This window comes from Pajaroellobacter abortibovis (assembly GCF_001931505.1).
Lineage (GTDB): Bacteria > Myxococcota_A > Polyangia > Polyangiales > Polyangiaceae > Pajaroellobacter > Pajaroellobacter abortibovis.
Genome location: NZ_CP016908.1, coordinates 1727647 through 1784370 on the forward strand (window position 1 = coordinate 1727647; position 56724 = coordinate 1784370).

Annotated in this window: 59 protein-coding genes, 3 tRNA genes and 4 pseudogenes (1 of these 66 only partly in view); 30 read left to right on the forward strand and 36 right to left on the reverse strand. The window is 47.8% G+C overall.

Annotated elements, in window-relative coordinates; all coding sequences use genetic code 11:
- From BCY86_RS08715 to BCY86_RS08725, 3 genes are all read right to left on the reverse strand, one after another.
- On the reverse strand, positions 1-696 hold the 5' portion of the coding sequence (locus BCY86_RS08715) for an ABC transporter permease subunit (protein WP_075277382.1). It extends 39 nt beyond the left edge of the window; the window shows 696 of its 735 coding nt (coding positions 1-696); its start codon is at positions 694-696; its stop codon lies off the left edge, out of view.
- Between the two features lie 18 nt (positions 697-714).
- Positions 715-1788 carry an ATP-binding cassette domain-containing protein gene (locus BCY86_RS08720; protein WP_245776230.1) on the reverse strand — a complete coding sequence of 358 codons (1074 nt, stop codon included), beginning with the start codon at positions 1786-1788 and terminating at the stop codon, positions 715-717.
- Between the two features lie 161 nt (positions 1789-1949).
- On the reverse strand, positions 1950-3830 hold the full coding sequence (locus tag BCY86_RS08725) for a type 1 periplasmic-binding domain-containing protein (RefSeq protein ID WP_075277384.1): 1881 nt from the start codon (positions 3828-3830) through the stop codon (positions 1950-1952).
- Between the two features lie 101 nt (positions 3831-3931).
- On the opposite strand from BCY86_RS08725, the gene sdhA reads away from it, so the two are divergent.
- The 4 genes from sdhA to BCY86_RS08745 all read left to right on the forward strand — a co-directional run bounded on the left by sdhA (position 3932) and on the right by BCY86_RS08745 (position 9944).
- Positions 3932-5938, forward strand: coding sequence for a succinate dehydrogenase flavoprotein subunit (gene sdhA / locus BCY86_RS08730; protein WP_075277385.1), 2007 nt, complete (start codon positions 3932-3934; stop codon positions 5936-5938).
- An 82-nt stretch (positions 5939-6020) separates the two neighbouring features.
- Positions 6021-6782, forward strand: a complete 762-nt coding sequence (sdhB, locus tag BCY86_RS08735; protein ID WP_075277386.1) for a succinate dehydrogenase iron-sulfur subunit — start codon at positions 6021-6023, stop codon at positions 6780-6782.
- Between the two features lie 4 nt (positions 6783-6786).
- Positions 6787-7422, forward strand: a complete 636-nt coding sequence (locus BCY86_RS08740) for a 16S rRNA (guanine(527)-N(7))-methyltransferase RsmG (RefSeq protein WP_075277387.1) — start codon at positions 6787-6789, stop codon at positions 7420-7422.
- 32 nt (positions 7423-7454) lie between these two features.
- Positions 7455-9944, forward strand: a complete 2490-nt coding sequence (locus tag BCY86_RS08745) for an AAA family ATPase (protein ID WP_075277388.1) — start codon at positions 7455-7457, stop codon at positions 9942-9944.
- A 210-nt stretch (positions 9945-10154) separates the two neighbouring features.
- Here the strand turns inward: BCY86_RS08745 and BCY86_RS08750 are convergent, their stop codons facing one another.
- Genes BCY86_RS08750 through BCY86_RS08760 form a run of 3 tightly spaced genes read right to left on the reverse strand, consistent with a single transcriptional unit; the run spans position 10155 to position 12135 of the window.
- A complete protein-coding gene (locus BCY86_RS08750; RefSeq protein WP_075277389.1) occupies positions 10155-10718 on the reverse strand; it encodes a redoxin family protein in 564 nt (187 codons plus the stop codon).
- A gap of 1 nt (position 10719) precedes the next feature.
- Entirely contained in the window at positions 10720-11628 is a 909-nt protein-coding gene (locus BCY86_RS08755) for a hypothetical protein (RefSeq protein ID WP_075277390.1), read from the reverse strand.
- A gap of 6 nt (positions 11629-11634) precedes the next feature.
- Entirely contained in the window at positions 11635-12135 is a 501-nt protein-coding gene (locus tag BCY86_RS08760; protein ID WP_075277391.1) for a hypothetical protein, read from the reverse strand.
- A 148-nt stretch (positions 12136-12283) separates the two neighbouring features.
- Here BCY86_RS08760 and BCY86_RS08765 point away from each other — a divergent pair, with 148 nt between their 5' ends.
- From BCY86_RS08765 to BCY86_RS08775, 3 genes are read left to right on the forward strand one after another with little or no spacing between them, the layout of a single operon-like run.
- Positions 12284-12958 carry an SCO family protein gene (locus BCY86_RS08765; protein WP_083604300.1) on the forward strand — a complete coding sequence of 225 codons (675 nt, stop codon included), beginning with the start codon at positions 12284-12286 and terminating at the stop codon, positions 12956-12958.
- Positions 12948-13454, forward strand: coding sequence for a cytochrome c-type biogenesis protein (locus BCY86_RS08770; protein WP_075277392.1), 507 nt, complete (start codon positions 12948-12950; stop codon positions 13452-13454). The genes BCY86_RS08765 and BCY86_RS08770 overlap by 11 nt, the downstream gene beginning before the upstream one ends.
- Positions 13455-13472: 18 nt before the next feature.
- Positions 13473-13784, forward strand: a complete 312-nt coding sequence (locus tag BCY86_RS08775) for a YerC/YecD family TrpR-related protein (protein WP_075277393.1) — start codon at positions 13473-13475, stop codon at positions 13782-13784.
- Here BCY86_RS08775 and hisE read toward each other — a convergent pair.
- The 14 genes and pseudogenes from hisE to hisG form a co-directional block, all read right to left on the reverse strand.
- A complete protein-coding gene (gene hisE / locus BCY86_RS10395; RefSeq protein WP_083604301.1) occupies positions 13765-14076 on the reverse strand; it encodes a phosphoribosyl-ATP diphosphatase in 312 nt (103 codons plus the stop codon). The two genes, BCY86_RS08775 and hisE, sit on opposite strands and share 20 nt — an antisense overlap.
- 158 nt (positions 14077-14234) lie before the next feature.
- Positions 14235-14324 carry a hypothetical protein gene (locus BCY86_RS10870; RefSeq protein WP_420814560.1) on the reverse strand — a complete coding sequence of 30 codons (90 nt, stop codon included), beginning with the start codon at positions 14322-14324 and terminating at the stop codon, positions 14235-14237.
- Between the two features lie 152 nt (positions 14325-14476).
- A complete protein-coding gene (locus BCY86_RS10215; protein ID WP_275935859.1) occupies positions 14477-14686 on the reverse strand; it encodes a HisA/HisF-related TIM barrel protein in 210 nt (69 codons plus the stop codon).
- A 156-nt stretch (positions 14687-14842) separates the two neighbouring features.
- The gene (locus tag BCY86_RS10875) at positions 14843-14977 is read right to left on the reverse strand and encodes a HisA/HisF-related TIM barrel protein (RefSeq protein ID WP_420814561.1); all 135 of its coding nucleotides are present in this window, start codon (positions 14975-14977) and stop codon (positions 14843-14845) included.
- Between the two features lie 219 nt (positions 14978-15196).
- Positions 15197-15403, reverse strand: a complete 207-nt coding sequence (locus BCY86_RS08790) for a HisA/HisF-related TIM barrel protein (protein WP_075277394.1) — start codon at positions 15401-15403, stop codon at positions 15197-15199.
- A 108-nt stretch (positions 15404-15511) separates the two neighbouring features.
- Positions 15512-15838: pseudogene (locus BCY86_RS08795) on the reverse strand (HisA/HisF-related TIM barrel protein); the annotation flags it as partial.
- Positions 15839-15925: 87 nt separating this feature from the next.
- The gene (locus BCY86_RS10880; protein WP_075277396.1) at positions 15926-16120 is read right to left on the reverse strand and encodes a glutamine amidotransferase-related protein; all 195 of its coding nucleotides are present in this window, start codon (positions 16118-16120) and stop codon (positions 15926-15928) included.
- A gap of 30 nt (positions 16121-16150) precedes the next feature.
- Positions 16151-16333, reverse strand: a complete 183-nt coding sequence (locus tag BCY86_RS10145) for a glutamine amidotransferase-related protein (RefSeq protein WP_172824853.1) — start codon at positions 16331-16333, stop codon at positions 16151-16153.
- Between the two features lie 14 nt (positions 16334-16347).
- Positions 16348-16905 (reverse strand): annotated as a pseudogene (locus tag BCY86_RS08810) (hypothetical protein); the annotation flags it as partial.
- Between the two features lie 354 nt (positions 16906-17259).
- Positions 17260-17520, reverse strand: coding sequence for an aminotransferase class I/II-fold pyridoxal phosphate-dependent enzyme (locus tag BCY86_RS10590; RefSeq protein WP_083604304.1), 261 nt, complete (start codon positions 17518-17520; stop codon positions 17260-17262).
- Between the two features lie 44 nt (positions 17521-17564).
- Positions 17565-17912 (reverse strand): aminotransferase class I/II-fold pyridoxal phosphate-dependent enzyme, encoded by a 348-nt coding sequence (locus BCY86_RS10595; protein ID WP_156865199.1) that lies wholly within the window; start codon positions 17910-17912, stop codon positions 17565-17567.
- Between the two features lie 247 nt (positions 17913-18159).
- Positions 18160-18813 (reverse strand): annotated as a pseudogene (locus BCY86_RS08830) (histidinol dehydrogenase).
- Between the two features lie 17 nt (positions 18814-18830).
- Complete coding sequence (locus BCY86_RS08840) at positions 18831-19109, reverse strand: histidinol dehydrogenase (protein ID WP_156865200.1); 279 nt, start codon at positions 19107-19109, stop codon at positions 18831-18833.
- A gap of 58 nt (positions 19110-19167) precedes the next feature.
- Positions 19168-19731, reverse strand: coding sequence for an ATP phosphoribosyltransferase (hisG, locus tag BCY86_RS08845; protein ID WP_156865201.1), 564 nt, complete (start codon positions 19729-19731; stop codon positions 19168-19170).
- 451 nt (positions 19732-20182) lie between these two features.
- Between hisG and BCY86_RS08855 the strand changes: the two genes are divergently transcribed.
- A complete protein-coding gene (locus BCY86_RS08855) occupies positions 20183-20524 on the forward strand; it encodes an inositol monophosphatase family protein (RefSeq protein ID WP_075277407.1) in 342 nt (113 codons plus the stop codon).
- Positions 20525-20577: 53 nt separating this feature from the next.
- Positions 20578-20757 (forward strand): annotated as a pseudogene (locus BCY86_RS10885) (inositol monophosphatase family protein); the annotation flags it as partial.
- A gap of 68 nt (positions 20758-20825) precedes the next feature.
- Here BCY86_RS10885 and BCY86_RS08865 read toward each other — a convergent pair.
- A tRNA-Ser gene (locus BCY86_RS08865) sits at positions 20826-20912 on the reverse strand.
- A gap of 314 nt (positions 20913-21226) precedes the next feature.
- Between BCY86_RS08865 and BCY86_RS08870 the strand changes: the two genes are divergently transcribed.
- Both BCY86_RS08870 and BCY86_RS08875 read left to right on the forward strand, forming a co-directional pair.
- Entirely contained in the window at positions 21227-21859 is a 633-nt protein-coding gene (locus BCY86_RS08870; protein ID WP_075277408.1) for a methyltransferase family protein, read from the forward strand.
- A 39-nt stretch (positions 21860-21898) separates the two neighbouring features.
- A complete protein-coding gene (locus tag BCY86_RS08875; protein ID WP_075277409.1) occupies positions 21899-24025 on the forward strand; it encodes a hypothetical protein in 2127 nt (708 codons plus the stop codon).
- On the opposite strand, the gene BCY86_RS08880 is transcribed toward BCY86_RS08875, so the two are convergent.
- Entirely contained in the window at positions 24013-26178 is a 2166-nt protein-coding gene (locus BCY86_RS08880; protein WP_075277410.1) for a hypothetical protein, read from the reverse strand. The two genes, BCY86_RS08875 and BCY86_RS08880, sit on opposite strands and share 13 nt — an antisense overlap.
- A gap of 509 nt (positions 26179-26687) precedes the next feature.
- Between BCY86_RS08880 and rpoZ the strand changes: the two genes are divergently transcribed.
- The 5 genes from rpoZ (at position 26688) to BCY86_RS08910 (ending at position 31135) form a co-directional block, all read left to right on the forward strand.
- Complete coding sequence (gene rpoZ / locus BCY86_RS08890; protein WP_075277675.1) at positions 26688-26930, forward strand: DNA-directed RNA polymerase subunit omega; 243 nt, start codon at positions 26688-26690, stop codon at positions 26928-26930.
- Positions 26931-27013: 83 nt separating this feature from the next.
- On the forward strand, positions 27014-27268 hold the full coding sequence (locus BCY86_RS08895) for a hypothetical protein (RefSeq protein ID WP_075277412.1): 255 nt from the start codon (positions 27014-27016) through the stop codon (positions 27266-27268).
- 92 nt (positions 27269-27360) lie between these two features.
- Entirely contained in the window at positions 27361-27579 is a 219-nt protein-coding gene (locus tag BCY86_RS08900) for a hypothetical protein (protein ID WP_075277413.1), read from the forward strand.
- A gap of 133 nt (positions 27580-27712) precedes the next feature.
- Positions 27713-29365: an Ig-like domain-containing protein gene (locus tag BCY86_RS08905; protein ID WP_083604306.1), complete on the forward strand. Its 1653-nt coding sequence runs from the start codon at positions 27713-27715 to the stop codon at positions 29363-29365.
- A gap of 84 nt (positions 29366-29449) precedes the next feature.
- Complete coding sequence (locus tag BCY86_RS08910) at positions 29450-31135, forward strand: Ig-like domain-containing protein (RefSeq protein ID WP_075277415.1); 1686 nt, start codon at positions 29450-29452, stop codon at positions 31133-31135.
- Positions 31136-31299: 164 nt separating this feature from the next.
- On the opposite strand, the gene BCY86_RS08915 is transcribed toward BCY86_RS08910, so the two are convergent.
- A complete protein-coding gene (locus BCY86_RS08915) occupies positions 31300-33357 on the reverse strand; it encodes a sodium-translocating pyrophosphatase (protein WP_075277416.1) in 2058 nt (685 codons plus the stop codon).
- A gap of 302 nt (positions 33358-33659) precedes the next feature.
- Between BCY86_RS08915 and BCY86_RS08920 the strand changes: the two genes are divergently transcribed.
- The 3 genes from BCY86_RS08920 to BCY86_RS08930 all read left to right on the forward strand — a co-directional run bounded on the left by BCY86_RS08920 (position 33660) and on the right by BCY86_RS08930 (position 35285).
- Positions 33660-34583 (forward strand): metallophosphoesterase, encoded by a 924-nt coding sequence (locus BCY86_RS08920; RefSeq protein ID WP_075277417.1) that lies wholly within the window; start codon positions 33660-33662, stop codon positions 34581-34583.
- Between the two features lie 75 nt (positions 34584-34658).
- Complete coding sequence (locus tag BCY86_RS08925) at positions 34659-35000, forward strand: rhodanese-like domain-containing protein (protein ID WP_075277418.1); 342 nt, start codon at positions 34659-34661, stop codon at positions 34998-35000.
- A gap of 15 nt (positions 35001-35015) precedes the next feature.
- The gene (locus BCY86_RS08930) at positions 35016-35285 is read left to right on the forward strand and encodes a BolA/IbaG family iron-sulfur metabolism protein (RefSeq protein ID WP_075277419.1); all 270 of its coding nucleotides are present in this window, start codon (positions 35016-35018) and stop codon (positions 35283-35285) included.
- Positions 35286-35333: 48 nt separating this feature from the next.
- Here BCY86_RS08930 and BCY86_RS08935 read toward each other — a convergent pair whose 3' ends face one another.
- Positions 35334-35999, reverse strand: a complete 666-nt coding sequence (locus BCY86_RS08935) for a hypothetical protein (RefSeq protein ID WP_075277420.1) — start codon at positions 35997-35999, stop codon at positions 35334-35336.
- A gap of 19 nt (positions 36000-36018) precedes the next feature.
- On the opposite strand from BCY86_RS08935, the gene BCY86_RS08940 reads away from it, so the two are divergent.
- A complete protein-coding gene (locus BCY86_RS08940; RefSeq protein ID WP_075277421.1) occupies positions 36019-36789 on the forward strand; it encodes a glycosyltransferase family 2 protein in 771 nt (256 codons plus the stop codon).
- Here the strand turns inward: BCY86_RS08940 and purK are convergent.
- The 3 genes from purK to purB form a co-directional block, all read right to left on the reverse strand.
- Complete coding sequence (gene purK / locus BCY86_RS08945) at positions 36740-37882, reverse strand: 5-(carboxyamino)imidazole ribonucleotide synthase (protein ID WP_075277422.1); 1143 nt, start codon at positions 37880-37882, stop codon at positions 36740-36742. The genes BCY86_RS08940 and purK overlap by 50 nt on opposite strands.
- A gap of 1 nt (position 37883) precedes the next feature.
- Positions 37884-38381 (reverse strand): 5-(carboxyamino)imidazole ribonucleotide mutase, encoded by a 498-nt coding sequence (gene purE, locus BCY86_RS08950; protein ID WP_075277423.1) that lies wholly within the window; start codon positions 38379-38381, stop codon positions 37884-37886.
- A gap of 69 nt (positions 38382-38450) precedes the next feature.
- Entirely contained in the window at positions 38451-39749 is a 1299-nt protein-coding gene (purB, locus tag BCY86_RS08955; protein ID WP_075277424.1) for an adenylosuccinate lyase, read from the reverse strand.
- A 130-nt stretch (positions 39750-39879) separates the two neighbouring features.
- Here purB and BCY86_RS08960 point away from each other — a divergent pair, with 130 nt between their 5' ends.
- The 4 genes from BCY86_RS08960 (at position 39880) to BCY86_RS08975 (ending at position 43837) form a co-directional block, all read left to right on the forward strand.
- Complete coding sequence (locus BCY86_RS08960; protein WP_075277425.1) at positions 39880-40323, forward strand: DUF6918 family protein; 444 nt, start codon at positions 39880-39882, stop codon at positions 40321-40323.
- Positions 40320-41849 carry a cation:proton antiporter gene (locus tag BCY86_RS08965; RefSeq protein ID WP_075277426.1) on the forward strand — a complete coding sequence of 510 codons (1530 nt, stop codon included), beginning with the start codon at positions 40320-40322 and terminating at the stop codon, positions 41847-41849. Before BCY86_RS08960 ends, BCY86_RS08965 begins: the two co-directional genes overlap by 4 nt.
- A gap of 9 nt (positions 41850-41858) precedes the next feature.
- Positions 41859-42548, forward strand: a complete 690-nt coding sequence (locus BCY86_RS08970) for a potassium channel family protein (protein WP_075277427.1) — start codon at positions 41859-41861, stop codon at positions 42546-42548.
- Between the two features lie 113 nt (positions 42549-42661).
- Positions 42662-43837: a glycosyltransferase family 4 protein gene (locus BCY86_RS08975; RefSeq protein ID WP_075277428.1), complete on the forward strand. Its 1176-nt coding sequence runs from the start codon at positions 42662-42664 to the stop codon at positions 43835-43837.
- Here the strand turns inward: BCY86_RS08975 and asnB are convergent.
- Positions 43817-45850 (reverse strand): asparagine synthase (glutamine-hydrolyzing), encoded by a 2034-nt coding sequence (asnB, locus tag BCY86_RS08980; protein WP_075277429.1) that lies wholly within the window; start codon positions 45848-45850, stop codon positions 43817-43819. The genes BCY86_RS08975 and asnB overlap by 21 nt on opposite strands.
- Here asnB and BCY86_RS08985 point away from each other — a divergent pair.
- Both BCY86_RS08985 and BCY86_RS08990 read left to right on the forward strand, forming a co-directional pair.
- Positions 45831-46742: a nucleotidyltransferase family protein gene (locus BCY86_RS08985; RefSeq protein ID WP_083604308.1), complete on the forward strand. Its 912-nt coding sequence runs from the start codon at positions 45831-45833 to the stop codon at positions 46740-46742. The genes asnB and BCY86_RS08985 overlap by 20 nt on opposite strands.
- Before the next feature lie 71 nt (positions 46743-46813).
- On the forward strand, positions 46814-47728 hold the full coding sequence (locus BCY86_RS08990; protein WP_075277431.1) for a class I SAM-dependent methyltransferase: 915 nt from the start codon (positions 46814-46816) through the stop codon (positions 47726-47728).
- Positions 47729-47731: 3 nt separating this feature from the next.
- Here BCY86_RS08990 and BCY86_RS08995 read toward each other — a convergent pair whose 3' ends face one another.
- The 4 genes from BCY86_RS08995 to BCY86_RS09010 form a co-directional block, all read right to left on the reverse strand.
- Positions 47732-49075 (reverse strand): 3-deoxy-7-phosphoheptulonate synthase, encoded by a 1344-nt coding sequence (locus BCY86_RS08995; protein ID WP_075277432.1) that lies wholly within the window; start codon positions 49073-49075, stop codon positions 47732-47734.
- Positions 49072-49821 (reverse strand): pyridoxine 5'-phosphate synthase, encoded by a 750-nt coding sequence (locus BCY86_RS09000; protein WP_075277433.1) that lies wholly within the window; start codon positions 49819-49821, stop codon positions 49072-49074. Before BCY86_RS09000 ends, BCY86_RS08995 begins: the two co-directional genes overlap by 4 nt.
- Before the next feature lie 47 nt (positions 49822-49868).
- A tRNA-Lys gene (locus BCY86_RS09005) sits at positions 49869-49941 on the reverse strand.
- 46 nt (positions 49942-49987) lie between these two features.
- Entirely contained in the window at positions 49988-50983 is a 996-nt protein-coding gene (locus BCY86_RS09010; RefSeq protein ID WP_075277434.1) for a glycosyltransferase family 2 protein, read from the reverse strand.
- Positions 50984-51141: 158 nt separating this feature from the next.
- Between BCY86_RS09010 and BCY86_RS09015 the strand changes: the two genes are divergently transcribed.
- Complete coding sequence (locus BCY86_RS09015; RefSeq protein ID WP_075277435.1) at positions 51142-51732, forward strand: ferritin-like domain-containing protein; 591 nt, start codon at positions 51142-51144, stop codon at positions 51730-51732.
- A gap of 26 nt (positions 51733-51758) precedes the next feature.
- On the opposite strand, the gene BCY86_RS09020 is transcribed toward BCY86_RS09015, so the two are convergent.
- On the reverse strand, positions 51759-52229 hold the full coding sequence (locus BCY86_RS09020) for a ribonuclease HI (RefSeq protein ID WP_083604309.1): 471 nt from the start codon (positions 52227-52229) through the stop codon (positions 51759-51761).
- 81 nt (positions 52230-52310) lie between these two features.
- On the opposite strand from BCY86_RS09020, the gene gpmI reads away from it, so the two are divergent.
- The 3 genes from gpmI to BCY86_RS09035 all read left to right on the forward strand — a co-directional run bounded on the left by gpmI (position 52311) and on the right by BCY86_RS09035 (position 54905).
- The gene (gpmI, locus tag BCY86_RS09025; RefSeq protein WP_075277436.1) at positions 52311-53876 is read left to right on the forward strand and encodes a 2,3-bisphosphoglycerate-independent phosphoglycerate mutase; all 1566 of its coding nucleotides are present in this window, start codon (positions 52311-52313) and stop codon (positions 53874-53876) included.
- A 109-nt stretch (positions 53877-53985) separates the two neighbouring features.
- Positions 53986-54774 (forward strand): Stp1/IreP family PP2C-type Ser/Thr phosphatase, encoded by a 789-nt coding sequence (locus BCY86_RS09030; protein WP_075277677.1) that lies wholly within the window; start codon positions 53986-53988, stop codon positions 54772-54774.
- A gap of 60 nt (positions 54775-54834) precedes the next feature.
- Positions 54835-54905: transfer RNA gene (locus BCY86_RS09035), tRNA-Gln, on the forward strand.
- Positions 54906-54962: 57 nt separating this feature from the next.
- On the opposite strand, the gene BCY86_RS09040 is transcribed toward BCY86_RS09035, so the two are convergent.
- The 3 genes from BCY86_RS09040 to BCY86_RS09055 all read right to left on the reverse strand — a co-directional run bounded on the left by BCY86_RS09040 (position 54963) and on the right by BCY86_RS09055 (position 56633).
- Complete coding sequence (locus tag BCY86_RS09040; RefSeq protein WP_075277437.1) at positions 54963-55223, reverse strand: hypothetical protein; 261 nt, start codon at positions 55221-55223, stop codon at positions 54963-54965.
- A gap of 188 nt (positions 55224-55411) precedes the next feature.
- Entirely contained in the window at positions 55412-55801 is a 390-nt protein-coding gene (locus BCY86_RS09045; protein ID WP_216636019.1) for a hypothetical protein, read from the reverse strand.
- Positions 55802-56153: 352 nt separating this feature from the next.
- The gene (locus tag BCY86_RS09055) at positions 56154-56633 is read right to left on the reverse strand and encodes a hypothetical protein (RefSeq protein WP_156865204.1); all 480 of its coding nucleotides are present in this window, start codon (positions 56631-56633) and stop codon (positions 56154-56156) included.
- Between the last annotated feature and the right edge of the window lie 91 nt (positions 56634-56724).

Consider the following 56724-nt stretch of genomic DNA (forward strand, 5'->3'; position numbering starts at 1 on the left):
TAACAGACATAAAACTGTAATCGATAGGAAATAAACGATCGCTCTTGTATCAATAAGGCCCCTTGAAAAGGGGATAAACCGTGATTGAAAGCTAGTGAACGCGATCACGTCTCCAAATACACTGCGAGTCCCTTCTGTAAGACCCCCAATTGCATAAAGAAAGCCAAGCAATGCGGCCGTAAAAAAGAAAGCTATCACCTGACTTTCTGTAAGACTAGAAAACAAGAGCCCTACCGCTACCCCTGCAGCACAGAAAAGAGATAATCCCAGATAACCGGACCATACAGGCCCCCAATCCAAAGCTCCAAGGTGCCATGGCCACACAAACATCACCACAGGATACAGAAAAGTCATCGCGAGCAACACAAAAGTCATCCCCAACGCACCGAGATATTTGCCCAAGATGACTTCGCTATCGGTAACAGGAAGCGTAATTAACAGCTCAAACGTACCAGAGCGTTTTTCTTCCGCAATCGCCCGCATGGTCACCAAGGGGATCACAATGATTGTAAGTATCCAAGGGAGAAACTCAAACATCAGGCCAATGCTGGCGCGATCGACCTGCCATACTCCTCCCCGATAGAGAAAGAAATAAGCTCCAAGACCGATCATGCTCAGGCCTACCACTACATAAGCCACAAGAGAGTCAAAATAAGCGCGCAGTTCTCGCTGAGCAATCGTGAAGGTGTTTTTCATCGCAGTCAATTTACCCTTTCAATTCACAGAAACCTGACCACTGGAGCCAGCTATCTCTTTCATGTCTCTTGAAGAGGAATCCAACCTCCGACTCATTCGGGAGTCTCCAATTGTGAGATCTCGGAATACATCTTCGAGACTTTGAGTATCTTTATGCATCTCGAGAAGAACCCACCCTTTGTCAGTAATGGCACGGAAAAGCTGTGGACGGATGTCTGCTTCGCGATCGCTTGTAATCTCGAAAGCGTGCGCTTTTTCTTCTGTAGCGAGCGGGATCACTTGGTCCACATGAGGGATCTTTTTAATCAAGGCTACCACCTCATCTTGTTTAGGCGCAGATCCCGTACCAAGATAAGCAGAAGGATCGGCTCCCACACTATCTTGAACTGAAACAAGATATCGAATTCTACCGCTCTTCATCCGGATCTCTTCTAGAGGACCATCCGCCACAACACGGCCTGAAGAGATGATGATCGCTCGCCCGCAGGCAGATTCGACTTCAGACAAATTATGCGTGGACAGCAAAATGGTTCTCTCGGTTCCAATTTGCTTTAAATACTGCAAAAATTCAGCCTTTTCGTTTGGGTCTAAATCGCTTGTGGGTTCATCGAGGATCAAAATGGGAGGATCGTGAATGAGCGCTTGAGCAAGACCAACACGCTGCCGATACCCATGCGATAAATGCCTAATTTCTTTCCCCAACACTTGAGCAAGACCGCACACTTCAATCACATGCTTCGCTCTCTTAGGAAAAGCGACCGGGTCCAATTGCCTTAAATCTGAAGCGAAACGGAGATACTCAAGCACCCCCATCTCCAGATAAAGCGGAGCCCGCTGAGGTAAGTATCCTAAACTGCGGCGTACAGAGAGGTGATCATCAAAAATATCATATCCTTTAATGCGAGCCGTCCCCTGGGTAGGAGCAAGGAAACATGTCAAAATCCGCATCGTCGTTGATTTGCCTGCTCCATTAGGCCCCAAAAACCCCACGACCTCCCCCTGCCGAACCTCAAAACTAACCCTATCAACAGCCCGAAACGAACCATAACTTTTGGTGAGGCCATGGGTATAAATCATGACATCCGTAGACATATAGGCTCCCATTCACACGCATAAAACTTTGTGTCATTTTGAGCTTCTTCACTCAACCCAACAGAGGGAGAAGAAGAATCCCCGCAAAAGATACTACTGAAGAAATGTAATCTGTCAACCAAGCAATCAAATTCCCTCGTTTTTTCTCGATGCAGACCGACTCAGTTGGACTTTTTCCGATCACCTTGATGGAATCCACGAGTAGCACTGGTAGAGAGGAGAGGGAATACTTCAATTGTTCGATGAAGGATCGGCGAGCCAGCAAATCCATGTTCTTTTGTTGTCCAGAGATCTGGTTGGACACGAAGCAACGCCTCACGAAAACCATAGCGATATTCACGGATCCCCTTCCACTCCGTTTGTTGACTAGCCATTTCAACAAGCGCATTGCATGCCAAAACAGCGGCATCACGCCCCAACGCCATCCACCAATCCGGTGGACGAGCAAATGCACCCCAAAAATCGTAAAGCTCATCATTTTCTAAAACAACTTCCTTGTTAATAGCTGGTTCAAGCACAGGGAATTGGCCTGCAGAGGCAACCAGAACAGTCGCATGAGGAAGAGGTCTGGCCACAGTTGCCGAAGCAAGACCTAAAGCGATAACACCTTTCGCTTTTCGCTCAGCCGCTTGCTCAAGAAAATCGATCGCACATCTTTTTTCTCCAGTTAAAAGCCAAAGACGCTGTCGCTTCCAGTCAATCAGAGGAACCAAACCACCCATCATTGAAAAAGACTGCTGGCAAGCTGGTTCTTCAAAGTGGGACTCCGTCGAATCCTCCCTCACTCCTTGATCCCACTCCAACTTTTGTGCATGAAGCGCGCTAACAAGAACCTCTTCTTCCTGCTCGCGAGAACTCCCCACAACGAACCCATACGCCCCCCCCTTTCCAGCTGAAGGCATAGCCAAAAGCATAACAGGCACCGATGCTGTTTGACTCCATGCTAATGCTTGATCAGCAGACTCGCTTGTCAGTGCCGCAAAGATGACCACAGCACCCGATTGCTCAAGCACCGCCAGCGCATGCTCCATCCCCCCTACCTCTTCCTCCCGTTTGATTAGAAGACGGGGCCTATCCTTAGGATCTCTTTCCTTGTACATACGCTCTAATGTCCAGGTCATTCCTTGCAATACCGCAGCGGAACTCTCTGCAAGCGCTTGAGTCGCCGAAGTAATCACAACCCCAAGCGCAGCCTCCTCTCTTTGATGAACAATAGGATGCGCCTTTTGAAGTGCAAGACTCGCAAGAAAAGCCCTCTTTTCAGGGGATAGAAAACGAAGCCCCTCATCAAAACTCCATAACCAATGCGCTAACTCAATATTTTGATCGCGAAGCGCAACGTCGACCAAACATTCCTGAAGGATTTCTCTGACCACTCGGCTCATCGGAGCCATGCGACTCTGCCTCTTCCGATCGCGAAGAGCTCGCTCAAGAGCCCAGTAAGGTTGATGTGAAAACAGATCTGCAATCTCACGACGCACTCTCAAGCGCCGTATTTCTGGCACCGAATTAAGCCACATGTCCGCATAGCCAAACAGTTCCCCCGCGCTTCCCTCTTCTGAGACTGTCAGCGTCATCTCTTCACTCCACAATTCCTGCGATTCTTCGTCAACCAGCTTACCTGCAAGAGGAGAAAGCAGTTGTTTTGCATGAGCAATATCCCCCCGTTTTCTATACAAACGAGCGCGCACAACCATCATGCGATCGCGAGCAACTCCAGGAGAGATCGATTCAACCGCTTTGAGCCAGCGCTCCGCCTGATCCCACTCCCCTCTCTCGATATGGAGGAGAGCTATATCGAGAAAAACAAAAGGGATAAGGCCATCTTGAGAATACCTTTTCAAGAAATCCTGAAGCCGATCCAGCATGCGCTGCTGGGCAACAGGGTCTTGGACACGCCAATCGATACCCATTGCACGAAAAGCGCTCGCGGCCGTGACAGAGTACGGCAAAGAAGGGACAGGGCACATCGAATCCCTCCGACGAGCGCAAGACAGGAGGATTCCCAGAGTCAACCAAATGGGGTTCCATCGCTTCATCATCTTTACTCTTACCCTATTCCTCTGATAGAGAACTGAAGAAGTTTTTACTGTGTCCCCTTTCCTGATTCAAAGTCACCCCAAGCATTGAGGAGTATAAAACTATGGCAAAGATAGATCTGACATATAGCACATCGGGTAAAGTGCGCCGTGTGGCTGTAATTGGAGGAGGATTAGCTGGTCTTGCCACGGTCGTTAAACTGTGTGAGGCAGGTGTCCCTGTCGATCTTTTTTCCCTTGTTCCTGTTAAACGTTCTCATTCGGTTTGTGCTCAAGGTGGAATCAATGCAAGTGTCAATACGAAAGGAGAAGGGGACTCTCCACAGATCCATTTTGAAGAGACTGTGTATGGGGGCGATTTCTTAGCCAATCAACCTCCTGTGCGGGCAATGACTCAAGCTGCACCAAGCATCGTTGCCATGTTAGATCGTATGGGCGTCCCTTTCAACAGGACTCCTGAAGGCTTCCTCGATTTCCGGCGATTTGGAGGAACACTCTACCACCGCACAGCATTCTCTGGAGCAACAACAGGGCAGCAACTGCTTTACGCATTAGATGAGCAAGTACGCCGTTATGAAACTGTCTATGCAGAAGATGCCCGCGGGATCGTGATTCCAGGCGAGCGGATGGTCCGCAAATTCGAATGGTGGGATTTTCTAAGCTGTATCCTCGACGATGAAGGGATTGTGCGTGGGCTGGTCGCCCAAGATGTGAAAACCATGGAAATCAAAGCGTTCCCCGCGGATGCCGTCTGTCTAGCGACAGGAGGCCCCAACATCATTTTCGGACGTTCGACCAATAGCACAATTAATACAGGGACAGCAGCCAGCGCCGTGTATCAGCAAGGGGCGTGCTATGCAAATGGTGAATTTATCCAAGTGCACCCCACAGCAATACCAGGGGCAGATAAACTTCGCCTCATTTCAGAAAGTGCAAGAGGAGAGGGAGGACGTGTGTGGGTCCCCAAGGATCCTAAAGAGAAACGCGCTGGACGCGATGTGCCGGAAAAGGATCGATATTACTTCCTCGAAGAGAAATATCCCGGATACGGGAACCTCGTGCCTCGTGACATCGCAAGCCGAGAGCTCTTCCATCTCTGCTTTCATGAGAAGAGAGGGATTTACAATCCGTCCAGTGAAAAGAATGAGAATGAAGTGTACTTGGATGTAACCCACCTGCCCAAGACCATTCTGCATAAAAAGCTGGCAGGAATTCTGGAGATCTATGAAAAGTTCGTGGGAGAAAATCCTTATGAAAATCCGATGCGGATCTTCCCCGCTGTCCATTACTCGATGGGTGGCCTCTGGTGTGACTTCGAGCGCACACACGATGGCCTCCTCATGCCTGGATCGCCACGCAACCAGGCAACCAACCTGCCGGGGCTCTATGCCGCAGGAGAAGTGGACTACCAATACCATGGAGCCAACCGGCTAGGGGCTAACTCGCTGCTATCCACCCTTTATGCTGGATTGATAGCAGGTCCTGCCATCGCAAGTTACCGAAAAAACATGAAGGTTAGTTCTTGGGATCTCCCCTCCTCGCTCTTTGAAAAAGCAGAGGCTCGAGAAAAAGAACGCTACTCGCGCCTATTAAAAATGGAAGGGAAAGAGAATCCGTATCAGTTGCACAAAGAGCTGGGAGCCACCATGCTCATCGACTGTACTATCGAGCGCCATAATGCGAAACTCGCTGCTGTTCTCGCTAAGATCGATGAGCTCGAAGAGCGCGCACGTCATATCCAAACGCTGGACTCAAGCCAACACACAAATGCCTCAGCTCAATTCACGAGGCATCTCTTCAACATGATCGTCCTCGCACGCGTTATCGCTACAGGAGCCAAAAACCGAAACGAGTCGCGCGGTGCACACTACAAGCCCGAATTCAAAGAACGAAACGATACAGAATACCTCCGAACGACACTGGCCTTCCACGACGAAGGTCAGGAAGGGAAAGCTTCCTCTGTACGCTTCACCCGCGAATTTGATTATACGCTCAACGGTCAGCCAGTGTCTGTCACAGACACTGTCGACACTTCTTTGGTGACACCGAGAGCACGTAAGTACGAGCAGGCGGGTGCAGCCAGCGCGGTTTTTAAAGAGAAGGCAACTTAACACGCCATCATGATATCACAAGCTCTTCGATAGGAACTCAGCCCAGGTAGAGTCAACCGCATAGGCGAAGGGAACACAAACCATGTTAACCAAAACTGTGAAATTAAGAATTAGACGCCAAGACGGACCTCAATACCCTGAGACGAAACGATGGGAGGAATTTGAAGTCCCCTGGCAACCTCAAATGAATGTGATCAGCGCATTGATGGAGATCCAAAAGAATCCAGTGACTGTTGATGGGCAACAGGTTGCACCAGTTGTGTGGGAATGCGTTTGTCTAGAGGAAGTGTGCGGAGCATGCACGATGCTGATCAATGGACGGGTTAGTCAATCATGCACAGCGCTGATCAATCGCATCGCCCCTCATGGAGAAGTCATTGTCCTTGAACCAATGTCCAAGTTCCCTCTTGTACGCGATCTGATGGTGGATCGTTCAAGGATGTTCAACGATCTCAAAAAGGTCAAAGCGTGGATTCACCTGGACGGTTCTCATGACCTGGGACCAGGGCAACGCCAGTCGCAAGCAAATCAGGAGATCACCTATCCGCTATCTCGCTGTATGACTTGTGGCTGTTGCCTAGAAGCATGTCCTCAAGTCCATCCATCGTCCTCTTTCATTGGTCCAGCTGCTATCAGCCAGGTTCGTCTCTTCAACCTTCATCCTTCTGGCAAAATGCATGCGGCAGAGCGGCTCCAAGCGCTCATGGGAGAAGGAGGAATTCAAGACTGTGGAAAAGCGCAAAATTGTGTAGAAGTTTGCCCCAAAGAAATCCCACTCGTTGATTCGATTGCTCAGGTTGCAGCGGATATCACCAAGCAGCTTCTCTCAGAGGTTTTTAAATAAGCCGATGAGAGATGCGCTCGCCCCTCTGTTGGACAGGGTCCTGGAATCTTGCAGCCAGGGACTCCAGGCGCGTGAACCGCTGCTGCAGTGGCTCCATCTCCTGAGCGAATGGAACCAACATGTGAATCTAACAGCCGCATCGTCCGCCAGCGAACTTGTAGAGCTAATGGTTACAGATGCTCAAATCCTTAGCGAACGGATACCGTTCTCAGCAACCGTCGTTGATGTAGGCACAGGGGGGGGTAGCCCTGGCCTAGCCCTTGGCATTCTACGTCCTGATCTGCACGTCACCCTTGTTGAACCGCTGAGCAAGCGGGTCGCTTTTTTACGAACTACTTTGCACCGGATCGGTCGGGATAATTTCCACCTGGAGCCTGTCCAGGGAGAGAGGCTCCTAGCGGATAGCCCACGTTTTGAAGTGGCCATGAGCCGAGCAACTCTTCCCCCTATTGAATGGCTTCAGTTAGGTGTCCAATTAATCAAAAAAGAAGGAGGAGTTTGGTTATTCTTAGCAAAGGAATCCCCCCCTTCGTGGAATGCTGCAATCTTAGAGGAGCTGGTCCCTTACCAGTGGCCCTTTCGAAAAGAGTACAAGCGTTCTGCAGCTCGATATCGTCGCCAACTGCTCACACCCAGTTGAACTCCCTATAGAGATAGGACCGAGCTTGAATCATGAAGCCAAATGAATCCGAGATCGATCATATCCAAGAAAGAGCCTACCATCTCGCGAAGAGACGTCAGGAAACGCTCACAACGGTTCACTTGCTGGCAGCCCTTCTCGAAAAACCGTCTCATGCTTGCGATCTGCTCCGAGAACGGAAAGTAGAGATTCATCCTCTCCTGGAGGGAGCAAAAAAGGGAGATGTTCAAGAGAACCCAGATACCTTCCAACGGTTGATTAAGCGAAGTCAGCTCTTTGCCATGCGTTCCCCAGTACAAAAACCAGGGGCCATTCATGTTCTATTCTCCCTATGTCAAGCCCGCAACAGTATAGCTTATCTCATTCTGGAACGGCACGGCATCGATATTACCAAGCTCCGAACTGCTGCGATGCAGCTTGCTTTGGGACTTGTAGGACCCCGACGCTTCGTCACAATTCCAGGCGAAGCACACACTGCATCCATCAACCGTGTCTACCAATCGACACTCTCTTCACCTCTCGCTCACTCCCCAAAGGACAGGTGCGGGAAAGAGAAAAAAAACCCTTCTTCCGTCTCCCCAATTCCGCGCTCAGGTTCTCCTTCACCAGCCCCTCCCTCAGCCCATCCTCCCACCCTTTCACCGAGGAAACCAGCTTCTTCGACACGACCTGTTATACAGAGAAAAATGATGGCTACTTCGTGTAGCCTTAAACCTCATGCAAACCGGTTCTCCCTCGATCCAAAGTGCTATCCTTTACTCAACCAACTGGGTAAAAACTTGACCCTCGCAGCCGCTTCCGGACAACTGGACCAAGTGGTAGGCAGACAACGCGAGATCGAAAAAGTACTGGATATCCTCGCCAAACGGGAAGGAAATAACCCCTGTCTCATCGGCCCTCCTGGAGTGGGAAAGACCAGTATTGTACGGGGAGTCGCTTTCCACACGGCCTTCACATCTCACCCACTCGATGAGCGGATCCTGATCGAGGTGACGATTCCTGCTCTCCTAGCAGGAACAGGAATGCGCGGCTCTTTGATTGAAAAACTAGCCCAACTCAAACTTGAAGTGCAGCGTGGAGAAGGGAAAATTATCCTCTTCTTCGATGACATGCACAGTCTCTTTGAAGAAGCAAATGAAGAGGGACTCTGTGAGTTCAAGGTAGCCCTCAGCCAACGAGAATTTGCGTGCATCAGTGCTACAACTGAGGAACAGTACCGCAGGATCCTGGAAGAACATGCAGGCCTTACCCGCCGTTTCACCGCTGTTGAGATAGAAGCCCCCTCTTCTGAACAAGCGCTGGACATCATCCAACAAGTCTCCCTCTCTTTCGCAACCTATCATCAAGTGCAATATCCATCAGAATCGCTGAAGGCAAGTGTCCAATGGAGTAGCCGGTATCTCTCTGATCGCGCTTTACCTGATCAAGCGATAAGCCTTCTCGACCTGGCCGGAGCGCGTGCTCGCCGCAAAGGGCTCTCTCAAGTCCAACCTGAACAGATCGCAGAAATCGTCTCTGAAGTTGCAGGAGTCCCAAATGAGCGCCTCCTTGAAACTGACCACGATCGGTTATTGCGGGTGGCAGAAGTCCTGGCACGACGAATCGTAGGTCACTACGATGCGATTCAACGGATTGCCGCTGTCCTCCGCAGGCACGGCTCCGGGCTTCAGGCTGCAAGACCGATCGGTTCCTTTCTTCTGCTAGGCCCTACTGGCATCGGGAAAACCGAAATGGCTAAAGCGATCGCGGAATTCCTCTTCGGCTCTCCCTATGCGCTCACCCATCTCGACCTCTCCGAATATGCAGAGTCCCATTCGATCGCCAGACTGATCGGTTCCCCCCCTGGATACATAGGCCACGAAGCGGGTGGACAGCTGACATCCGCTGTCAGACGGCGTCCCTATCAGGTTATCCTACTCGACGAAATGGAAAAAGCCCACCGAGACGTTCTCGAACTATTCCTTCCCGTCCTCGACGAGGGGCGACTGACAGACGGCCAAGGGCGTACCGTTAACTTCACGAACACTGTCCTCATTCTTACATCCAATCTAGGATCTGAAGTCGCATTGCCAGCTCAGTCGAAAGGACGGATGGGGTTCCTCCCTTCCGCCCAAGACATGACCAGGACGTACACTGACCAGGTCATCGCCAGCGCCAAAAGCGCGCTTCCTCCTGAACTCTTCAACCGCTTTGACGAAATCCTCGCCCTGGCCCCCCTCACACGCAAGGATGTGGCCGAGATCGCTAAACGGATGCTAACCTCTCTTATACAAGAAATAGAGCGCGTGCACCGAATCCACCTCCAAGTAGACCCTCAAGTGATCGAAATTTTACTCGATGCCGGCGGCTTTGATCAAGAAATGGGGGCTCGACCTATGCGTCGAACCCTCAGTCGACTTATCGAAGCCCCCATCGCAGAGATGCTCCTTCAGAAAAAGCTACCTCAAAACAGCACTCTCCACATAAGAGAACACCAAGGGCAACTCGCCTTTTCCTCCTCAGCACCTCCAAACGCTCTTTAAACAACTCATGCAGAAAAGAAGAAAGGATAATCGCTGCCACGGGTTTCTTGCTATTAACGTTACTTCAACCTCTCTTCCTGATTCTTCAAACTCGATAGGCTAAACAAGCAAGAATCTCCCTTCCTCTCTCAGTAGCATGACCCTTAGTAGTATGATACAGTTCATAACATATGCAAAATATGGTCTATTCTCCTGGTCTTCAGTGTCAGATCAGGGGAGGCGGAGAACACAGCCCAGGGTCTTGGCTTGTGGAATTCGAATGGGACGACCCGCTAGGCCATCTTCGATCGCTTTTGCAAGAAAGGAAGTGGCGTCGGAGCTAAGATGCGAGCGGTCTGAATCAATCCCACCTTGATAGAGGATTTTGCCTTCGGGACTGATGACAAGAGAATGAGTGGCATATTCAGCATGCACTGCATTGGCGAGCGTTGCACCTGTATCGAGGAGAATAGGAAAGGGGTAGCCACGCTCGTGTTGCTCTCGAATGAGATCATCCTGAAAGAGACCTACTTCGGAAGCAACCCCCCAGAATTGGACTCCCAAACGATGGTAGAGGTTGTACAACTCGATCAAACGGGCGTCGTGGGCGCGTTGGCAAGGGCAAGTCGGCGAGAAAAAGACAAGGACCGTCAGTCGAGATTTGGTGACTGCCTGATTGAGGAGAATCGGTGATTCCCCGCTGTTCTCGAGAAAGACAGAAGGGACAATAAGAGGTCTTGCTGTTTTACAGCCGATAAAGCAAATCACAATCCAAAGAAAAGCAATGAAGTGCATGTTAAAACCACGAACGGATTAGCGTTAAGAAGACGCCTGCATGGGCTGTCCCATTCCATAACCAATGTGAAACCGGTGGGACCATATATCCCCCCCCTTGTAGTCTCCAGGTATCCATAATGGGGAGTGTACCAGATAAGCTGGCCACCATCGAGGCTCGACTGGTACCAGGGATCGATGCTTCGTTGACAGCCATATCCCCTTCCAGAGCATAGCGGAAAGAGAACGCTATCCCCGTTTCGTTTTTAAACAAGTAAGCCCAGCTCCCAATGAACCAAACCTGAGTCCCCAACATTTGCTTACTGCCGAATACAGAACGGGGGATGCGTTGAGTAACCACTGTGGTCCAATTGACTAGAGAACGACCCCATACTTGCTCAAGAGCAATCGCACCAGTCCCCTGCCATGAACCTGTCCCTGTTTCATCTGTTAAAAGAGGGCGCTCTGCCTGATCTGCAGGAATCCCTGTAGGTATGACAACCCCAACCAGCACAGCAATCCCCGGCCAATAAAGGTTTTTCCCAGCCAAAAAGAAATCATAGCGCGCGCTCAAACGAACATCTCCAAGTCCCCCCCCAAATGAGGAAAGGTTTTTGGCTTCGCGATAATTCCAGACCATTGGAACGATCAGGTGGACTTGCCCCATCTCCAGCCAGCGGACGGAGGCAAACAACTCCCCTCTTCCATTAATATCCGATGTACCTTCGGACAAAGGTCTATATTCTCCTTCTGGACCAAAAGATCCATATATTTTTTCGACAAACGTTTGCATACCCACCAACGCATCTTCATGAAGCGCGAGCCGTCCAGGATTAAGGACAGCTGCCCCTGAGCAGCATGCCTGCGCGTAAACAGAACGAGAGATTAAAAGAACTAGGCTAAACAAAATCCCTCTTTTCCACCACTGCATCACGTACTACTCCACACGTACACGCACATCTAGCTCGTCCTCTAATGGGCCCAAATCTTTTGTACGAAAGCGTGCATGCAGAAGCCATAAACCAGCTTTATGAAAAAGAATAGGAGCGACCTGGTATTTCCCATTCCCCCGAGCCTCGCTCTCGGGTTGTTTCTTAGGCCGACAGCCACATCCAACCATCGAATGAGTCATTTCTACAACTAGATTATTGACGGGTTGTCGAGTGATGAAATCAGTGACTTGATATTCCGCGGTAGCATCACCAAGACGGAGCGGAGAAGGGGTCATGCGTAATTCAACATAGAAATGTTTTCGTTTGCTCTCCCCCTGGAACAAAAGGGGGGAGACGCTTGACTTCTCCTCTGCTTCTCCTTGCTGACTCATATCTTGGCTTGCATCCTCTCCCCTCTCCTCTTGAGCATTAGGAGGAGGATTGGGATCCACACTCGTACAAGAAAGAAAAGAGAAAATAGCTAGGATGGATAAACTTGCTTTCATGAGGAGGGTTGTATCTTAAGACCGACATGAATAGGGTGCGACTTGATGTCGCAGGAGCTTCCTCTCTGAGGGAACGATCTGCATAAATAAGTATCCATTCTTTCATTCTGTTTTTTAATAAACCAGCCAACCTCACGGAAACCATCTCATGGATACATCTTCCCAGCGCTCTTCTTCGCCAAAAAAACTGATTTTCTTATCAGTCACTATCGGAGCTGCTCTTCTCTTCTCAGTTTACGCCATGCTCTGGTCTTTCAATCGATTGCCTCGCTCTTCTCCCCCCCCACTTTTGGGTCAGATGCCCTCTTTCGAGATGCTCAATCAAGAAGGGAAGACAATAAATGATACAGATCTTAAGGGTTCCATCCTAATCATCGATTTCTTCTTTACCCGCTGTCCAAGCATTTGCCCACGGCTCACTACACACATGGTCGAGATCGATCAATCTCTTCTTAAGCGATGGAAGGAACTCGCGAATCCACTCCCTGTTCGTCTGCTCTCCATTACCGTTGATCCAGAAAATGACACCCCTCCCCAACTCCTCCGGTACGCCCAGAAATATGGTGCAGATGCTTCCAGGTGGTTCTTTTTGACGGGGGAGAGCCAGGATCTTGACCGTGTGGTGATTCAAGGGTTTAAACTATTCTACCAAAAGGCCAATCCCAGTGCTGGCATTATGGAAATCATGCATGGCAATTGGTTAGTCCTCGTCGATCAGAAAGGGAACATCCGCGGTTACTACGACGCGGAAGATGCACAGCGAGCCAAACAGCTCCTGCGCGATGTTGAATGGCTCGCCCTACAAAAACCACATGAACTTTAAAGTCAAAAGAGTCACTAAAAATATCTTTGCATTTCTCTGTTGGTTGGCCCCCTTGACTTATGCGGAGCCATCCTCCCCCCTTCCATCTGCCCCAGGGGAGAAGAGGCTCGAAGCTCGCCTCCTCGCCCCTTGCTGCTTGAATCAATCACTTGATGTACACGAATCGGATCTTGCCCAACAGCTTCGTAAAGAGATCCATGAACGTCTCCTGGCAGGCCAATCCGATGTTGAGATTGAACGTGAACTCATCCTCCGTTATGGCGATCGAATACGGGCCGTCCCAGTTGGAGATCCTTTCAAAAAGATAGCCTCTGGTTTTCTCGCCGCACTCGGTCTTGCTGGGATGGGATTGGTCTACCTCGCTTACTCCTGGCGAAAAGGCTCTTCTATTCTCTCTTCCACGTCCTCGTCCTCTTCATTCGAATCGGAATTGCAAGTACCTGATGAATACGATAAACAGATCGACGAAGAACTACTTCGCTCACAGATAAAATAGAATCTCCTCCCTTCCTTCATGAATCCTCCCGTTTCTCCATCAAGCCTATCGCTGTATGAGGCCATCCTTCTGTTGCAAACAGAGGATGAATGCAAACGATTTCTAGAAGACCTCTGCACTCCACAAGAGAGAACCGCGATGGAAGAAAGATGGCGTGTCTGTCAGCTATTAGACACGAAACAGTTCTCCTATCGAGATATCCATCAGCAAACAGGAACGAGCTTGGCTACCATTGTACGCATCGCCAGATACCTCAATCACGAGCCTCAGCAGGGTTATCAAGTGATCTTAAAACGGATCAAAAGAAAATCTAGAGCCAAGACAATTTAATCGTTAAGTCAGGCAGATCCACTTTTTTTACCTTCATGCGAGCGCGCAGTACCTCCCCTAGTTTAGCAAAGGACTGTCCCTTCATCTGCATCAACACCAACAAATGATACAGCAAATCATCTGTCTCCCCAAGAAAATCAACATCCGACTCAGTCACCGCAGTGAGTGCCACTTCAACCTCTTCTTCACCTGCTTTCTGCGCTACTTCTTTAATGCTATCCCACCTGTAAGGAAGAAGTATAGTTCCCTTCCTCTGGATGTTGAAAGCAGGATTAAATGATATCCATGAGATCCGAAAGAGCCCCTATCCCAGGGGTAGGACACTCCCCAAAACAAGAAGAAGAGTCCTCTCATGGCATGTCGGGCCACACAAGGCTCTGCATAGATCAGCAGACCATCCCGATCGCAATCCATGCAGATTCCACGCACACATAAATAGTTCCCGGAAGTTTACCCTTTTTTCCAAAGGGAATAGCGGCTCCAACTACAAAAAATCACCCTTTTGCTTGTGATGGTTTTCTGCAAAGTGTCTGGATTCATAAATCCGAGCACCAGAATTTTGAGCGTCCTGGAATCCTCTACAATAACAGGCAGCAACCCTCTCACCTTTTCAAAATCTAATTGTTCGAGCTCTATTCAGCTCCCATTCGGATTTGGACGGGAACTCCCTGATGACTGAGATCTATTTTGAGCTAATTGATGTACAAAAGGCGCTGAGGGAATACACTCGTAGCCAGCGCACCGCTGACATGAGCAAGCATCAGCACTTCTCTAAAGTCCTCCTTCGTCCCAGTCACACCTGAAGCGATTAGAGGAACTCCAATCCACTCCCGCAAGAGCTGGAGCCAACCGATATCATCCCCCTGCCGCACACTGTCAACATTCATGCAGTTTAAAGTAATCTCTCCTGCCCTTCATTCTTGAGCCTCGTGAACCCAATTCTGAGTCGATCGTAGAGTAGACCAACTTCGATGCAAGTTACTTGTATACTAATAGACTACAAAACATCCTTTCTCCGAAAAGCTACCGATCCCCACGACGACACACTGACTGCCAAATCATTCCACCAACTCTTCAATCAGAGAAGCTCTCTCCAGCGATGGGGAATTAATAGAAATTTTATCAGCACCATGTGTTAGGATCTGTTCTGCTTCCTGGACCATTCGAATCCCACACGCTACACAAAAGGGGATACAAACATAGCCAAGCTACCCGCTCCATCCATGCCAAGCTGATACAATGACCCTCGCTGCTTGCAATGATACCGTAGCAGACCAACTCATCTGCCCATTCCTTTGCACAGCATTCTGCAAATTCAAGGATATTACTCATCTCTTGATGATCTCGAAAGCGAACCCTTTGACTACTTTCCCATCTTTCACATCCAAACAAGGGGATAATCATTTTCTCTATCACGAGGAGAGTTCCTTGAGCGAAATAGTCTGTTCATAGAACGCTTTTCCAATCATTGCTCCCCGTACTCCCATCGCGCGCAGCAGCTGCACATCGCAGAGATCCCGAATCCAGCCCGATGCTTGAAGAGCAATCGCAGGATTTTGTTCAGAATATCCTGATAAAGAGCTACATGAGGCCCCTTTAAGTCCCGTCTTTTTCGACATCCGTACAGAGCACGTGCTTTGCCTCAGACAATTGATGGAAAGCTTCCCACAATGTCAATTCACTTTTCTTTTGCCACCCCTCCTCTCAAAAAGAAAATCCCACTCTGATCACGCCGACAATCGAATGCCAAGGTGGATTCTCCCCACACCGAATCCAGAAAGCCATTGGTGAACAAAAGAAGGATGATGAACACACACTCTCTCCACCACCATTCGACTAACCCCAAAAGACAAAAGCTCTTCTACATCCTCATCCTCTTCCATACGTACTCCACCACCCACTTGCATCGGGATAGAAACAGACTGAACTATCTCCCGCACAAGAGAAACCTGTCTGGCCCGAGGATAGCGTGCTCGGTCCAGATCAACCACATGTAACCAAGATGCTCCCTGCTCAACCCACTCCCTCGCGATTTGGACAGGATGTGTCGAATAGGCTGTAACCCGATCAAACTAACCTTAAAGTCAGCCATACACATTCCCCTTTTTGAATATCAATGGAGGGATAGATAATCACGTTGCTCATAAACTGAGAAAATAGGAAATCAAGCGGAGTCCCAGCTGACACGATTTCTCTGGATGGAACTGAACCCCATAGAAGTTATCACGTTGAACAATAGCGCTCAATGCACCGTCACAGGTGCACACAGCGACCGTCCACCGATCCACAGGTACCTTGTAACTGTAAGCAAAATAAAAATGTGGGGACTCCACCATATGACGAACGATAGGATGTTCTTGTTGGGTTCATTCCAAATTATCCCACCCCATATGAGGGATCATATAGCTCGGCGAATAGGTTATTTTATCCATTTTTTTATGAAATACGCCTATCCTTTCCACTTCTCCTTCTTCAGAAAACTCGTACAGGATCTGCATCCCCAAACAGACTCCGAGAACCGGTTGACGCAACTTCTTAATCACTGTCATGAGATGATCCTGGGTTAACTGAAGCATCGCGTAGTCCTGAGGATCCGAGCTACACTCTGCTTCCATTCCCAAATGAAGGAGACTATTAAACACAGACCTGAAATTCGCTCCACCGCTTTTGACAACAACAATTCTTTGCATAAAGTCCCTTTTGTAGAAGGAACCCTCCCATGCCTTCTTTCAATTGCCTGTTTCCATACTTTTCCAAATGCCTTGAAACTGCTCTCCATCATACGATGGTTATTTTCTCCCACTGTCCTGATATGAATCGCTGCTCCCAGATGAAAGGTAACCGTTGAGAAGAAGTATTTGACCATATCCGTGGGGAATTGTTGAATCCACGCCATCGGGAAATGAGCATCGAACATACAAGGTGCCCCTCCCCCCCAAATCAAGCGCAAGCCATGTGAGTGCCTCATCCATCGAACCATAAAGCCATACCTCTCTATCCCTCTCTTATCTCCCATAGCTTGCTTAAGAGCCTGGCCTAACACAATCGCAACATCCTTAGCCGTGTGGTGAGCATCGATATGCAGATCTTCTTGCGCCTGGATATTGAGCATCAAGCCCCCATGATGTGCAAATTATTCCAACATGTGGTCAAAAGAACCGATCCCTGGTTGGGATCGAGACAGGAGAAACCGGATCGAGATCTACCTGAAAAATTGTTTCTGTCTCTTTGTTTTTCCGAGAATATATAGCTTCTCTGGTTGGCTTCAGCACATGCAAAGAGCTACCGCTCAACACCTGCAATAGTAGCTCATTCTCTTGAGGACTCTCCACTGTAATACGGATCGTATGGGGGATCGACTAGCTCCTGTCGCGTACCAAAATCCCAGCTCTAATCAGTTTCTCATATAAGGCGCTCTCATCTGGTAATCTTAAGCAACAAAAAATTTGTCTCGCTCGGATAAACGTGTAGGACATTACGCAAGACACTCAGCTGATGAACCAACTTCTCCCGCTCTTCCTTCACCTCTTGGATTCGCTCCCTCATCAAGGATGAGCACAAAAGAGAACAGGGCGCGCAACGCAGCATAGACAGAAGGGATAGCCAGAGGATAAGGAGGGAGAATTTTCCTCAATGGAGCAGCGGCTAAGATGCCCAGTCGAGCTCCTACAAGCGCATAGGCTTTAGAGAACGGATGCATGACGACTAGGTTGGGATATGTTTTTAAGTGCCCCATCAAAGAATTTTGAGACGCGTAACGAATATAGGCTTCATCAACAGCTACGACGCTCGAACCTCCAACGCTTCACACAAAGAACAGATCACGCGAGGAGGGATACAGTTCCCTGTTGGATTATTGGGAGTACAAAGAAAGATCACCTTGATGGAAGGGGACCAAGCAGCCAACAAGCGCTCTGGATGAAACGTAAATCCTTCCTCTTCCTGGAGTGAGATAGAACGAACTTGAATCCCAGCTATTTCAGCAGCAACGCTATAATAGCCAAAAGCAGGTGGGGTAGTTACAACGGCGTCCAGTGATGAGACACAAAAAGCCCGAATCAACAGCTCAATTCCCTCATCCATTCCTCGTCCTTGCGTCAAGAGGAGGTGATCCGAAGGGACATTCATGATCTGAGACAATCAAGCGAGCAAAGGTGAAGGCTGTGGATTTGGATAGCGGTTCAATCTCTCTGTAACCGAATCGCCAGGATAGGGGGCACAAAAACTTTCTTCAGCATCAAGATGTACGAGTCCTTCTTCCACACCTTAGAGGGAGCAGAAGAGTAGTTGGACAAATGCAAGATCTCAGGTCTGACTAACTTTTTAAATCACCCCATTCTTTATCTCTCCTTACGAACTCAGTCGAGATGCATACTCACCGATCGCTAATGAGCAGAGAAGCCTTCCAGTGCAGCGCCACCACAGACCCTATTTCAAACAACCCCTCTAGCGTCAATTGTTGAAAGGTAATCGACTTCATAAACGTTTCTACACCCATTCCACTATAGACACACGCACACACGGTTGGCAATACATGGTTGGTTCCACTGGCACAGTCACCGACCGCCCCAGGCGTCCACGCACCCCAAAAGACAGAACCAGCATTGCGAACCCACTCGATATAATTCTCAGAAGCATTAATCTGGAGCATGAGATGTTCTGGCGCATAGAGATTAGAAATGTCAAAGCAGGACTTCAAATCTGGAGCAATTACAACTATGCTCTTTGCAAGTGACCGTTCAATGATCAATTTTCGTGAGAGATTTTCAATCTGCACGCGGATCTGTTTTTGTGTTTGTTGAGCAATCTGCTAACTAGGTGTAATCAACACCACCTGCGATTCTTCACCATGCTCCGCCTGAGCAAGTAGTTCACTTGCAATAAGATCCGGATCAAGCTCTTCATCTGCAAGCATAGCAGTTTCAGAAGGGCCAGCAGGCATGTCCAAAGCAGCATCTTGCGGATCAGCAGCCACTTGCAATTTGGTCTCCGTCACATGCACATTACCAGACCCAAAAATTTTATTCACCTTGGATCGTCACAATGTCATAGGCAAGCGCTGCGATCGCCTGTATCCCCCCTATAAATCTCTTTGACCCCGCACTTTAAAGCTATAAACAGAATCGCAGGACAAATAATGCCATACGGCAATCGGTAAGCAGCCTGCATCTTTTCTTCCGTCACTTTGAAATGTTCGAGACGAAATCGATCCCACTGAAGGGTAAATTGCCTCAGCGCATCATCCCCCTGCTGCCGAGCCTGACCAATTATCTCCCGAACCGAGCCGGAAATCGTTTTCCCTCTCCCGATACAGTGGCGCACCATGAGCTTCTGCTTTTCTACGTCACATCCCCAAGCTCTGTCCAAACAAACCGTTTCATCTTTATTCCATACTCTTTTCAATAGGCACCACGAGAATCGAAGTCGCCCCCAACGATTTCAGTTGTTTTATCGTATTCCAAAACACATCCTCTCGACTGACAGCGTGCAGGGCAACCTTGCTGCTCATCCCTCGTAACTCAACAACGGTGGTGGATTCACGCCCTGGAAGTGCCTTACAACCCAGAGGCAGCTTTTCTTTGTCCACATGAAGCATGATACATTTGCTGGTTGTTGCGTGAATGACTCCCTTCATTCTAAGCAACAGTTGATCTAGAAGGACGCGCTTGTTCCCCTGAACAGCATCAGGGTTCCCTACCAAAACTGCCTGGCTGTCTAGGACATGCTCTATTTCTTGGAGGCCATTCTCGATAAGTGTCCACTCTGTCGACACGAGATCGCAGATCGCATTTGCAATCCCTATCTTAGGAGCCATCTTTACCGAACCGTGCATGACCACAACCTGACTCTGAATCCCCCTCGCATCCAAGAAATACTTCAACGTATTCGGATATAAGGTAGCAATTGTACACCCTTGGAGACTAGCAACAGATTCGAGATCGCACATACTACTTTCAAGAAGACCAAGGATATCGTCATCCCTTACAAACAAAAAATCGATCCCTAACTGCCTTTCTCTGAACAGAAGGTGATTTGGATGAACTCTCCAAATCAAGACCACACTGTTTTAACAGATTGAGGTTCCCCTCTAAAAGCCTTCCTGACTTCTGCAAAGCGATACACAAATTGGGTTTCGAAGTCACCTTGAGCATTTTATTGTTCTATCAAGATAGTATATTCTATAAAGAATACCATTGTCTTTTAACCTTCAATGCACAAGGAAAAGGAGAAACCTCTTGGATACAGATAGCTCACCACATGGCTCATCTAGCCGGCACGATAACCATACGCTTTTTTCGTCAGAAGTTAGACATCTAACAGAAAGGGGATCCCCTTTCAATCGTCACCGCAGTTGATCGACAGGCGGAGCAAGCAGTGCGCGAACTCCTCCAAAAAGAGTGTCCCAATCATCGCATTTGGGGGAAGGGAAGGAATGTGGAGAAACTCGCGAGGAAAAAGAGTTCACGTGGGTGATCGACCTCATTGATGGGACAACAGCATTTGCCATGGGAAAGCCAACTTACACGTTTCTGGCAACCTTGGTGAAAAGTGGCATCCCCCTCCTTGGAATCCTTGATCAACCGATTTTAAAAGAGAGATGGATAGGGATCCAGGGAGAAATCTCTACATACAATGGGACACCGATCACCCCTTCCCCTCTCAATCCTTTACTGAACGCAAGCCTACAGTCCACTCCTCCTGATACGTTCCTTCACCCTAATGAACGCTATTGCTTTTAACAGATCAAAAAACACTTTTTGTTTTCTTCCTACGGAGGGGGGATGGATACGGTTTGGGGCTGCTCGTTTCAGGTGCCATCGATGCCACTGTAGAGGCTGACTTGAAATTTTATGATGTTGCAGCACCCATCCCGATCATTCAAGGTGCAAGAGGAATCATCACCGATTGGCAAGGAACTCCCATCTCCCCTCGATGGGATGGACAATGCTTTGCCTACAACCATCCTCTTTTGCACCGACAAATCCTTTCTCTCTATCCCCTAAATACCTCAGATCACATCCTTATTCTCAGGAGAATTTGCGGAGGAGAAGGGATTCGAACCCCTGGTACCGTTGCCAGTACGGCGGTTTTCAAAACCGCTGCCTTCGACCACTCAGCCACTCCTCCCTACATTTCATTGCTTGCACGAGAGACACAAGCCTCATTCTTAGCTTAATTTAGGGGCTCAAGGTACAAAGAAGCGACGCTCCCTCAAGTACTAAACACATGAGAGCAAAAGCACACACCTCCCTTTATCTTTTTCTTTCATACTTCTCATAATAGAAAAATAATGAAATCATGCACCCTATCTCGTCATAATATAGACAGGAAGAGGGAGGAAGGTTGATTCGTGTATGACGCAGTTCCTATTTGCTCTCATTTTCCAATATAATTGAATTTCTAAGATTACCTCCCTTCGATTAGCCCGAGGAGTCAAGTGTATGAAGCCTCTCGTTTTCTCCATCCTATTTATTTTTCTACCCATGATAGGAAACCCTCACAGAATGCTCCACCCAGGGCCATGGATCCTCACTCTCGCTATTTGGGCGATTCTGATCACCCATCCCCCTCTACCTACAATCAAAGAGATTATTCACAACCAATCCGATTGTCTTTCAGCTATTTACATCCTCATTGCTCTAGGTATTACCACCCTATCAGCTATTTTAGAATTCACTTACCGATCCATAACCACCCCATCCCCTTGGTCAATAACTTGCATCTCTGGAATTGCACTGATGGGGGGAGCTATCTTCCTCAGGGTATGGACCATTAACATCCTCGGAAAATTTTTCACAAGCACGGTGAACGATGACGGAAGTCCCTGGGAGTTAATTGAAGAAGGGCCTTATCATTTTGTTCGCCACCCTTCTTACCTATCTATTTTGCTCGCTTTCGTTGCGTCATTTTTGATGCTCCGCTCAACTTTATGCATTGTTCTCACATGCCTGCTCGTACTGCCATCCTATCTCTACAGAATCCATCGAGAAGAGCTGTTCTTGCAAGCAAAACTGAGGACAAAATATCAGATTTACCAACAGCACACCTGGAAATTGATCCCCTTTCTCCTTTAGTCCCCCCTCAGTCCTCACAATATGTAACGATATGCTCCCATGGACCTAAAAAAATCTTCCACTTTTCTTCAACGCATTAACACGCGATTTAAATTAAGCTGCGATGTATCGATCAAGATGGAAACCAACTCCAACCAGACAGGCCTGCGCAGTTACAAAGTTCATGACATTAGCCCATGTGGTTTCTCACTTGACATCCCCAGTGGGCTCCCCCCACCTTCAGTAGGTACAGTCTTCTCTTTCTTACTGCACTCAGGATTGAGCCATGGGCGCGGAACCAGCCGAGTGCGGTGGCAGAAAGAAATCCCAGGAAAATCCGGTTTTCGTCTCGGTGCTTCATTTGAAACACTTGATCCAGAAACGAAAACCATGATGAATGATCTCTTCGAAGCCCTTCAGAAAAATCATCCCACCTCTTCTTCTCCCCCTTCACCATTTTACGAGCTGGAAATACGCGATCCTGAGCTCATCTATTGCAGGATTCAAGAGCTCGCACGGATTGGTGAAACCCCATTTTTAACAACTGCATCAGGCACTTGCATAACTGCCCAACCGATCCTCGCTCATGCAGATACCGACAATACACCAGACAATCATGCAACGCTCTGCTGGGTTATCACACAAGATGCACCCCCTTCCCCCTTCACGATCCACATACCTGGATACAATTCGCTTTTTTACGGAAAAGTCCACGCAGTAGAACAGATCGGTTCCTGCTTGTACACATCACTTCCGAATCCATTGGTCTGTCGACGAAACCGAAAATATCGACGAATTCGGTTATCTTCAAATGATCCACTCCACATGAGCATTAGATCCCTTAACCTCCTATCGCTCATAGACATCTCTTATGAAGGTCTCTCTTTCCACACAGAAAAAGAGATTGTGGAAATCCGTACTGGTTCTTGGATACGCGATATCCAATTACAGAATCAATTCAACATTGCCTACTTACATGGAGAAGTCAAAGAAATTAGTAGAGTGCAAGAAGGGTGGATCTATCATCTACGCATCTATCCACGCCACTTCTGCGATGAGAAATTTTTGGACGCATGGGTCGGAGAACGCCTTCATCCTCATACGCACTCCGACAGCACGTGGGCAGAAAAATTGTGGACGCTGTATAATAGCTGCCAATATTTTGAGCTCTCTCTCAGAAAACGCTCTGACTTTGAGGACAGCAAACAAGATTTTATTCATGTTGCTGAACAGTTTAAAAATCACCCATCCATGGGCTGTCACGTGATCTGGCCATCGACAGGATGGGGAATCGCTGCAGCAACCTCAGGGATCAATCTGTATAAAAATACGTGGTATGCGTTTCACCTGGCGAAGATAAAAGGGGATACACCAGAAGGGATATCCAGTCGTTTTGTCCTACGCAATATTCACTTGCATTTATACGAGCGTGTTCAACGGCATGAATCCATTCAATGGATTATGACTTATCTCCTAGCGAAGAAAACTTGGAGTCGATTTTTTTATCATCATTTCGTTTCTCAATTCCCCTCCAGCAACGCAGTAGCCATAGTCCCTTTCCGTTTATTAGAAATGAATTGCGAGATCGACCCACCCTCCTCTTTTCCACCACCCCCTCATGAAGTGGTGCATGAGTTCTCCCCCTCCGTTATTGAGTTCATTGCAAATCAAATCGCTACAATACGTCCACAACCCTACGTGAAAGCTTTCGATTTTACGAAAGAACTGTTGCCCTTCGAAGACCTAAAAAAATACTGGAAAAGGGCAAACCTCGAGCGTGATAGGGCAATCTTTGTAGCCTACCAATCCGACGAGCCTCAAGCGGTAGCTATTGCCGAATACGCGTGCAGAGGGACTCATATTTTAGGGCTATTCAATATCGTACGTCTGTTTCCACTGAGCCCTCAGGGGTCTATTTACCTCCCCTCCCTTTTGGCAAAGGTGCGCAGATGGTTTCGGTACAAAGGGAGGAAGTGGTGCATGGTGGCCTTGGAAGAGGAGGCTACTCTACCCCCTTTAGAAGTCAGCCCGATGCTCGATATGGGAGCGGCAGATTTTGTGATCTTATCTGCCAAACATATCCCAGAAATGCTGGAATATTTGTATCAAATCACCCTCCCCAAAACCGGTGCTCTCCTTCCATCCGAACTTTCCCCGACAAGCAGTTCTTGGGCTTACATTCCTTGATGAATTCCGAATCCAGGCATCAGCATCGATATCATCCGAGTTGGATTTCTAACACTCTGGTTCTTGAGCCATTGAGTGGCAGATTCCATCTTTTGTACCCCCTCTTCACCCTGAGACAGCCAACCTAAATACCAACGCGCTGCAGAAGCGTAGCCTTTCATATCTCTCTGTGTACAAATATCAGAGGTCTCTTGCAACATTTTGACCGCATCGTCCCTTTGGTCATTTTGATAGAAGACAGCCGCTTGCGCAAAATGAGCCAACGGCTTAGCCCACCAACACTTCTCTTGCATGAGTTGCTGAATCACCTCTTCCGCACTATCCAACAAGGCTTTTCTGTGATCCACCTCTTCGCTCGCAGCTAAAACAGCGCGGAGTCGAAGGAACAAAGCTTCCACCCGAGGGGCTTCCACCCCCAAAACACCAGAATGCTGCAAAGCCATCCATTCCGATTCCACTCGCTGATGTGCAGTCACTCCATTTCCTTCATAGAGGTCAATATTCGCCATAGCAAAGAGATAATAATAATGCTGTAGGCTATAATACCCTGTGCTCCACTGACCAATGGCGTGCATCGCATGTTTTCTGGCCTCCTCAGACTGATCTCGAACGAGCCAAGCGATGTTCATATCCGTTGTTCTAAGCTGAACCGAAAAATAGAGATCGCCGCGATCCGTGGCAGCTTTGAAGGCTTCAAGAACCCCTTCTGAAAGTCGTTTATATTCTCCCATGTAGCAGAGCGCAACAAATAAAAAGGATTCGCAGGTATCCAGTTCCCAAGCAACCCCCGTACATTCTTTGGAAAAGATCTCCCTCGCTGCAGTTACCTCAAGAGTGCTCTTCTCCCACTGTCCAATTTCAAAACTGGCAATCCCCTTTGCGAGAGAGAGCAGCCCATTGATGTAGGGACGTTTCTCTACCTTACAAGCGATCTCTTCCACTTTACGAAGCAAAAAAGATGTCTCCGATGCAGCTGCTACCCCTCCAAAAGCAGTATCAATAGCTTTGATCGCTAACCCCCTAGCGATACGATAGGGTTCTCTCCACCGCAAAGCCATTAGCAAATGGGTCTCTTGCAACTCTGCCGCACGCCGCCCATCAACCATACTGAACCCCACCGCTGCAGACCAACAGATATCCATTTTGGCCAATTCGCTTGGAGGGATCTGACTTTCCTTTCGGATCCAGTTTAAGTACTTATAACCCCATCCCACCTTATGCAATAGGAAGAAACCCAACCTTTTCCAAGTCCCCCGGGATATATCCATCCCTACAAGCTTCAATAGGCTATCGAGCTCTTTGGCCCCTTCTTCCATATATCCACTCCAAAGAAGCTGTTCTGCGATCTTTCTACGCAACTCAACAATCTTTGGAACTTCAGTGAGCTGAACCACCACTTTACGGTACGTATCAGCCGCTTCTTTCCCTCGCCCTGCATTGGTCAGGACATCCCCCAGTCTGGTCAGAAGCACAACCGCCTCTCTTGAGTTGGGCGAAGTCAAACGCATGTAACTATGATAAAATTCAACCGCTCGATTAAATGCAAAGCTCTGCTCCGCTTTTTTTGCCGCTTGCAACAGATAGAAAGCGCTTTTTTTCTTATCTCCAGCTTCTTGCCAATGAAAAGCGAGCGCTTCAGGTTCACGCACACACAGCTCACTATTCTCAAGGATGAGAGCGATATCCCGATGGTAGGCAGTCGCCACTTCAGGAGCCATATGCAAACGAACAGCCTCTCGCACCTGGGCATGAGAAGGCTCAAAAAGAGATTCGTGATGCCTTGTCAACTTCGAAACCAAAAAATGGGCCACCTTCAATCTTCGAATGCACTCCACACAATCTTGCTCATGAAGTTGAGTGATACGAACGATCTCGCGCAGCGTGAGAGGCATCACCGAAAGGCAGACGATTTCAAGGATTTTTTGAGTTGAAGGGCCCAAATAACACATAATCCCCCAAATTAAATCCTTCAGGGTGTAATGATCTGGCATCGAAAAACCAGGAGGGGTCTCATAATTGTGAGCTGCCCTTAGCTCACCTAGGAGAAGTGCCATCTTAATGAAATGGGGGTGCCCTTTTGCTTCCCTCAGCAAAGTCTCTTGGAAGACCTGCCTCTCCCTCACCGATTCTGGATTCTCTTTATGAATAGACACCGTCCCCTCCATATGCAGGAGCTTTCGCCCTCTCGAATGCAGACCAACCTCTCCCAACAAGAAAGCAAAAAACGAATGACATGGATTCCTTCCCCTGGAAACCCCCATCATCTTGAATGACGAGCCCCATGTTGCCCTCCACATTCCACTCTAGATTCCAGCTTTGTGTAAGAACTGATAACCCTTCATCCACTACGCATCTTTCTTTTTTAAACATTTGTAAAACAGTTCAAAAGAGAAAAAAATAAAATTTGATCCTTTTCAACAAAGACACTTCATTGTGCGCTACTCTTGCGATGTCAGGGGAGCATAGGGGACCGAAGAACGCAGGAGGTGTCAAGTAATCTTAATTCTTTGTCCATATTTTCGATTGGACTTGCATTTCTAAAAACATCACATACATTTTTTTACATTCCTTCATTCTTCCATGAAGTCCCTCCTTATCCAGGATGGAGAGATTAGGAAAATTAGTCTACTTTCCTGCAGTTCATTACAGAAAGGGTTTTGGTATGGCACGGGTTACAGTAGAAGACGCTCTTGAACATGAAGACAATCGGTTTGCTCTTGTGATTTTAGCCTCTCAACGAGAAAGGCAGTTGCGCAAAGGGGCAGCTCCTCTCGTCCCTTCTAAAAACAAACCAGGCGTCACGGCTCTACGGGAGATTGCAGCAGGAAAAATTTCCTTCCATCGACCTAGCGCAGAGGCTGTAGCCGGCTGGATCCAGAAAATTAATCAGCGCAAGATGGGCTAAATTCGCTGCGCTGCAAGGTCAAGAAAACAACCTGCACCTCATCACCCAAAAGCTCGAGACGATTCGCAACAGTATTAATACTCTTGCAAATCAATGCAATCGTCCAAGAAAGGCGATCTGTATCCTCGCCGTATCAAAACAGGTCCCAAATTGAAGCGATACGAAAAGTCTATCAAGCAGGGAAGAACGCTTTTGGAGAGAATTACGCCCAAGAGCTCGCTGCAAAACCAGCAGCTCTCCGTGATATCTCCGATCTCGAATGGCATATGAAACGAATTCGCTCGCCTGAACACCGTGCAAAGCGAACGCATGTTTTAATCCAGGTTAACGTTGCATAGAAGCATCAAAAGCACAGCATTTCCCGCTCTAGATAAAGTCATGCAGGCAACCTTTCGCAAAACAGAATTTACTTTAATAAGGGCTTATGACCATGGCTTCACTCGCTTCTCTATCGATCACTCGCCACACCTTTGAACAAATCGCCGCCCTGCGTTTCAGCTACAATGCCACTTCACTCCCCGAACTGTCCACGGGAGTGTCCACCAATTTTGAAGAAGCAATCGAGGGCGGAGCAAATTGGAGCCGGCTAGGAACAGCCATTTTTGGTAGCAGACAAGCTCTATCCAACAAAAATTCGTCCCTTTATTAGTTTTTTTTGAACAATTGATCTAACTACTTCTTAGTGAGGAAATGCACACCGTTTCTTCCTGACCTTTCTCACTTTCTCTTCTTTACTTAGCTACCTCTCATTCCTTTGCCTTTACTTTTGGAGCTTCACTTCGATGACCTATTCTAGAATACTTGCTTTGCCGATGCTGGCCACTTCTCTTGTACTGCTTGGGAAGGAGGCTGCTGGCCAAAATGGTCCCGGGGCCGATGCAGATGTGACAGCTAGCATATGTGGCGATAACCGCAACTGTTCTGCGGTAGCTATCCCTCTTAAAACAGATTATATGAAGGGATTTCCTACTGCGGCCAATACAGGATGGATGCCGGCCTGCCCAGCCGTCAATGAACAAATTCCGGATCACTGCTCAGGCATTTATTTCCAGTTTCGTGCAGCCCTCGATCTCCGATCCATCAGCGGATTCCCCACTATTTCGGTGGACATGTCGCAGAAGGCAGTTATCAAAGCAACATGGGACCAAAAAAATCCAAAAAAGATTATTCTAACGCCAGCCAGCAATGGGCAAGGCATTTTTTCAGTCAAATATCGACTAACACCAATCACTGATCTGTATTTTCGTATTCCTCTCAATGCATCATTTAGCAGTCTCAAAGATCTAGAAATTGTGATGCCCATGAGTCTGATTCTTCAGACTGTGGCTGCGCCTAACACACCTGCAGACTCTTCCGGAACCATTTCATTCATACCGTGGGCCTTTGACCCAGTTTCACTGCAAACGAAGATCCAAGGGAATAATACACACTCCTCCATTCAAAAAAAAAGTGTCGACCTGCTGACCCTCAATGGGAAACAACTCAACGACATTGTCAACAACAATTGGTTTGATCCAGATCGGAATAAAACCTATATTTCCCTAGCAGCTGACGTACAGAGTACATTCGTGTATCAAACCGTCGAATTCAGTGTACCAGGGACAGATGGTTACTTCCGTGGAGTAGATAGTACTGTTGAATTCACTTGCGATAACGGCTCAGGGTGCGATGCCATCGAAGGAGACGCTGAACTAAAGGCTCAAGTCCCCTTTAAAGCAACCGTAGTCATATTTCCCGAGATCAAAGTCGCTCTCCAACTCAAGATACTTGGTGACGGTATTTTATCCATGTTCGGAGCGGCCGCTCTCAATCAAGTCCTTAATAGCGTAATGGACAGTATCAACAACAACATCCAAAATACCCTCTCCAACTCCAAAATCAACATCAATACTCCTACGCCTATCACACTAGATATTAAACAGCAGATCAGTATTCCCCTCCCCAACGTCAGTGTGCCTAATGCAGTCAGTTTTGGTCAGGTGTCTTCCGGGTTCGATGCCACCAAAACGGTTAAGATCCGCAATACTGGGAAAATGGCCGCACACGTAGAGAGCGTGACCAGCTCGAACAAAGCGTTTACACCAACTCCAGGGCCATTTGATATACCTCCCGAAGGAGACCACACAATTTCCATCAATTACCGCTCCACCACCAGTACAGGGACTGAAAAGGCTGATCTTATGATTGTCTCCAACGATCCTCGTTCCCCTCAAAAGATAGTCTTATCGAACAAAGACCCATCAGCCAGTGACGACGACTACGGGAAGAACTCAGCTGCAGACGACTCACAGGGCAACGACAATCAGGCCGCAACCTGCGGGAACTGTAAAGTCAATGTGGATGACAGTGCTTTTCTCACCATCCCAACGTTAGGTTGGTTCTTGAGGCGTCAACAGAACAAGCAAAAAACCACTTCCACCTCTCGCAATCCCTGAATCAAAAGATTTTTTCTACTCTCCATACATTTTTTTCGACTAATGAAATTGTATGCATTTTCTTAAAAAGAAAGGAAATACTCAATGAAACTGTCCTGGCTGCGTAACGTACCCCACCCTTGTGTCACTGGATTCGCCCTCGCCCTGGTCACCCCCTTCTTCTGGAGTGGGACAGCCTCAGCAGACAAAACAGATCCCAATGCCGCTCGCCAGCAAGCCTGCGGGAATGATCCCTTCTGCTCGGCCGTCGAAATCCCCATCACCCTCACCTACAGCCAAGCCCTCAACACAAGTGTGGACACAGGCTGGGTTCCTAAATGCAAAGCTGTCAATGAACAAACCCCAGATCATTGTATTGAACAAAGTGAGTTAATACCTAAAATATTATATGGACAGATCCAGACTAAAGCTGGCTTTCAGCTTAATGCAGGAAATCCAACTGCCGTTATTACTATGAAGGGTTTTCTCGTTGCTAAATGGGACGGAACCGAATTTAACATTTCCGCATCACCTAGCGGAACAGGATCTGCTTCAATTAACTATGCCCTTTCCCCAACAGTCGGATTTTTCTTTGGATTTTCGTTCCTTAACGTTGCAATTCCAATGGAATTCCCACCCGAATTACTGTTGCCTCTAATTACAGGTCAAGCAGGCACACAAATGCCGACAGTTCCAGCTAAAGGAGAAACATCATTCAACCCCTGGGCACTTCAAGGGGTTAACATCCCAACAGCTGTTCAAGCAACTCCAGGAACAGGAACAGGTTTAGGATTACCCTCTTGGATTCAAATTACCAACAATACAAGTCCCCAAGAACCTAGCATTAGTTTTCTAAAGTGTACGCTTCAACAAATGGAAAATGCCGTTAGTGGTCAAGACTTTTCAGGAATAAACAACATCTTGGATCCTGCGGAAACAAAAATAGAGCTCAAGGCTGGCGTTAATCTTAACTTTAATTACCAAACCATCGAAATTCATATCTCAAATTTGAACGGAAGCATCCGAGGTCAAGATGGATCAACTCAGATTACATCCGCTAATTTATCTTCAGTTGCTTCTCAAGGTATGCTTCCCCTTACTGTCGCAACAAAAGGACAACTCGCATTTAAAGGACAAGTTACATTTACTCCTGATCTACAGCCCGTACCCAATTCAAAGAATGCACTTTTGAAAGGATTGGGAGCCACGTGGCTTAACGCATTGACGAAAAATTTTACAGATCCCCTGCGACAAAAAATCGATCTAACAACCACCATACCTACTATAATGAACTCAGAGACCACTACAGCCCAAATGCCCTTGCCTATCCTTGAAACACCCAAAAAGATAGGGTTCGGAGCTGTGGGTGTTGGATCGACGAATAGCCGCGATGTACTGATCCGCAACACCGGGAAGATGCAGCTGAACATCACTAATATCCAGAGCAGCAATCCTGCTTTTAGCATTGTAGCAGGTACCAATCAGATGATCAACCCAGGGGACACAGGCACGATCAAAATTACGTATGCTCCCAAGTCCTCTCAGCAGACCAGCGCGACCATCACGGTTGAATCCAACGACCCAACTGCACCTTCTAAGACTTTCGATGTGTCCAACGCTGCAGGTGATGAGGGTACGATCAGTGACGACAGTGGTACAAGTGGATGCAAATGCCAGAAGGGAACCTCCAATCCTTCGAGCGTTGTCTCTTTTCTAACTTTAGGTATAGGCTGGCTCTTCGCCCTAAGGCACCACACTCGCAAAATCCAAACTAAGAGCATGCACTCATGATTAAAAGGGCACCTTGAAGGTGCCCTTTTCTCTCAAGTCATCACGCTACAGTAAATGGTATCCCCTTTATAATGAATAAGATGATCTTTCTCGAAAAGAAAAACCGCTAGGGAAGAAGGGAGACACTCACCTTCTTTTGCCATAACCCCAGCGGAGCTCTCCAATCAAGCAATCAAGGGAGCAATCATGAGAGAAACGACCCCCATCACCTTGATCAAAATAGAAATACCAGGCCCTGCAGCATCTTTGAAAGGGTCCCCTACTGTATCCCCTACCACAGCAGCTTTATGCGCGTCAGATCCCTTCAAATGTCCTGGCAACCCCCCTTTCTCCAGGTATTTCTTGGCATTATCCCAAGCTCCACCTGCATTGGCCATCATGAGAGAAAGCGTCGCCCCTACAGCCAGCGACCCCACCAATGCCCCCGCCAACACTTCAGGTCCAAACCAAAATCCGATCAAAACTGGAGATAAAACAGCGACCGCCCCAGGCAAAATCATTTGTTTAATCGCCGCCGAAGTCGCTAGGTCCACAATCCGAGCCGGCTGAGGTTCTGCATCCGCTTGCCCTTCAAGAAGACCGGGTATCTCGCGGAACTGCCGTCGAATCTCCTCCACAATCGCACCAGCAGCCCGCCCGACTGCGGTCATTGTTGTAGCTCCCACTACACAGGGGAGCAAAGATCCGAAAAGTAAACCCATTAGCACTCTGGAGTCAGTCAAAACAAGCATCATCTCTGGTTCTCCATGGGCACGCCGCACCGCATTCACTTCCATGCTAAAGGCAGCAAAGAGCGCCACTACCGTCAAGAGTGCCGAACCGATCGCAAACCCTTTCCCGATAGCCGCAGTTGTGTTGCCGACAGAATCTAGTTCATCCGTGATGTCTCTCACCTCTTTTCCGAGACCAGACATTTCTGAGATTCCCCCCGCATTATCCGCAATCGGACCATAGGCGTCCACGGTCATGACCATTGCAGCTGTAGACAACATCCCAACCGCCGCAAGCGCGATCCCATAAAGACCGAGAAAAGCATTCGCAAGACTCCCTACAATGCACAGAGTCACCAGAGGAGCAGCAACGCTCTCAAGCCCCACAGCTATACCGCAAATCACATTGGTCCCCGGCCCTGTTAAGGCGCTTTCAGCAACTTTCCGAATGGGGGCCATGGACGTGTAGTAATCGGTGATCAGCCCGACAGCCACCCCTCCGATAGCCCCTATTCCCAGCGTGATGAGAGCTACCCATGAGATGTGATAATAGGAAAGCGCAGCGGCAGCCACCAACACCACAAGGAGCGGGGGCAGAATCAGAGCAAAGCGGAGGACTGTGGCAGGAGGAGAGTTGATCATCATCCGTGTGATCAATCCCCCAACCACCGAGACTGCAAGACCGATCGTAGCCAGGAATAGAGGAAGGGCAACCGCCACTACACGCAACCCATTTTCATCCATAAAGAGAGGGACCAGCGGCTGGAGAACGGACACCGGAAGAGTTAAGCCAAGCGCCATGGCAGCCACAATGGTAGCGACATAGCTCTCATAAATATCCGCACCCATCCCTGCAATATCCCCCACGTTATCGCCTACGTTATCAGCAATCACCCCCGGATTGCGCGGATCATCTTCAGGGATATTCGCTTCCACTTTCCCTACAATATCGGCACCCACATCCGCTGCTTTGGTATAAATCCCACCCCCGATGCGCGCAAAAAGCGCGATTGAACTGGCCCCTACCGCAAACGCATGGATCAAATAAGGGAATTCACTTCGATGACGGTAAAGCCCAAACAGAATCCCTAAGCCGATGAGACCAAGACCTGATACACAGAACCCCATGACAGCCCCCCCATCCAACGCTACAAGTAACGCTGCGGGTTTCCCTTTCGTGCGCGCAGCCTCAGCCGTTCTCACGTTGGCCAAGGTAGCTGTTTTCATCCCAAAAAAACCAGCAAGCAGTGAAAGGAATGCTCCCCCCAGAAAACCCACTGCTGCCAGAGAACCAAGCGCATAGAAAAGCAACGCGAAAACAATCAAAGCGTAAAGAGAAAGGACTTTATATTCACGCATCAGAAATGCAAGCGCCCCTTCTCGAATATAGCGGGCGATACGAGCCATTGCTTCGTTGCCCTCGGGGGCAGCTTTAACCTTACAAAACAAAAGAAAGGCCACAGCAAGGGCAGTCGCCCCCACTCCAAGGGCCTGTAGGGGTAGCAATTCCACGTGAGACTCCTAGTAGTAGCAAAAAATTAAAAGTTAACAAGAAACCAAATGAGACATGCGACCTAGATCTAGATTGATCGACTGATCAAGGATAAAGCCATTAAAGCCATATTCAACGATGAGTCATCCCCCTCCATGAAATTCTCTAGCAAATCGAGGAGAAATAGAATAGGAGGAAGGTTGAGGTTTCGTCAATGAAGAGGGCTCCTTTCTCCAGCTTCCCTTTCTTTTTAAATACTTGCCAAAAGCTATGCGCAGGGATTGCGCTATCATCCTGCGTGCTTGGATGCCATAAAAAGACTATGCCCCCTTCTAAGGAAGAGGCTTCTCTCTCTTCGCTCCCCTCCGCATCATCAGCTACCCCAGAACAAAATGCTGACCGAGAGAAGTCCATTCATTTGATCGCAGTTGGAGATACCGGGCGAGGGAACACCGCTCAATACCAAGTTGCAAAAGCGATCCAAAAAAAATGTGACCGAGAAGCCGGGTGTGACTTTGCAATTGTTTTAGGTGATGTGATCTATCCGAGTGGCCCCTCGTCTAGTCAAGATCCTCAGTTTAAAGAAAAATTTGAGAATCCCTATCAAAATCTCCATTTCCCCTTTCACATCGCTTTAGGGAACCACGATTACGGGCAATACGGCAAAGGGGAGCTGATCGAGCAGGCAAGCTTCGCCATGGAGTATGCACAAACTTCACCGCGATGGAAATTGCCCAATCCCTATTATCACTTCAAAGAGAAAGAGGCTGAGTTTTTTATCATCGATACGCAGACGATTATTAAGGGCTGGGCCCAAAGCCAAAAGCAGAAAGAAGAGGTCTCCAATTGGATCCAGGCTTCCGCCGCGCAATGGAAGATTATGGCAGGGCACCATCCTTACAAATCCAACGGGCCCCATGGGAATGCAGGGAAAGAAACGCTGTTTGGCTCCAATGAAGGGCAAAGAATGAGAGAGGCTTTTGAAGATTGGATATGCGGTAAAGTAGATATCTACTTAGCTGGTCACGACCACAATTTACAATGGATCAAAGAAACTTGCAAAGGAACCCAGCTGATCGTAAGCGGAGCTGGATCCGAAGCGACACATTTGCCAGGGCAAAATGAAGTGAACTTCCAATCTGACAAACTGGGTTTCGTGTTCATCGCCATCGAAGATACTCAGCTTAAAGTGGAATTCATCAATGCCCAGGGGGAAACGAGCTATGCCCAGCTTTTAACGAAGTAAGCCCCTCGAAGGAATTACCAACTCTCTTGAGTGATTTCTATCAACTCAATAAAATATCGACTATGGATCTTACCTATGAATGCAGCTCATTTACTTCCAACTGTCCGAAGGTTACCTCCACATGAACTCAAAGCTAAACTAGATGGAGAGGAACATTTCCTCTTACTGGATGTAAGGCCCTCCTCAGAGCGAGCGCTTGCCCATATTCCAGAGGCTCAACCCCTTGATGAAATGGGGGAGCAAGGACTCATGGCGCTTGACCGTGCGACGCCTCTTGTCTTTCATTGTCATCACGGCATACGTAGCTACCACGCAGCTGTAAAAGCGCTTCAGCTTGGGTTCCAGAATGTATACAACCTAGATGGGGGAATTGAGGCCTGGTCCTACCAGGTCGACCCAGCAGTTCCTCGATATTGATAAAGGATACAGAGAATGTCCAGTCTCCTTTCCTCTGATCATCACTCCATGATAGACACCATCAAACAAGCGATCCTGATGCACATCCCTGAAGCGATTGTGGAAGTGAGTGGGGAAGAAGGACATTATTCGATCTTTGTGATCTCTCCTCTTTTTAAAGACAAATCGACTCTTGAACGGCAGAGGATGGTCTATCAAGCGATAACCCCCTGGATGAAGGGAGAATCCCCGCTCATTCATGCGATCGATAGCTTACAAACACAAGTTCCCCCTTCTTCCACCTAAACGAACGAAAACGTCATCCTGACTTTATCCTAAGAGGAGTACGAAGGTTCAAGGGGTTGACGTAGAGAGAGATTTCAATGCGTGTTCATAGTCTTCCGCAGATTTTTCAATGACAGACAGATCTTGAAAGGCGCGGTTCGCTTCCGCTGACAGATCTTGCGTAAAGAGCGTCAATCCCCACCGACGATTCTCTTTTTTACGAAATCCATAGGATTCTCTCTGGGCTGTTTTGACGGTTGCCCAATCCCCCTTGATCTCAACCCGCGCGATTTGACCAAGCCTTTTGCGGAGACGTACAAACCACTGCCTTTTTCTTGCTAAAAGTGCAAATACCTCCGCACCATCCGCAGCTGACGCAATGCTTCGATAGGTAGAGAGCATAGCCTTTTTTTCTAGTTCAGGGTAGGTCGCTTCGATGCGTTCATAGGCCCTCTTCCGTGCATCCCGAATTGTGTAACAGGCCCATTGCGCTTCGGTTTCCAAATAGTTGAATACTTTCTCGGGATGGTCTTCTGTGATATCTTTTGCGATCTGCAGATAAGCCCCCCGTGGATTCGTATCCGATAAGAACAAGGACGAAACCAAAAACTCCCTTTTTGTAAACATGAGCCCCAAAAGCACACAACCCAATCCAATCAGACTGAACGTTTTTGTTCGGAGAGAGAAGAAGCATCTTCCCGATTTGACTACGGTTTGATTGTCTACTTGCTTCATTTGAAATGTATCCGCCCTTATGATCGATCAAAGCCAGATCTTTGTCATTATCCCAACCTACAACGAAGCCCCTCGCATCGGTCGAGTCTTAGCCAGGATCCCTTCTTACGTCGACCACGTTTTCGTCGTCAATGATGCGAGTACAGATTCCACCATCGCCGCGGTTAAATCCCACGAAAGCCCCCGATTGAAAATTCTCCATCATACTTCGAATCGAGGGGTAGGTGCTGCTATCATAACGGGATACCGAGAAGCGCTCAGAACAGAAGGGGGAAAGCACGACGTGCTGGTCGTGATGGCAGGAGACGACCAGATGAAGCCAGAGGATATGCCCCGCCTGATCGAACCCATCGCTTTCCAGACAGCTGACTATGTAAAAGGATCTCGTTTTGCACATCCTGACCTGAAGTGCATGATGCCCATCACCAGGAGATGGGGAGGACTCCTCTTCTCTTCCCTGACTTCCCTTGCGATGGGACAACGGATCTCAGATAGTCAGTGCGGTTATACAGCCATTTCAAGGCAAGCCTGTGAGCAAATCGACTTTGAAACACTATGGCCAGGGTACGGATATCCTAACGATCTGCTGGGGCAGCTGCTTCTCAGAGGGTTAAGAATTTGTGAAGTCCCTGTGCAACCGATCTATGCAGACGAAATCAGCCGTCTCCGTCTCTATCACTTGCCAGCGATCCTGTTTCTGATCGGTCGGGTCTGGATCCGTCGACAGAAAATAAGCTTGCCTAAGAGGGATCGCTCCACCGACGGTGGGCCTGTTGGACCAAAGCCATAGAACCCTCTGGCGTAGAAGCAGCAGCCCAAAGATGCCCCATCTTCCTACCTTGACAAGCCCCTTTCTTCCCATAGAGCACAACCCCTACATTAGGCATGTTCAACACAGCTGCCACAGAAACAGTTGGATCTTCAAGAAAGTGCTCCCCCAATAGATTGGCAATAGAAACGGGCTGGATCAATTCTGGTTGTCCAAGCGGCCAGTCACAAACAGCTCTGACAAACTGCTCAAATTGACTGACTCGACAAGCTTTTTCCGAACCATGGAAAGAATTATGAGGGCGAGGAGCCAGTTCGTTGACAAACACATCCCCTCCTTCCGTCAAGAAGAATTCGACTGTCAGAAGCCCTTCCACGTGCAGCAATTCAGCCATCGAACGAACGATCTCTTCCCCTTGTTTGACAGCATCCCTGGGAAGCATCGCTGGGATGGTTGAGAATGCCAAAATACCACGTTTATGTCGATTCATCGCAGGGGGATAGACAGCGATTTCACCCTGGGGTCTGCGGGCCACAAGAATCGAGAATTCAGCCTGGAGAGGGAGCAACCGCTCTAGAATACAATCCACACGCCCTAAAGAAGACCAGCCTTGAAGGGTAGAGATGGAGTCAGAAAGAAGGACTTGCCCTCGACCATCGTATCCACCAAAAGAAGTCTTGAGCAAGGAAGGAAGCCCTATTTGTCTAAGCGCAGATGTAAGCTCTGCTTCAGACCGAACAGGCGCATAAGGCCCCACGGGGAAGCCATAACGGCTCAACCAATCCTTCTGATCGATCCGGTTCTGGACAATCGCAAGCACATCCTTTGATGGACGGACAGGGACAAATTGACCAGCAGCCGCAAGACCAGTAAGACCTATCTTCTCTATCTCCATCGTAATTATAGAACAGGACTGAGCAAACTTGCCTATGGATACAGCATCATCCAAAGGGGCCTGCATATACAAATCTGCTATAGGCCTGGCAGGACAGACAGGATCTGGATCGAGCACATGGACAGAGAAACCAAGCGAGCGAGCTGCCATGGCGGTCATTCGCCCTAACTGTCCCCCTCCCAAAATGCCTAATGTGCTTCCAACAAAAACAGTTTTCATCTCACGATACCCGCGTATGTTGAAGTACTTCTTGCGTCTGTCGTTCTCGCCAAGTACGCAACCGACCCCTAATCTCAGGATAGCGGAGGCTCAGGATCTGAGCCGCCAAAATAGCTGCATTCGCTGCACCTGCCCGCCCAATCGCCAAGGTTCCTACTGGAACTCCTTTGGGCATCTGAACGATCGACAAGAGAGAGTCCAAGCCATCCAGAGGTGGAACAGGGACAGGCACGCCTAAGACAGGAAGAAGAGTCTGAGAAGCCAACATACCAGGAAGATGAGCAGCCCCCCCTGCCCCTGCAATCAAAACAGAAAGGCCTCTCGATTCGGCAGTCTTTGCATATTCCATCATCCAATCAGGTGTCCGATGGGCTGAGACAATTCTGAGTTCATGAGGAACGGTCAATTCCTCAAGGATCTGTTCGGCCGCAGAAAGGACCGACAGATCGCTCTGACTCCCCATCACCACACCTACCCATGGTGCCTGCTCTGCGCTCATGTTGATCAACCCTTGTCCGTTTTGCTATCAGTTCAGTTCAATAAAAGGTTCCGAATGGTACTTGCTAATTCAACCGGATTGAAGCGCGCGTTCAATCACAGAGGGGACATGTACCAGAGCGTGTTCCAGATCGAACAAAGAATCAATCTGATCAGCTGAAATCAGCGATACAATCTCTGGATCACCTTGAATACAAGCTTTAAAGTTTTCCCCCCGAAGAGCGCGCACCGCTTGTTTCTGAACAAGGCGATAAGCCACCTGCCTCGACATACCTGCCTCCACCAATTTGAGAAGAATGGCCTCTGAACAATACAGGCCACCTGCCTTCTCCAAATGCGCGTTCAACAACTCAGGATACACAACCATCCCTCGGATGAGAGAAGTGGCCCTTTCCAGCATAAAGCCGAGGGCTGTCGTCGCATCAGGCGCACTCCAGCGCTCCACTGACGAATGGGAGATGTCTCGCTCATGCCAAAGAGGGATGTTCTCCAAGGCTGGATTTACAAAAGATCGGACAATACGTGCAAGACCGCAAAGATTTTCGCTCAGAATCGGGTTGCGCTTGTGGGGCATCGCGCTCGATCCCTTCTGTCCTTGGGTAAAAGGTTCTTCCACCTCCGCGACTTCCGACCTCTGCCAATGTCGCAGATTGGTTGCAAACCGCTCCATTGCCCCCGCCAACAGGGCAAGCGCACAGAAGTAAGAAGCATGCCGATCGCGGCAGACCACTTGTGTACTGACTGTCTCCGGGGTCAAGCCGAGCAATTCTAAAGCGCGAGTTTCTATCGCTGGCGAAATGTGAGCATACGTCCCGACAGCCCCTGCCAACTTGCCGACAGCAATTTCGGTTTTTGCACGGTGGAGTCGCTCTCGACCTCGCTTGATTTCGGCATAATGGCTGGCAAGTGCAAGACCTAACGTGATCGGCTCCGCAAACATTCCATGGGTCCGACCGATCATAGGGGTCTTGGCATACTCACGACAACGTGCAGCCAATGCGTAGAGAAGCTGATCGCAGCGGGTCACCAACAGATCGGCAGCATCCCGCAAACAGATGGCCAAGGAAGAATCGAGGACATCGCTCGATGTAAGCCCACGATGAAGCCATCGAGCTTTAATCCCAATTTGCTCTTCGAGATGGGTCAGAAACGCGATCACATCATGCTTGACAGTATGCTCGATTTCTTCAATTCGATCGGGATTGAGAACAATGGAACGGCTTCGGATAGAATGGACAACCCCCGAGGGGACAATGCCCGCCTCTTCCATCGCCTGGCAAGCAGCAAGCTCCACGTCAAGCCACACCCGATAACGATAATGTACAGACCACAGTTGCTGAAATTCATGAGGAGTATAGCGAGGGATCATCGTACAATTGGAATCAATTTTAAGGTGGCATCTCAAAAAGGATTGGGGTTTAAAGAAGAGAACTTGGTATCAAGAAGAAAAAAGCTGATCCTGGTGGATCACTTACTAACCTGCGGTGAGAAAAATGACTATGGGAAAATTGAGCGAACGGCTGATCCATACTACTATACGAGATAAAGTCATTAAGGATTGTTGTGCACTCATTGAAGAAGAGGTACAAGGGAAAAGTGGAATTGCTGGGTTAGTGATCAAAGGGGCTTATCAAGCTGTTAAACGGATCAAGCCCAACATTATCCATCAAGCTGTTGAAGCCCTTTTGCCAGAATTTGCTCAAGCCTTGGATCCTCTTTACGAAGAGGCTATAGCGCAAGCGATGCCGGTGCAGTCATATTTCATGCAAAACCAGTCGCAAGTCACAGAAGCTCTCCTCGCCATTACAGACAAGCGCATTGAGAACGTCTCCATCACGCTGGTCAAGGCAACCTATCAAAAGCTGCGATCAGGAGCGAAAAAGCATGTTGAGAGCGCAATTCCTAAAATCGGTAGCATGATCGAAAGACACACAACTTCATGAGAGAGCATCTAGAAAGTCTCCTTCTTGCACTCGGGGTCGGTTCCCTTGTAGCCATAGGGGCCAAGCGGCTCCATGTGGCTTACAATGTAGCGCTCGTGATCATGGGGCTTTTGCTGGTGGTTGCCAATGTCCTCCCGAAGACGCCGCTTGACCCCGAACTCATTCTCGTCGTGTTCCTGCCAGTTCTCGTATTCGAAGGATCGCTTTTTGCCGATGCAGACAGTCTAAAAGATGCCAAGCGACCTATTTTTGCGCTCGCTGCGCCAGGTGTTGTCATTTCTCTCCTATGCACCGCTGCTATCGCTACGTTTGCCCTTAACCTTTCTTTTTCATCCGCTCTGCTCCTCGGCGCACTGCTGGCCATTACTGATACAGTCAGTGTCTTGTTGGCCTTTCGAAGTGTCAGAGCCCCCCATCGTCTCGTTTCGATCATGGAAGGGGAGAGCTTATTCAACGATGGGACAGCACTCGTTCTTTTAAGCGTGGCGACGAATGCCTCTCTTCGAGGAGGGTTCAGTTCTGTCGAAATCTTACGCTCACTGATCGTCGCCATCATCGGAGGGGTCAGTCTCGGAGCTGCTTTAGGCGCTGTGGGAACAGCGATCCTCCGTCGAACCCCCGATCATCTAACGACGATTTTAGTTTCCTGCGTCCTTGTCTTCACAACATCCCTTCTCGCCGAACGGATGCACATCTCCTCTGTCATCGCCGTCGTAGTCGCGGGGCTTGCAGTGGGGCGAGCGGCCCGCAATCTCCTCGAACCTGCTCACGTACTGGCGTTGCAAGGCTTTTGGGAAACGGCAGGATTCGCACTCAACGTATTCCTCTTTCTCTTAGTGGGGATGCAAATCCACCCGCAAATGTTGATCAATGAGTTTGGCTCGATCGTGGTCGCACTGATTGCTCTTCACGTGGGGCGAGCGGTCGCTGTCTACGGCTGCTTAGGAAGCCTTTGCGCATTAACTCGCGAAGTCATCCCTCTGCGTTGGCAGCATGTCATGGTTGCCGGCAATGTCAAAGGGGCTTTGTCGATGGCAGCTGTCCTCGCCCTCCCCGAGGATGTCCCTTCACGCGATCGGTTGATCACTATCGTGTACGGAGTCACCTTTATAACGCTTGTCACCCAAGCACTCCCCTTTGCCAAACTCCTCAATCTTCTCAAGGTCACTAAAGCCATCCCCGATGCGACCCTGGAATCCGCTCGTGCTGCCCGGATTTCCGCAAGACGTGGACAAGCGGAATTGGATGAATTGCTCGCCTCCGGACTGATCTCACGGAAAGATCACGCTGAAAAACAAGCCATGTTTCAACGGACAATCATTGAAGCAGACGCAACTGTACGCGCAAAGCTCTCCCCCTTCACCCACAACCATCTCATCGACAATTTCCTCTTCCAAGCGCGCAAGGCAGCTGTACTGGATGCCGCTCGCAGAGGATTAATCAGTCATGATACAGCCCACAAGCATGTTCAAGATCTCGATCGCACTTTCGTCCATTTAACAACCACCCCTGATCAAAGTTGTTAGGTTTAACCCATGCGCATCTTAATTGCTGGAGCCGGCCGGGCAGGCCTTCACGTAGCGACCCATCTAGCCCAATTGGGACACGTTGTTATCGTCGTAGACCGCGATGAAATGGTCACAAAACATGCCTTTGAACGATACGGTCTCATCGCCTTTGCTGGAGACGCTACGGATGCAAGCCTCCTCAAAGAAGCAGAAGTTCACCGAGCAGACATCGTCGTGGTCATGCTTCAACGAGACGCAGATAATCTAGCCGTCGCTCTCCTCGCCAGAGCAGCCGGAGTCCAGCGCGTGATGGTGCGAATGCGCGATGCGGAATACCGCTCTGTCTATAAATCTGCAGGGATCAACGAAATCCTATCCGAAATTGACATCTTCATCGGCGCATTGGCCACCGCAATCGAACATACAGAAGTACAGCACGCGATGATCCTAGGCGGAGGACAATCGATCGCCTTTGAACTCCATATTCCCGAAGACGCCGCTATCGTCGGCACCATGATCAGCGATATCGCCGCTGACCCCGATTTCCCTGCCTCCTGTGTGTTCGCCGGCATGTTCGAATCTGGAGGCGAAGTGCAAGCCCCCCGTGGATTCTCCGTCGTCAAAGGAGGTATGACCGTCCTTCTCGTCTCGCGCTGTTCGGACATCGGCAACATCGTTTCTTTCTTCCTCAGACGTTCTCCCTCTCGTCTTTCTTAAATCTCGACGAGTCACAGCATAAAGCTCTTCATTTATTGTAAATCCACTCCATTAAAAATGAACTCACACAAGCTGTACATTTAAAACGATTATTAATATAGATTTTTTATTTTATGGAAAAATTAAAGCTACTTCATATTTTTAGCTCATCAAATCCTGGAGGACTAGAAAAAAAAGGATGGATCGCAATCGGAGCGATGAACTCACTTGCTTATTCTAACGATGTTATTTTTCTAGAAGGAGCAAACATAATGGTTCCTTTCTATCAAAAGATAGCGAATCGCGTTCTTTCTCTTACTAAATTTAATTTTTATCAAAAATTTCTTCGCGTCACGCAAGAATTAGATAATGGATGTTATGACGTCATTTTTACTTATGGAATTAGAGCAGGATTTCTATTTCATTTAATTTACATGACTAACGAAAAACACAAAAATACTGGTCATGTTATTGGATTAAGAGCAGATTATTCCGCCGCACCTTTTCGCCGATGGATGCATGCCTACTTGTCATTTCATGCGGACCTTGTCCTATCCAACTCACAAGCAGCTCTTGATCTATTCGCTTGTTATAACTATTCAATAGCTTCATCAATGGTGGCGGATGATGGTATTGATGTTGCTCTTTTTTCTACAAATCACGATCAAGCTACATTAAGGGCAAGATTAGAACTCCCTATAGATAAAAAAATTATTATTTGTGTAGCCCATTTCCATCCACAAAAAAGACATTCGTTTCTCCTAAGAGCATTTTCCAGAACCATCAAACGATTTCCCAATACTCTTTTGATATTGGTAGGAGATGGTCCTCTTTCAGACTCAATCCGTCGCTATGCAAAGCAATTGAACTTGGAGCAACATGTCAAGTTCATTGGTTTACAGACCAAGCAAACAGCAATTGCAGATTTACTTAACGCATCAGATATATTCGTTCTTAGCTCTTCTTTCGAAGGATTACCAGGAGCAATTATGGAAGCGATGGCTTGTAGTCTCCCAGTGGTTACAACACATGTAGGAGGCGTTTCTCAACTTGTCGTACACGGAGTAACAGGTTATTTGGCAGATGCGTCTTCAGAGTCAGAGTTGGCCTGTGGACTTAATTTCTATCTCCAAAGCCCCACGCTTGCCAAAAAAGCAGGCCAAGCAGGGAAAAAGCGTGTATGTGAACGCTTCACAATCAAAAAAATGGCACAAGGCTGGGAAAACGCTGCTCAATTTGCATTCACTAAGAAACAGAAAAAGCTCTCTTCACACATTTATCAATCATTTTCATCGCTTATAACTGTTTGACGAGAAATGCGTATTTCTTAAACTGTTGGAATCAATTGACTTTCCTGATAAACGATCAAGCCATAATTGAAACACAAGAATAGTCCACAAAAAAGAATCTAAACGATTCTTTCCTTGTATATAATTCTTCCACAAATTACGTACTTGAGGGGCTTGTAAATATTCATTCTCATTCAACCTGTCCGACATTATTATATCATTCACCCACTCTTGCATGGGACCTCGTAGCCACATGCCAATTGGTGTCCCAAATCCCATCTTAGGCCGTTCCACGAGTCTAGTCGGCAAGTAACGCGATAACAAATTTCGCAAAATAAGTTTTCCTTTACCCCTCTTCAGTTTAAAAGCAAGAGGCAGTCTCCATCCAAATTCAACCAACTGACGATCTAAAAAAGGTGCTCTTGATTCGAGGCCATGCGCCATGGTAGCGCGATCGATTTTGACTAGAATATCATCGACAAGATACATAGATGCGTCCGCATACATCATCTCTTCGGAAGGAGTAATTCCTTTAGGCCAAGTCTCTAGATGATCGATTGGAGTGATAGAATTGGGAACGACAAAAGACATAAATATGCGAATATCCACATTTCCGTTCAGACAACCATAAATTTCCTGTGGACGAAGCAGGATAGAAAGCTGAGCTGTTTTTCTCAATTTCTCTGGAGATACGTTCAACCAATAGGAATTCAATCCAAAGCAAGAGTGACCGTATTTCCAAACAGATAAAAACACAGGATCAATGAGATAACTGAGGCACTTTCGCACACCCTGCGGAAATATCTGAAAAGTGCACCATAAGTTTCGGAGGAAAGGAGCCCTTTGATAATGCCGGTATCCTGCAAACAATTCATCGCCCCCATCTCCAGATAAACTCACAACCACATGACGTCGAGCTAGTTCAGCGACAAGATAAGTGGGGAGCTGAGATGAATCTGCAAAAGGTTCATCATACAAAGAGGGAAGTTTAGCAGCAATGCGGATCATATCCTGAGGCGTCATATAGGTCTCAATAAGCTCTGCTCCCAAACAACAAGCTACTCGTTTCGCATAAGGAGCTTCATTATAGTTCTGTTCATGGAATCCAACTGAAAAAGCTTTAAGGGAAGACGAAGCCATTTGTTGAGCATAGGCCACCACTAAAGAAGAATCGATTCCACCAGACAAAAAGGCTCCCACAGACACGTCTGACAACATTCGCTTGGACACTGCCCGTTTTAACAAATGATGGAGCTCTTCTTCTGCTTCTTTTTCTGTCCCTATAAAGGGATGAGCAATCCCATCTTCCACAACCTCTCGAAGCGACCAATAAGGCTTAAGAGCTCTAGAAAAATCATCATAGCGTGCACTTGGAAACGACTTCGCAGTCATCTCAAGTACTGTACCCGGAGCTAGCTTATATATTCCTTCATAAATAGACCACGGAGTAGGGATATAATTATATGTAAAATAAAGAGAGACAGCGTGCTGGCTAATTTTTTTTTCGAATCCAGGAAAACATAAAAAAGCTTTGAGCTCCGATGCAAAGACAAAACATTTACCAACCCAGCCATAATACAGGGGTTTCTCGCCAAATCGATCGCGAGCAAGACAAAGGATTTGATTTCGTTTATCCCAGCAGGCTAGGGCAAACATCCCTTCAAATCGCTTGCAAGCTTCCACCACACCCCACTGTGCTATACAAGCCAGAACCACCTCTGTATCAGATCGGCTGTTAAACCGGTGACCATACTGCTCGAGTTCTTTTTTTAGATCTAAGAAATTGTAAATTTCTCCATTCAAACTCAAAACGAATCGATCACAATGAGAATGCATAGGTTGCGAACCAATTGAAGAAAGATCTAAAATAGCAAGCCTACGAAACCCCAAAGCAACTCCCGCCTTGAGATCAACCCAACTACCACTGTCATCTGGCCCTCTATGTGAAAGCACATACGACATACGATTAATGGTTACACTGAGTTCTTCCTCATTCTGATTATAGGAATCTAAAATGCCCACCAATCCACACATGAATCAGCAACCTTTATCTAAAAATCATTATAATACTTGTCGAAAAAAAAACATCGATATAAATTACACTATGTCAAGCAATTGGATTGCACATCATGCATCCGTTCATGCCTTATCTTTAGTTCAAAAAGCATGTGACACTCATTCCATTAAAATACTTCCTGTTAAGGGAATCTTAACTAGTTATTTACTATACGAAGATCCTTTTAAACGAACGCTATCTGATGTAGATATCCGCATATCTCAAAGTGATCTTGGAAAATTGCTTTCCATTGCTTCCAAATATGGTTGGAAAATCCTTCGTTATTGTCCAGAATACAAAAACATTATTTTGTCAATTGGCGGCATCCAGATAGATGTCGAAACGACAGTAGGCCCACCCGGTGTATGCAGTCTTACCGTTGAAGAAATGCTTACTCAAGCCAAAGAACATACTTCTCCATTTGGCTTTCCTCATCTTCAACCAGAAATTCATCAACACGCTCTCTTACTATGCATGAACATTTTTAAAGACAAACTTATCTATGCTCAAAAGTGGGCCATCCAAGACGTAGAACAAATCATCACGCATAAAAATTTTGATGTTCGTAAATTTATTCATCTTGTAAAAAGGAGTCACAATCAAACGATTTTATCTATTGTTGCAAAATGGCTTTCCATTCATCACTCATCGAAACCATGGACTAATATTTATCAAAAACTCGCACCCCGCATCCCGCGACCTATCTACGCTCGCTGTATTCATTTCTTAATAGAAACCCATGATCCCTTTCCTTTTGCCTTAAAAATAGGGGCTCGGCTCGCATCTGACCATCCACCAACTCGTAAGCTCGCTTTAAAAAAGTTATATAAATTTGCAAAAAAAAAATATTTAGTCAATCTTCTTAGCTAAAGAAAGAGCCCAAAGTGGATAGCAGAATATATTTATTTACCTATGTATCATAATCAGTAAAAAAGCCCACCATGAATTCTCAAAAGAAAAATCAAAATCTTATCCACTTACAACCTGATGAATTCAAAGTCGTTCATGGCTTCGGAGAGGAATGGACCCGCTTCGATCAATCTGATCAAGAACTAGAAAACGAGCTGCAAACCATATTCAACCATTATTTCAGTATCTTCCCATGGGACGATATCCCTCCTAATGCTGTAGGATTTGATTTTGGTTGTGGAAGTGGGCGATGGGCTAAATTAGCTGCCCCCCGTGTCAGAAAACTCCATTGCATTGACGCTAGCGAAGCTTGTCTAGTAGCAAGCCAAGCAGCATTAAAAGAGTATCCAAATTGTCAATTTCACCTCGGTTCCATCCACAACCTGCCTTTGGAAGATGAATCAATGGATTTTGGCTATTCTTTAGGAGTGCTCCACCATTTAGCCGAACCGATTAAGGGATTAGAAACATGTGTGCGCAAATTAAAACCAGGCGCCCCCATGCTCATCTACCTATACTACGCACTCGAAAATCGACCCATGTGGTTTCGCAAACTATGGATGCTCACCGATATAGGACGAAAACTTATCTCATCCCTACCACCAAAAGTACGCTTCTTATGCTGTGATCTTATTGCCGCCACTGTCTATTTCCCGCTCAGCCGTTCAGCTGCATTCTTAGAAAATACAGGAGTCAATGTCCATAATATCCCTCTAGCTGCCTATCGCGACAAAAGCTTCTATACGATGCGAACAGACTCCCTCGACCGATTTGGAACACGTATTGAAAAGCGTTTCACCAAAGACCAGATCCAAGCTATAATGGAGCATGTAGGGCTAGTTGATATTGCTTTCAGTGAAAGCCTTTACTGGAGTGCCATTGGATATAAAGTTCCTCGACCCCAGAAAGAGGATACCCAGGTAGATTCTATCAATTATGAGAATTGAGAATTACTTAAGTGAATAATACAGATGAACGATAAGATTGAAGGCTTGGTATGGGTTGAGACGGGGGTCGCATAAGCTGGAATAGTGATTCAGTAGGTCTTCTTCTTGGATTTGTGAATCAATGCATTCGGTGACGTTTTCGCCGGCAAATTCAAAGTGGATTCCACCCAAACAAGACTTCCCCTCTCGATGGATTTGAAGGGAGAGTTCGACTTCTTTTCGAATGTCTTCAAAACGGCGGGTCTTGATTCCGCGGGAAGTAATGTGGGTATTGCCGTGCATAGGATCGGTCATCCACAGAACAGGGTGCCTTGATTTTCTAATCCCATCGACAAGAGAAGGGAGCACTTTTTCTACATGAGCAAGCCCCAATCGAGGGATGAGCACCATTTTCCCTTCTTCTTTTGATGGGTTGAGGCGATCGAGCAGCTCGATGAGATCAGCACCTTGTATCTGGGGCCCCAACTTAACTCCGACAGGATTGCACACACCTCGAAAGAACTCTACATGAGCCCCTTCCAATTGTCTGGTGCGCTCTCCAATCCAAGGGAAATGGGTTGTCAAGTCATAGCATCGACCTGTGTGAGGAAGCGCATAAGTTTGTGCTGACTCGTATTCCAAGTGAAGACCTTCATGACTCATGAAGAGCGATAAAGGTCTTTTTAATTCTGTGAGGAAACTCTTTTTTAAACGCTCAGCCGAATACACCAATCGGGCGAAAGAGATGGATGAAGGAAGAGATAGGACGATGCCGTTTTCTGGTTCTTCCTTCTCGTCGAAAAACAAATCCCAAATGACATGGGCATCAGCAGGAATATCAATTCGGCTGAAAGAACGGATGAAGTTGAGCGTCAGCGCTGCACATTGATATCCTTGCAGCAATCGGAAGGGATCCGGATTCCGAGCAGAGGCTGAGAATTCCACCCCATTGACGAGGTCGCCGAAATAATTAGGCAACTCGACCCCTTGACGCATTTCAGTAAAACGGGAGCGGGGTTTCGCATATTGGCCCGCCAGGCGCCCTATGACCGTAATTGGCCTTCCTCCCCGATTCAACATACAACTCATTTGAAATAGAATGGCCAGCATCTTGAGAATGCAACGAGGCTCACAATCTTTGAAGCTCTCCGCACAATGCCCCCCTTGGAGAAGAAACCGCTCCCCTCGTTGAGCCTCTCGAATTTGAGACTTAAGGGAATTAACCTCTGCGATACCTACAAGAGGGGGGAGCTTACGAAGGTGAACTGCAACTTCCTGTAGGGCATACGGATCGGAATAAGAAATCGGATAAGCATTCAACTTGAATCGCCAGGAATCTGGAGACCAATCGGGTTGCGAGACACTCATGGGCAAACAGACGATTTTTTTTCAGCAATCAAGGATAGATAAGAGGGGACGATCTGTGCCAAACCGAGCAACACAGCTTCGCTTATTAAATGATGACCAATAGATAACTCATCAAAGCGTACCTGAGCGAGCAGTTCAGGGAGATTCTGTAAAGTCAGATCGTGCCCCCCGTGAACACGCAAGCCACTCCGTACCGCCGTAAGCGCCACCTTTCGAATCTCAGCGAGAGGAGCAGCATGTTCCTTACGTTCCCACGACTCAGCATAGAGGCGTGTATTGATTTCAACCGCATGAACCCCTGTCTGTTGGAGAAAAACCACCGCCGATTCTTCTGGATCACAGAAGATAGAGAGGCGGCAGATTGACTTGAGACGTGCAACTACTTGCCGTAAGCGTTCTTGATCATCATACGTGCGCCACCCTCTCATGGAGGTCAGTTCCCCGGGGACACTGGGAACAATCGTATATTGAGTAGGGCGAATACAGGACACCAAGTCAATAATCGGTTGACGCAAATCGGCTTCCACATTGAGCTCAACCTGACCATCGCGGATGAGTGGAAGATGGCGAAGTGCAATCACATCATCCAGCGTAATATGACGCCCATCGCTACGAGGATGGACGGTAATGCTGCGTACTCCAGCAGCAATCACCAGGCGCGCTGCTTCGAGCAGATCGGGAGAACAACCCCCTCGGGCATTCCGCAAAAGTGCTACTTTGTTCAAATTAACAGACAACGTGGTCATCGGAACTCAGCGCAAGCAACACCCATATCATAGTATAAGAAAACGGGTGGGCCATGAAGGACTCGAACCTTCAACCAACGGATTAAGAGTCCGCTGCTCTACCAATTAAGCCAATGGCCCTGACTGCGACGTATTGCTACCTCACATCACAACAACAAAGAATCTATCATTCTTTCTGCTTCTGTTCCACACAATTAAAAGTGCTTCTCACTGCAAAAAGAGGTCGCTTCAACACTTCGCTGTGAATTTTCGCAATGTAGAGACCAATGCTTCCCATCGCAACCAGCAGCAAGCCTACCAGAAAGGTATTGAACACAACTGCTTTCGCGAGAGGAGTATAGTGCCACTGTGTGGACACAATGTAAAACGCAAAAAAGACCCAACACAAAGCGAGAGCGCTGAACAGAGTCACAAACAGGCCAATATAGAGCACAAGGCGGAGAGGAAATTGGGAGTGAGACAAAAAGCTTTGGATACCGAGCTCCCACAAGCGACTGACGCGGTAGGTAGGTCTCCCTCGAAAACGGGCATTGGCCTCGAACTCAATGATCTTGCGACGATATCCAAGCCAATCCACAAGCCCTCGAAAAAGACGCTGCCTCTCCTGAATCAGGAGCAATGAATTACATACCTTGCGATCCAACAGGCGAAAATCTGTATTGCCAGGAAGCGTTTCGATTTCTCCGAAGCAATTCATAAAAAAATGGAAAGCCTTGGCGCTCAAATGCCTAACAATCGTTTTCCCTTCCGTACTTTTACGGACCGCAACCACCACCTCCGCCCCTCCTTTCCATAGGTCGACCATCTTTGTGATCAACTCAGGGGGATGTTGCAAATCCGCATCGATACAGATCACTGCATCCCCTCGCGCATAAGCAATCCCAGCGCTCAAAGCAATTTCTTTACCAAAATTTCGAGAGAGATCGATGACTTTGACATAAGGACACGTCTCAGCAACTCGGATAAGAACAGCCAAAGAGTAGTCTGCACTGCCATCATTGACAAAAAAATACTCCCATTCAAATTCTTTTAACGCATGGGTAATGGACTCGCAGTGGTCAAAAAACGCCTGAATATTTTCAGCTTCGTTGAAAACAGGGACAACGATGGAAATTCGTTTTTTTTGAACGTCCTCTTTCGACTCGACGATGTCGGTATCCATATTAATTCCCTACCCAACTGCCTTGCTGACAACAAGCAATTGATTTGTTTTCAAAGAAACGCAGTGACTCCTACAAGCAAAACGGATTATTTTAAGAACGTTCTATTCTAAATCACGACCTTAATTTCCCACTTCATTGGCTAAAAGAGAGCAGATTGATGAATCCATTTGAACTATTTATAAATCAATTACCTCAACATCCTGATCTTCACGCAAAGTTCGTCAACACACTCAGCATGCTAGAGTACATAGGAGCCAGAAAAATCCTGAAGAGTCAGCAAGAAACCACCTTCTCTTTGCAGCTCTTGACCCATGCCTCCGAAGAGATCAGACATGCTGAAATCCTAAAAAAGGTGGTTCTTAAGATGAGTAATGGACAGCTGACCTCTTATGATGAAGAGGATCTCTGCTGTGGAGACGCTGCTCGCACCTACTTTCAAGAAGTGGATAAGAGGATCGCAGAGGTTCTTCATACACACGAAACATGGGTTAACTACTTATTCACAACGTTGGTGATCGAAGAGCGCGCACATTACGTCTATCCAGTGTACCACACGATCCTGACAGATGCCGGTGTCTCGACTGTAGTCAAATCGATCCTTCGTGAAGAAACCAAACATCTAGAAGAGATCCGCGGGCATCTGGAGCAACTTCCCATTCAACAAACACTCCTCCCTCAGATCAGAGAAATCGAAGAAAAAGCTTTCCACACCTTTGCTCGTCGACTGGTTGAAGCGTCGGAAAAGTGATCTTCAAAAGAGAAAAGCCATTTGTTTTAGGAGGATAGCGGGAGGGGATTTGATCGCTGCGATTGGATTGCCGTCCGCGCCAATGCATCCGCTCGTTCGTTAAGGGGGATCCCTACATGACTCTGAACGTAAACCAGACGCGTTCTTGTACGATGGGCAAGAGCTTGTTTGATTTCTTGGACGAGGAGTCGATTGGCTTTGACCTTCCACGATTTGGTGAGAACCCCAATCGCATACTGGCTATCTGTATAAAGAGTTACGTAGGAAGCATCAAGGGGGATCCACTTAAGCGCGAGCAAAATGGCTGTCAGTTCAGCAATATTATTCGTAGAAGCCCCTAGATATTCGTAACCTTCATATCGATTACCAGCAGGGTCAATGACAACCATACCGCTTCCTGCAGGACCAGGATTGCCTGAGCATGCACCATCTGTATAAGCGATCCAATCCCTCTTTTCCGAGGCAATAGGTTCGCGTCTAGTCTCGAAAATGGTCATGTCCCTGAGTCACTTCCCATTCTTCCCAACAAGTAAAGAATCGATCCTGCTTAGCGGTCTCACGATATATAATCACTTTCGATGAATACCCCAAGCCAATTGCTTCCTCCACCTCCACGCCCACTCCTTCTACTTATACTAGATGGATTTGGGGAAAGGAAAGAACGCGAAAACAATGCAGTGCACTTGGCGCATACACCCAACCTCGATAGCCTTTTTGCCCGATACCCTTCTACACTGCTTGGAGCCAGCGGACCAGATGTAGGACTCCCCACTGGACAGATCGGAAACAGCGAAGTGGGACACCTAACGATAGGCGCCGGGCGCGTCATGCATACGGATATCTGTCGCATCGACCAGGCCATCACCAATGGATCCTTCGCCAACAGTCCAGTGCTCCAGAATCTCCTTCACCAAGCGCATAATGTCCATCGTGAACTCCATATTTTCGGACTGGTATCTGACGGGAAAGTCCACAGTGCATTAGAACATCTTTTCTTTCTGATCGAGCGCGCTGCTTCTCAGGCTGTCGCTGTGGTGGTGCACGCATTTCTTGACGGACGCGATGTCCCTCCAAAATCAGCTCTGAAATACATCCAAGCGCTCGAAAACAAACTCGAAGGGAAAGGTCGAATTGGTTCGATATCAGGCCGTTACTACGCGATGGATCGCGATCACAGATGGCAGCGAATTCACCAAGCTTATCAAGCGATTGTGCATGGGCAAGGGATGCGATTTCCCACTGCTATCCAAGGGATCAAAGCGAGCTATGACACTGGGAAAACTGACGAATTTGTAGAACCTTTCGTCGTTGGGACGTATCAGGGGGTACAAGCAGAAGGGATAGGATTCCATTTTAATTTCCGACCAGATCGAGCGCGTCAGCTCACAGAAGCCCTTGCGATCCAACCCTTCAACAGATTTCCACGGACCCCCCTCGAACACCCCCCCTTTCCTCACTATGCTTGTATGACCACTTACGATGCCTCTTTCGGCCTCCCTATCGTTTTCCCCAAAGAGAACCCCACTGACATTTTCCCAGAGGTGATCGCGCGTCATGGGCTCCAGCAATTGCGATGTGCTGAAACAGAAAAATACGCTCACGTGACCTACTTCTTCAACGGAGGCCGAGAAAAGCACTTTGAACGGGAAGAACGTATACTTATCCCTTCTCCAACGGGCATATCTACTTATGATCAGCAACCTGCCATGAGCGCTCCCCTGATAGCCGATGCTGTCATTCATGCGATTGAAAGCGATCGATATGACTTCATCTTAGCCAACTTTGCAAACCCGGATATGGTAGGGCATACAGGTATTCTACAAGCTGCCATCGCTGCTGTAGAGAGCGTGGACCAAGCCATCGGCAGTATTGTAAACGCTGCTCAAGCAAAAAATGGAGCAGTCATTATCACCTCCGATCATGGGAATTGTGAACTGATGCTTGATGCAGAAACAGGACAGCCCCATACAGCCCACACACTCAACCCCGTCCCTTTCCTCTACATTCCCATCCCCACAAGCCATCCTCTCCCACCTTTTCGCACGGGTGGAAAGCTGTGCGATATCGCCCCTACCTTATTGACTATTTTAGGGATTGAGCAACCTCCCATCATGACAGGGCTATCTCTTTTTGTATCTTCATAAATACTTGAGTTTCTGAGCTTCCCTCTCAGAAGAGAACAGGATTATGATAGTTCCAAAGGGCCAACGAAAGTTGATTCATTTGGTCAACCCTCATAAAAAACACAAGATCATGCAAAAGGTCGTTGTAAGCAATTCAGCGCGAGTAGAAGTAGTTGCTGATACGCATGTGGGTATCAAGCGAACACACAATGAAGATTCTTTTGCTGTGGTGCAGGAAGCTGGTCTCTACATGATCACAGATGGTATGGGAGGCCATGCTTCAGGAGAGATCGCGAGTCAAATGGCTATCGAAGTGGTTCACGACTTTTTCAAAGCCACAGCTTCCGATCCAAATCGAACCTGGCCCTACAAAATGGATCGGACCAAAGCGTATGAAGAAAATCGACTGAGCGCCGCGATTCGATTAGCTAATCTGCACATCTACGAAAGAGCCCAAAGGGATCCTCAGCGCCATGGCATGGGAACAACCATCGTAGCCATGCTGTCCGCCTACAATGGAATGTACATTGCGCACGTAGGGGACTCCCGTGTTTATCGAATCCGCAATCATCAGATTCAACGGCTGACAGAAGATCACTCTCTCCTCAACGATTACATCAAAATGAATCTTATAAAAGAGGAAGAAATCGCTCTTTTCCCACACAAAAATGTAATTGTAAGGGCTCTGGGGATGAAAGAAACAGTCCACGTTGATACATGTTTCGATCGTTCTGAGACAAACGACATCTATCTTTTGTGCTCGGATGGACTCTCGGGACCGGTTTCGGATGAAGAGCTTCTCCACATCGTAGACAGCACCTCTTATCTAACGTATGCAGTTTCCCACCTTATTGAGCGAGCGAACAAAAAAGGGGGACCCGATAATATTACGGCGATCTTGGTTCGGCGCTTGGAATAGAAAAAAACATTTTTTGTATTCGCAGCGTCCCAGATGCTTGATACGATTAGGTTCTTATTTTCCGGCGTCGTCTAACGGCAGGACAGAGGATTTTGGATCCTCTTATCGGGGTTCGAATCCCTGCGCCGGAACTGTTAGGATACCCCTTTGCATCAGAATAACAGATGGGTGGTTCGCTTCCTTAAAGCTCAATCACGAGACCGATTCAATAATGCAAAAGCTTTCATTCGAAACGTTGAGTCGATAAGACGGAGCAGCAAGGACATGCTGCACACACGCACGCTGATCAAGCAGGCAGCCCTCTTGCTCAACTCCGTAGGCCCGCTCTCTTGTCCCGAAGCCACACCTGGATTGACAAAAGAGGTCCAACGAAGTGCACCAGGTTTATCCATACCTATCAAACACTGGGCAATCCGAGGGCTACGGGCCACCACTTGAAGTCGTGGCACTGATTACGCTCTTCCCGAATAAATCACGCGTGGATGAGTTTTGATCGAGACGGGGGTCTTGATCTTCTGCATCGCAATCAGCGACTGACTCCTGATTTCTGGAATCTGGTTGTACACGCTGGTTAGCCTGTGTCCGCAAGAGCCTTAAGGAGAAATGCAACTCCTTTTGGTGCTGCTTTATCTCAACACTAGGATCGCGCAGCATAATCTGAGATTCTCCAGCCAAATACAAAAGCCCCATCCGCTCCATACCCCACAGGTTCCAGAACCAGAGGACGAAAGGGAGAAGAGAGCTGCGGCACGGAAGGGATGAACGGCAATGGATCTGCTGGTGCAAGCCGAATATTGACTGCAAATGCTTCATAATAAGTGGAAAGATCACGCGTCTTACCTTTGACGGAAGTGTCCAGTTCCTTCAGTCCACCAAGCATCGTCTGAACGCAGCCTATCAATTCTTCTACCCTACAAGAACAAGTCAAATGCTGTTTTGATAATGCAGTTATCCATTCCAACAATTGGCGGATAGCTTTCAATAACGATGCATTTTTCTTGATGAATGTCTCCGTCCTCCGTTTCAAGTTTGTCCAGCAGCTGCTTGATGAAATTCAAAATTAAGGGATCCGTTTTGCATCTGTACGCAGCTGAGCCACCAGCTTGTCCCCTTTCTTCTCAGCCAACCATCTCAATCTTTCAATTCGAGCATCCAGTGATTCCCCTCTCTCTGGGAAGGTTGCAACGTTCTTCTCAAGATAACTCCGATCGACATGAAATACAGCTCTTCAGACAAAATCTTCGATAATCTGATTCCTGAGAAGGGATCAACGATTTGAGTGGATAGATTACCTATTCATTGGTTTCATAGCGAGACAACACGTAAGACAGCCAATGCCTGGCAAAGGCCAAGACGGAAGGGGCTGCTCTGGACTGCTCTCATTGGCTATTGCATAGGCGAAGGAGTGCAGGGAGTGTGCAAGAAATCCCTGAGAATTTAACCGAACGGAGCTCTTGGATAGACAAAATGTCACGCAGGGAGATAGGCCACTGTTGACGACGCACTCCAAAAGCACCAAAAGAAGAGCTGCTTTCAGGCGGATGCTCCTTCCCCATCGAGCGGACAATCCAGTCGTGCAAAGCCAGTGACCATAAGCCAGCGCCACCTCGCTCATCTTTAGTAAATCCATCCTGGCATAGATCAAGATCACCGAGAGATACCCACACAATGGAATGGAACTTTCGTTCTTCGAATGCAGTGATTCTTTGATCCACCAAACTATTCCGAAGCAGCCAAAATTTAAGTACATCCGCCTTTCGATTTTCTCGCAGAGCTAAGCGCACATTATAAAAAATAACCGCTTGATAGGAAATAGACATCGAAGGAGAGACCTGTAAGCAAGCCATGTCGGGAGACATCGATGTCCATCCAGGAAGGCGAATACGTTCAAGATTGTGCAGCTCCAACGATGATAGAGAGGGCGAGAATACTTCCTCGAGAACGTCAAAG

Excerpts from the sequence above, each read along its gene's own strand:
- BCY86_RS08975 (WP_075277428.1), top strand. The coding sequence starts at position 42,662 with ATGGAAAAATTAAAGCTACTTCATATTTTTAGCTCATCAAATCCTGGA.
- BCY86_RS08970 (WP_075277427.1), top strand. The coding sequence starts at position 41,859 with ATGCGCATCTTAATTGCTGGAGCCGGCCGGGCAGGCCTTCACGTAGCG.
- BCY86_RS08790 (WP_075277394.1), bottom strand. The coding sequence starts at position 15,403 with ATGTCGAAAAAGACGGGACTTAAAGGGGCCTCATGTAGCTCTTTATCA.
- BCY86_RS08750 (WP_075277389.1), bottom strand. The coding sequence starts at position 10,718 with ATGCACTTCATTGCTTTTCTTTGGATTGTGATTTGCTTTATCGGCTGT.
- BCY86_RS09015 (WP_075277435.1), top strand. The coding sequence starts at position 51,142 with ATGAATCCATTTGAACTATTTATAAATCAATTACCTCAACATCCTGAT.
- BCY86_RS10145 (WP_172824853.1), bottom strand. The coding sequence starts at position 16,333 with ATGACAGTGATTAAGAAGTTGCGTCAACCGGTTCTCGGAGTCTGTTTG.
- BCY86_RS08940 (WP_075277421.1), top strand. The coding sequence starts at position 36,019 with ATGATCGATCAAAGCCAGATCTTTGTCATTATCCCAACCTACAACGAA.
- asnB (WP_075277429.1), bottom strand. The coding sequence starts at position 45,850 with ATGTGTGGATTGGTGGGCATTTTAGATTCCTATAATCAGAATGAGGAA.
- BCY86_RS08935 (WP_075277420.1), bottom strand. The coding sequence starts at position 35,999 with ATGAAGCAAGTAGACAATCAAACCGTAGTCAAATCGGGAAGATGCTTC.
- BCY86_RS08745 (WP_075277388.1), top strand. The coding sequence starts at position 7,455 with ATGAAGCCAAATGAATCCGAGATCGATCATATCCAAGAAAGAGCCTAC.
- BCY86_RS08765 (WP_083604300.1), top strand. The coding sequence starts at position 12,284 with ATGGATACATCTTCCCAGCGCTCTTCTTCGCCAAAAAAACTGATTTTC.
- BCY86_RS08960 (WP_075277425.1), top strand. The coding sequence starts at position 39,880 with ATGGGAAAATTGAGCGAACGGCTGATCCATACTACTATACGAGATAAA.
- BCY86_RS09000 (WP_075277433.1), bottom strand. The coding sequence starts at position 49,821 with ATGACCACGTTGTCTGTTAATTTGAACAAAGTAGCACTTTTGCGGAAT.
- BCY86_RS08725 (WP_075277384.1), bottom strand. The coding sequence starts at position 3,830 with ATGATGAAGCGATGGAACCCCATTTGGTTGACTCTGGGAATCCTCCTG.
- BCY86_RS08920 (WP_075277417.1), top strand. The coding sequence starts at position 33,660 with ATGCCCCCTTCTAAGGAAGAGGCTTCTCTCTCTTCGCTCCCCTCCGCA.
- BCY86_RS08755 (WP_075277390.1), bottom strand. The coding sequence starts at position 11,628 with ATGCAGTGGTGGAAAAGAGGGATTTTGTTTAGCCTAGTTCTTTTAATC.
- BCY86_RS09030 (WP_075277677.1), top strand. The coding sequence starts at position 53,986 with ATGCAAAAGGTCGTTGTAAGCAATTCAGCGCGAGTAGAAGTAGTTGCT.
- rpoZ (WP_075277675.1), top strand. The coding sequence starts at position 26,688 with ATGGCACGGGTTACAGTAGAAGACGCTCTTGAACATGAAGACAATCGG.
- BCY86_RS08875 (WP_075277409.1), top strand. The coding sequence starts at position 21,899 with ATGGACCTAAAAAAATCTTCCACTTTTCTTCAACGCATTAACACGCGA.
- purB (WP_075277424.1), bottom strand. The coding sequence starts at position 39,749 with ATGATCCCTCGCTATACTCCTCATGAATTTCAGCAACTGTGGTCTGTA.
- BCY86_RS08760 (WP_075277391.1), bottom strand. The coding sequence starts at position 12,135 with ATGAAAGCAAGTTTATCCATCCTAGCTATTTTCTCTTTTCTTTCTTGT.
- BCY86_RS09055 (WP_156865204.1), bottom strand. The coding sequence starts at position 56,633 with ATGTCTCCCGACATGGCTTGCTTACAGGTCTCTCCTTCGATGTCTATT.
- BCY86_RS08990 (WP_075277431.1), top strand. The coding sequence starts at position 46,814 with ATGAATTCTCAAAAGAAAAATCAAAATCTTATCCACTTACAACCTGAT.
- BCY86_RS09010 (WP_075277434.1), bottom strand. The coding sequence starts at position 50,983 with ATGGATACCGACATCGTCGAGTCGAAAGAGGACGTTCAAAAAAAACGA.
- BCY86_RS08740 (WP_075277387.1), top strand. The coding sequence starts at position 6,787 with ATGAGAGATGCGCTCGCCCCTCTGTTGGACAGGGTCCTGGAATCTTGC.
- BCY86_RS08930 (WP_075277419.1), top strand. The coding sequence starts at position 35,016 with ATGTCCAGTCTCCTTTCCTCTGATCATCACTCCATGATAGACACCATC.
- BCY86_RS09020 (WP_083604309.1), bottom strand. The coding sequence starts at position 52,229 with ATGACCATTTTCGAGACTAGACGCGAACCTATTGCCTCGGAAAAGAGG.
- sdhA (WP_075277385.1), top strand. The coding sequence starts at position 3,932 with ATGGCAAAGATAGATCTGACATATAGCACATCGGGTAAAGTGCGCCGT.
- sdhB (WP_075277386.1), top strand. The coding sequence starts at position 6,021 with ATGTTAACCAAAACTGTGAAATTAAGAATTAGACGCCAAGACGGACCT.
- gpmI (WP_075277436.1), top strand. The coding sequence starts at position 52,311 with ATGAATACCCCAAGCCAATTGCTTCCTCCACCTCCACGCCCACTCCTT.
- BCY86_RS08925 (WP_075277418.1), top strand. The coding sequence starts at position 34,659 with ATGAATGCAGCTCATTTACTTCCAACTGTCCGAAGGTTACCTCCACAT.
- BCY86_RS08910 (WP_075277415.1), top strand. The coding sequence starts at position 29,450 with ATGAAACTGTCCTGGCTGCGTAACGTACCCCACCCTTGTGTCACTGGA.
- BCY86_RS08905 (WP_083604306.1), top strand. The coding sequence starts at position 27,713 with ATGACCTATTCTAGAATACTTGCTTTGCCGATGCTGGCCACTTCTCTT.
- BCY86_RS10590 (WP_083604304.1), bottom strand. The coding sequence starts at position 17,520 with ATGGGGCACTTAAAAACATATCCCAACCTAGTCGTCATGCATCCGTTC.
- BCY86_RS10870 (WP_420814560.1), bottom strand. The coding sequence starts at position 14,324 with ATGAATCCAGACACTTTGCAGAAAACCATCACAAGCAAAAGGGTGATT.
- BCY86_RS10595 (WP_156865199.1), bottom strand. The coding sequence starts at position 17,912 with ATGAATGTCCCTTCGGATCACCTCCTCTTGACGCAAGGACGAGGAATG.
- BCY86_RS08775 (WP_075277393.1), top strand. The coding sequence starts at position 13,473 with ATGAATCCTCCCGTTTCTCCATCAAGCCTATCGCTGTATGAGGCCATC.
- BCY86_RS08720 (WP_245776230.1), bottom strand. The coding sequence starts at position 1,788 with ATGTCTACGGATGTCATGATTTATACCCATGGCCTCACCAAAAGTTAT.
- BCY86_RS08985 (WP_083604308.1), top strand. The coding sequence starts at position 45,831 with ATGCCCACCAATCCACACATGAATCAGCAACCTTTATCTAAAAATCAT.
- BCY86_RS08870 (WP_075277408.1), top strand. The coding sequence starts at position 21,227 with ATGAAGCCTCTCGTTTTCTCCATCCTATTTATTTTTCTACCCATGATA.
- BCY86_RS08900 (WP_075277413.1), top strand. The coding sequence starts at position 27,361 with ATGGCTTCACTCGCTTCTCTATCGATCACTCGCCACACCTTTGAACAA.
- BCY86_RS08965 (WP_075277426.1), top strand. The coding sequence starts at position 40,320 with ATGAGAGAGCATCTAGAAAGTCTCCTTCTTGCACTCGGGGTCGGTTCC.
- BCY86_RS08995 (WP_075277432.1), bottom strand. The coding sequence starts at position 49,075 with ATGAGTGTCTCGCAACCCGATTGGTCTCCAGATTCCTGGCGATTCAAG.
- hisG (WP_156865201.1), bottom strand. The coding sequence starts at position 19,731 with ATGTGCGATCTCGAATCTGTTGCTAGTCTCCAAGGGTGTACAATTGCT.
- BCY86_RS10880 (WP_075277396.1), bottom strand. The coding sequence starts at position 16,120 with ATGGTGGAGTCCCCACATTTTTATTTTGCTTACAGTTACAAGGTACCT.
- BCY86_RS08840 (WP_156865200.1), bottom strand. The coding sequence starts at position 19,109 with ATGGTGCGCCACTGTATCGGGAGAGGGAAAACGATTTCCGGCTCGGTT.
- purK (WP_075277422.1), bottom strand. The coding sequence starts at position 37,882 with ATGAAAACTGTTTTTGTTGGAAGCACATTAGGCATTTTGGGAGGGGGA.
- BCY86_RS08770 (WP_075277392.1), top strand. The coding sequence starts at position 12,948 with ATGAACTTTAAAGTCAAAAGAGTCACTAAAAATATCTTTGCATTTCTC.
- purE (WP_075277423.1), bottom strand. The coding sequence starts at position 38,381 with ATGAGCGCAGAGCAGGCACCATGGGTAGGTGTGGTGATGGGGAGTCAG.